45 protein-coding genes (1 of these 45 cut by a window edge) are annotated in these 42,858 nt (G+C 34.9%); 20 read left to right on the forward strand and 25 right to left on the reverse strand.

Translation table 11 applies throughout. The annotated features are described in order from the left end of the window. Positions 1–906 carry the 5' portion of a translocation and assembly module lipoprotein TamL gene (gene tamL / locus ACFSJT_RS10590; protein ID WP_378320231.1) on the reverse strand. The gene continues 1,674 nt to the left of window position 1, outside the view, so 906 of the gene's 2,580 nt are visible here — the first part of the coding sequence; its start codon is at positions 904–906; its stop codon lies beyond the left edge, outside the window. A gap of 38 nt (positions 907–944) precedes the next feature. On the opposite strand from tamL, the gene ACFSJT_RS10595 reads away from it, so the two are divergent. Next, positions 945–1,676: a TrmH family RNA methyltransferase gene (locus tag ACFSJT_RS10595; protein WP_378320232.1), complete on the forward strand. Its 732-nt coding sequence runs from the start codon at positions 945–947 to the stop codon at positions 1,674–1,676. Between the two features lie 6 nt (positions 1,677–1,682). Here the strand turns inward: ACFSJT_RS10595 and porT are convergent, their stop codons facing one another. Then, positions 1,683–2,390, reverse strand: coding sequence for a type IX secretion/gliding motility protein PorT/SprT (porT, locus tag ACFSJT_RS10600; protein ID WP_378320233.1), 708 nt, complete (start codon positions 2,388–2,390; stop codon positions 1,683–1,685). 85 nt (positions 2,391–2,475) lie between these two features. Further along, positions 2,476–3,204, reverse strand: coding sequence for a bifunctional demethylmenaquinone methyltransferase/2-methoxy-6-polyprenyl-1,4-benzoquinol methylase UbiE (ubiE, locus tag ACFSJT_RS10605; RefSeq protein ID WP_378320234.1), 729 nt, complete (start codon positions 3,202–3,204; stop codon positions 2,476–2,478). A gap of 189 nt (positions 3,205–3,393) precedes the next feature. Here ubiE and trkA point away from each other — a divergent pair, with 189 nt between their 5' ends. Next, positions 3,394–4,743 (forward strand): Trk system potassium transporter TrkA, encoded by a 1,350-nt coding sequence (gene trkA, locus ACFSJT_RS10610; protein WP_378320235.1) that lies wholly within the window; start codon positions 3,394–3,396, stop codon positions 4,741–4,743. A 1-nt stretch (position 4,744) separates the two neighbouring features. After that, positions 4,745–6,241 (forward strand): TrkH family potassium uptake protein, encoded by a 1,497-nt coding sequence (locus ACFSJT_RS10615; protein WP_378320236.1) that lies wholly within the window; start codon positions 4,745–4,747, stop codon positions 6,239–6,241. An 18-nt stretch (positions 6,242–6,259) separates the two neighbouring features. Here the strand turns inward: ACFSJT_RS10615 and ACFSJT_RS10620 are convergent, their stop codons facing one another. From ACFSJT_RS10620 to ACFSJT_RS10630, 3 genes are all read right to left on the reverse strand, one after another. After that, positions 6,260–6,526 carry a hypothetical protein gene (locus ACFSJT_RS10620; protein WP_378320237.1) on the reverse strand — a complete coding sequence of 89 codons (267 nt, stop codon included), beginning with the start codon at positions 6,524–6,526 and terminating at the stop codon, positions 6,260–6,262. Between the two features lie 184 nt (positions 6,527–6,710). Beyond that, the gene (locus tag ACFSJT_RS10625) at positions 6,711–7,919 is read right to left on the reverse strand and encodes a pyridoxal phosphate-dependent aminotransferase (RefSeq protein WP_378320238.1); all 1,209 of its coding nucleotides are present in this window, start codon (positions 7,917–7,919) and stop codon (positions 6,711–6,713) included. A gap of 19 nt (positions 7,920–7,938) precedes the next feature. After that, positions 7,939–9,039, reverse strand: coding sequence for a fatty acid desaturase family protein (locus ACFSJT_RS10630; RefSeq protein WP_378320239.1), 1,101 nt, complete (start codon positions 9,037–9,039; stop codon positions 7,939–7,941). Positions 9,040–9,209: 170 nt separating this feature from the next. On the opposite strand from ACFSJT_RS10630, the gene rsmG reads away from it, so the two are divergent. Continuing rightward, positions 9,210–9,839: a 16S rRNA (guanine(527)-N(7))-methyltransferase RsmG gene (gene rsmG / locus ACFSJT_RS10635; protein WP_378320240.1), complete on the forward strand. Its 630-nt coding sequence runs from the start codon at positions 9,210–9,212 to the stop codon at positions 9,837–9,839. Here rsmG and ACFSJT_RS10640 read toward each other — a convergent pair. Then, on the reverse strand, positions 9,836–10,303 hold the full coding sequence (locus ACFSJT_RS10640; RefSeq protein WP_378320241.1) for a GNAT family N-acetyltransferase: 468 nt from the start codon (positions 10,301–10,303) through the stop codon (positions 9,836–9,838). The genes rsmG and ACFSJT_RS10640 overlap by 4 nt on opposite strands. Before the next feature lie 63 nt (positions 10,304–10,366). Continuing rightward, on the reverse strand, positions 10,367–11,995 hold the full coding sequence (gene pruA / locus ACFSJT_RS10645; protein WP_378320242.1) for an L-glutamate gamma-semialdehyde dehydrogenase: 1,629 nt from the start codon (positions 11,993–11,995) through the stop codon (positions 10,367–10,369). Positions 11,996–12,154: 159 nt separating this feature from the next. On the opposite strand from pruA, the gene ACFSJT_RS10650 reads away from it, so the two are divergent. Both ACFSJT_RS10650 and ACFSJT_RS10655 read left to right on the forward strand, forming a co-directional pair. Continuing rightward, on the forward strand, positions 12,155–12,871 hold the full coding sequence (locus ACFSJT_RS10650; RefSeq protein WP_378320243.1) for an NRDE family protein: 717 nt from the start codon (positions 12,155–12,157) through the stop codon (positions 12,869–12,871). Positions 12,872–12,908: 37 nt separating this feature from the next. Beyond that, positions 12,909–13,898, forward strand: coding sequence for a DUF6695 family protein (locus tag ACFSJT_RS10655; protein ID WP_378320244.1), 990 nt, complete (start codon positions 12,909–12,911; stop codon positions 13,896–13,898). Here ACFSJT_RS10655 and apaG read toward each other — a convergent pair. The 3 genes from apaG to ACFSJT_RS10670 form a co-directional block, all read right to left on the reverse strand. Beyond that, entirely contained in the window at positions 13,895–14,281 is a 387-nt protein-coding gene (gene apaG / locus ACFSJT_RS10660; RefSeq protein WP_378320245.1) for a Co2+/Mg2+ efflux protein ApaG, read from the reverse strand. The genes ACFSJT_RS10655 and apaG overlap by 4 nt on opposite strands. Continuing rightward, positions 14,282–15,433 carry a DUF3667 domain-containing protein gene (locus ACFSJT_RS10665; protein ID WP_378320246.1) on the reverse strand — a complete coding sequence of 384 codons (1,152 nt, stop codon included), beginning with the start codon at positions 15,431–15,433 and terminating at the stop codon, positions 14,282–14,284. It abuts the gene before it with no gap. Between the two features lie 75 nt (positions 15,434–15,508). Further along, positions 15,509–16,789 carry a type IX secretion system plug protein gene (locus ACFSJT_RS10670; RefSeq protein ID WP_378320247.1) on the reverse strand — a complete coding sequence of 427 codons (1,281 nt, stop codon included), beginning with the start codon at positions 16,787–16,789 and terminating at the stop codon, positions 15,509–15,511. Positions 16,790–16,964: 175 nt separating this feature from the next. On the opposite strand from ACFSJT_RS10670, the gene ACFSJT_RS10675 reads away from it, so the two are divergent. The 9 genes from ACFSJT_RS10675 (at position 16,965) to ACFSJT_RS10715 (ending at position 25,437) form a co-directional block, all read left to right on the forward strand. Then, on the forward strand, positions 16,965–18,320 hold the full coding sequence (locus ACFSJT_RS10675) for a Na(+)-translocating NADH-quinone reductase subunit A (RefSeq protein WP_378320248.1): 1,356 nt from the start codon (positions 16,965–16,967) through the stop codon (positions 18,318–18,320). Positions 18,321–18,324: 4 nt separating this feature from the next. Beyond that, complete coding sequence (locus tag ACFSJT_RS10680; protein WP_378320249.1) at positions 18,325–19,560, forward strand: NADH:ubiquinone reductase (Na(+)-transporting) subunit B; 1,236 nt, start codon at positions 18,325–18,327, stop codon at positions 19,558–19,560. Positions 19,561–19,562: 2 nt separating this feature from the next. Then, positions 19,563–20,318 carry a Na(+)-translocating NADH-quinone reductase subunit C gene (locus tag ACFSJT_RS10685; protein ID WP_378320250.1) on the forward strand — a complete coding sequence of 252 codons (756 nt, stop codon included), beginning with the start codon at positions 19,563–19,565 and terminating at the stop codon, positions 20,316–20,318. Between the two features lie 3 nt (positions 20,319–20,321). Next, positions 20,322–21,020 (forward strand): NADH:ubiquinone reductase (Na(+)-transporting) subunit D, encoded by a 699-nt coding sequence (locus ACFSJT_RS10690; protein WP_378320251.1) that lies wholly within the window; start codon positions 20,322–20,324, stop codon positions 21,018–21,020. Positions 21,021–21,032: 12 nt separating this feature from the next. Continuing rightward, on the forward strand, positions 21,033–21,749 hold the full coding sequence (nqrE, locus tag ACFSJT_RS10695; protein WP_378320252.1) for an NADH:ubiquinone reductase (Na(+)-transporting) subunit E: 717 nt from the start codon (positions 21,033–21,035) through the stop codon (positions 21,747–21,749). A 1-nt stretch (position 21,750) separates the two neighbouring features. Then, positions 21,751–23,058: an NADH:ubiquinone reductase (Na(+)-transporting) subunit F gene (nqrF, locus tag ACFSJT_RS10700; protein WP_378320253.1), complete on the forward strand. Its 1,308-nt coding sequence runs from the start codon at positions 21,751–21,753 to the stop codon at positions 23,056–23,058. An 83-nt stretch (positions 23,059–23,141) separates the two neighbouring features. Beyond that, positions 23,142–24,020, forward strand: coding sequence for a DUF4846 domain-containing protein (locus ACFSJT_RS10705; protein ID WP_378320254.1), 879 nt, complete (start codon positions 23,142–23,144; stop codon positions 24,018–24,020). Positions 24,021–24,058: 38 nt separating this feature from the next. Continuing rightward, the gene (locus ACFSJT_RS10710; protein ID WP_378320255.1) at positions 24,059–24,436 is read left to right on the forward strand and encodes a Na(+)-translocating NADH-quinone reductase subunit F; all 378 of its coding nucleotides are present in this window, start codon (positions 24,059–24,061) and stop codon (positions 24,434–24,436) included. Between the two features lie 5 nt (positions 24,437–24,441). Continuing rightward, on the forward strand, positions 24,442–25,437 hold the full coding sequence (locus ACFSJT_RS10715; RefSeq protein WP_378320256.1) for an FAD:protein FMN transferase: 996 nt from the start codon (positions 24,442–24,444) through the stop codon (positions 25,435–25,437). Here ACFSJT_RS10715 and ACFSJT_RS10720 read toward each other — a convergent pair. The 5 genes from ACFSJT_RS10720 to gpmI all read right to left on the reverse strand — a co-directional run bounded on the left by ACFSJT_RS10720 (position 25,434) and on the right by gpmI (position 29,754). Beyond that, positions 25,434–26,201 carry a class I SAM-dependent methyltransferase gene (locus ACFSJT_RS10720; protein ID WP_378320257.1) on the reverse strand — a complete coding sequence of 256 codons (768 nt, stop codon included), beginning with the start codon at positions 26,199–26,201 and terminating at the stop codon, positions 25,434–25,436. The two genes, ACFSJT_RS10715 and ACFSJT_RS10720, sit on opposite strands and share 4 nt — an antisense overlap. 48 nt (positions 26,202–26,249) lie before the next feature. Beyond that, entirely contained in the window at positions 26,250–26,621 is a 372-nt protein-coding gene (locus ACFSJT_RS10725; protein WP_378320258.1) for a GxxExxY protein, read from the reverse strand. A gap of 57 nt (positions 26,622–26,678) precedes the next feature. Beyond that, the gene (gene map / locus ACFSJT_RS10730; RefSeq protein ID WP_378320259.1) at positions 26,679–27,497 is read right to left on the reverse strand and encodes a type I methionyl aminopeptidase; all 819 of its coding nucleotides are present in this window, start codon (positions 27,495–27,497) and stop codon (positions 26,679–26,681) included. Positions 27,498–27,555: 58 nt separating this feature from the next. After that, positions 27,556–28,143: a thioredoxin family protein gene (locus ACFSJT_RS10735; RefSeq protein WP_378320260.1), complete on the reverse strand. Its 588-nt coding sequence runs from the start codon at positions 28,141–28,143 to the stop codon at positions 27,556–27,558. Between the two features lie 93 nt (positions 28,144–28,236). Beyond that, positions 28,237–29,754 (reverse strand): 2,3-bisphosphoglycerate-independent phosphoglycerate mutase, encoded by a 1,518-nt coding sequence (gpmI, locus tag ACFSJT_RS10740; protein ID WP_378320261.1) that lies wholly within the window; start codon positions 29,752–29,754, stop codon positions 28,237–28,239. Positions 29,755–30,062: 308 nt separating this feature from the next. Between gpmI and ACFSJT_RS10745 the strand changes: the two genes are divergently transcribed. Then, the gene (locus tag ACFSJT_RS10745; protein WP_378320262.1) at positions 30,063–30,437 is read left to right on the forward strand and encodes an ankyrin repeat domain-containing protein; all 375 of its coding nucleotides are present in this window, start codon (positions 30,063–30,065) and stop codon (positions 30,435–30,437) included. A 358-nt stretch (positions 30,438–30,795) separates the two neighbouring features. On the opposite strand, the gene ACFSJT_RS10750 is transcribed toward ACFSJT_RS10745, so the two are convergent. Then, positions 30,796–30,969 (reverse strand): hypothetical protein, encoded by a 174-nt coding sequence (locus tag ACFSJT_RS10750; RefSeq protein WP_378320263.1) that lies wholly within the window; start codon positions 30,967–30,969, stop codon positions 30,796–30,798. A gap of 1 nt (position 30,970) precedes the next feature. Here ACFSJT_RS10750 and ACFSJT_RS10755 point away from each other — a divergent pair, with 1 nt between their 5' ends. Continuing rightward, positions 30,971–31,357 (forward strand): ankyrin repeat domain-containing protein, encoded by a 387-nt coding sequence (locus tag ACFSJT_RS10755; RefSeq protein ID WP_378320264.1) that lies wholly within the window; start codon positions 30,971–30,973, stop codon positions 31,355–31,357. Positions 31,358–31,437: 80 nt separating this feature from the next. On the opposite strand, the gene ACFSJT_RS10760 is transcribed toward ACFSJT_RS10755, so the two are convergent. From ACFSJT_RS10760 to ACFSJT_RS10780, 5 genes are all read right to left on the reverse strand, one after another. Continuing rightward, entirely contained in the window at positions 31,438–32,202 is a 765-nt protein-coding gene (locus ACFSJT_RS10760; protein WP_378320265.1) for a M48 family metalloprotease, read from the reverse strand. A 166-nt stretch (positions 32,203–32,368) separates the two neighbouring features. Continuing rightward, positions 32,369–32,836: a CAP domain-containing protein gene (locus ACFSJT_RS10765; protein ID WP_378320266.1), complete on the reverse strand. Its 468-nt coding sequence runs from the start codon at positions 32,834–32,836 to the stop codon at positions 32,369–32,371. A 102-nt stretch (positions 32,837–32,938) separates the two neighbouring features. Then, the gene (locus ACFSJT_RS10770) at positions 32,939–33,418 is read right to left on the reverse strand and encodes a CAP domain-containing protein (protein WP_378320267.1); all 480 of its coding nucleotides are present in this window, start codon (positions 33,416–33,418) and stop codon (positions 32,939–32,941) included. 49 nt (positions 33,419–33,467) lie between these two features. Beyond that, positions 33,468–34,193, reverse strand: a complete 726-nt coding sequence (locus ACFSJT_RS10775; protein WP_378320268.1) for a M15 family metallopeptidase — start codon at positions 34,191–34,193, stop codon at positions 33,468–33,470. 24 nt (positions 34,194–34,217) lie between these two features. Further along, positions 34,218–34,766 carry a ClpP family protease gene (locus ACFSJT_RS10780; protein ID WP_378320269.1) on the reverse strand — a complete coding sequence of 183 codons (549 nt, stop codon included), beginning with the start codon at positions 34,764–34,766 and terminating at the stop codon, positions 34,218–34,220. An 838-nt stretch (positions 34,767–35,604) separates the two neighbouring features. Here ACFSJT_RS10780 and ACFSJT_RS10785 point away from each other — a divergent pair. The 3 genes from ACFSJT_RS10785 (at position 35,605) to ACFSJT_RS10795 (ending at position 36,325) form a co-directional block, all read left to right on the forward strand. Next, a complete protein-coding gene (locus ACFSJT_RS10785) occupies positions 35,605–35,799 on the forward strand; it encodes a hypothetical protein (RefSeq protein WP_378320270.1) in 195 nt (64 codons plus the stop codon). 69 nt (positions 35,800–35,868) lie between these two features. Continuing rightward, a complete protein-coding gene (locus tag ACFSJT_RS10790; RefSeq protein WP_378320270.1) occupies positions 35,869–36,063 on the forward strand; it encodes a hypothetical protein in 195 nt (64 codons plus the stop codon). Between the two features lie 70 nt (positions 36,064–36,133). Then, positions 36,134–36,325 carry a hypothetical protein gene (locus ACFSJT_RS10795; protein ID WP_378320271.1) on the forward strand — a complete coding sequence of 64 codons (192 nt, stop codon included), beginning with the start codon at positions 36,134–36,136 and terminating at the stop codon, positions 36,323–36,325. A gap of 154 nt (positions 36,326–36,479) precedes the next feature. On the opposite strand, the gene ACFSJT_RS10800 is transcribed toward ACFSJT_RS10795, so the two are convergent. The 3 genes from ACFSJT_RS10800 to ACFSJT_RS10810 all read right to left on the reverse strand — a co-directional run. After that, the gene (locus ACFSJT_RS10800; protein ID WP_378320272.1) at positions 36,480–37,625 is read right to left on the reverse strand and encodes a gliding motility-associated C-terminal domain-containing protein; all 1,146 of its coding nucleotides are present in this window, start codon (positions 37,623–37,625) and stop codon (positions 36,480–36,482) included. Between the two features lie 302 nt (positions 37,626–37,927). After that, entirely contained in the window at positions 37,928–41,740 is a 3,813-nt protein-coding gene (locus ACFSJT_RS10805) for a Calx-beta domain-containing protein (protein WP_378320273.1), read from the reverse strand. Between the two features lie 10 nt (positions 41,741–41,750). Continuing rightward, on the reverse strand, positions 41,751–42,858 hold a 1,108-nt coding region (locus ACFSJT_RS10810; RefSeq protein WP_378320274.1), incomplete at its 5' end, for a hypothetical protein.

The raw sequence follows: 42,858 nt of genomic DNA on the forward strand, positions 1-42,858 counted from the left end.
TTTAGGTTTTTTATCTCGGTTTTGATAAGAATAATCAGTAAAAACGTTTACTCTACTTATTTTATGTATTTTGAACGGTACCCTTGTCACCGAATCCCCATAGCTTACAGGACGATTTTTAATCAATAAATTCAGATTTACTTTGTGATTAGTATTTACAGTATCTGCATCAAATTTTATAAACTCTTTCTCAAAATGATAAAGTCCCGAATTACGAAAAAGAGAAGTGACTCGCTCTCTTTCGGCTTCAATATCCAGTGTTTTATATTGCTTTCCTGCAATTATAGTAGTGTTCTGGGTATTGGCGTTATAGATAGAATCTGCGACACCAGATTCTATTTTAGTTTTTAATGAGTCAATGAAATAAGGTTCGTTTGGGAAAATATAATAATTTACTTTTGCTTTTTTATTATTCTTTTTAGCTATTTCATAGTCGGTCTTGACATTAAACCACCCATTATTCCAATAATATGCCTGTAATCTTTTTACTGAACGTCTTATTTTTGATTCGTTCACAATAGCAGGAGGCTCTCCAGTATTTTTTATCCATTTGTTTATGCTAGATAATCCAGTGCCCAATCGATCAATTTGCTTTCTTGAAAAGAAGTTAACCATTCTTTTTTTCCGATTAGGTTTGCGATTTAACCAATCTCGATATAATGAATCTCTATTTACACTAGCTAAGTTATAAATATGCAATCTCAATGGAATTCCTGCTATTTTTGTGTTGGGCTCCTGATATAGTTGATTTTCAAGCTTTATATCATTAGTTTTGACGCTGTCTACAAAAATTTCGTTTTTTGTTAATAGATATTCATCATCAGGAACTCTTTTTACCGCATTACACGAAATTAAAAAGATTGTGGTTAGGGTAATAAATAATATTTTTGTCAGAAAGTGTTTCAATCCCTATTCATTATTGATTTCAAAAATACACTATTTGTATGGTTAGCAAAAACCAAAAGAAACTAATAAAAAGTTTATATCAAAAAAAATACCGAAAACAACATGGGTTGTTTATAGCTGAGGGTAAAAAAGTAATTAATGAATTGCTTGAAGCCAATCTGAAGCTCAATAAACTTTTTACATTAGATGAAAATGCTTTTGATGTAGACGACAACCTTCAGCTTCATGTAAGTATAGAAGAGTTAAAACAGATTAGCTTTTTGACTACTCCGCAAACTGCGTTGGCCATTTTTTTTATCCCCGAAATGGAGGAGATAAATACAGCAGGACTTATTTTGGCTCTCGATGATATTAGAGATCCGGGTAACCTAGGGACAATAATTCGTTTATGTGATTGGTTTGGTATCTCAGACTTAGTGTGTTCCAGCCAAACTGTAGATTGTTTTAATCCAAAAGTAATTCAAGCTACTATGGGTTCAATTACTAGAGTAAATATTAATTATCTTGATCTGGGAGAGTTTTTAAGGTCACAAAAATCGAATGCTATCATTTTCGGGACCTTTATGAACGGTGATAATCTTTATTCGGAATCTTTACCCGAACACGCAACCATTGTAATGGGTAATGAAGCAAATGGGATTTCAAAAGAAATAGAAAAGTTAATCGATAAAAGAATAACTATCCCACAATTTGGAATCAATCAAAAAACAGAAAGTCTTAATGTCGCTACGGCTACGGCTATTGTACTTAGTGAGTTCAAAAGATCTTAAACTAGATTATTGAAAAGTAAAATTAATAAAAATTCCACGGGTCGACATTTTATCTATTGTTGAGGTATATAAACTATTGGGATCATTGTCTTTTACAAGTTCATCAGACATTGCAAATACACCCCGAATAGAAGGAGTAAACTTGAAATAGTACAGGTATAAATCAACTCCAAAACCTACTTCAAAATAGTTTGTGTTCGTTTTCATTCTAAATTCACCAGAATTATTATCATCTGGATTATCTTCGTTACTCGATAAATTTATAGAAGTAGATATTCCACCTACTATAAAAGGTTTAAAATTATTAAGTCTTTTTGTAGAGATTTTTAGAAGTAACGGTATATGAACATAAGTCGATTTTACTTCTCTAAAAGATTCAAATTGGGAAGTGAAAAGAGGATTATTGAATGTGAGATCTCTTCTGGTAAAAGTTACCATAGGTTCTAACCGCAGATCCAGATAATCGTTAATTCTCATATTTCCTAAAAGCCCCACACTAAAACCTATAGTTTTATCTACTATAATGTCTTCATCTTCAAAATCACCCGTATAGTCAAAGTTGAAATCATAACTATTAAGCCCCAGTATGTATCCCCAACTAAATCTTGGTTTATCAAAATTCTGAAGATTTTGTACTTTTTCTTTAGAGAATAGCTGTGCACTCATTTCCTGAGTGCAGACTAAAACAGCGAAGAGAATAAAAAACTTTTTCATTTACTTAAAAATTTACCAATCAAATAATTGAAATCATGTTAATAGACTGGTATTGGTCATTTTTGCCATTTTACAGGCTTTTACTTTATTTTGAGGCTGTATAAATTGTTGCAACACCAAAAGTTTGGGGTTTATCTTCAACATCTATAAACCCAATTTTTTTTAAAATATTGTTGAACTCTTCTCCATAAGGAAAAGCAGCAGCACTTTCACTTAAATATGAATAGGCCGATCTGTCTTTAGAGAAAGCCCTTCCTATAAGTGGTAAGATCTTTGTTGAGTAAAATTTGTAGCCCTGTTTATAAGGTGTCTTAGTTGGAACAGAAGTCTCTAATACCACAAAAATACCTCCCGGTTTTAATACTCTGTAAATTTCTGAAAGACCTTTTTCGAGATTTTCAAAATTTCGAACGCCAAATGCTACGGTGATAGCATCAAAATAATTTTCTTGATATGGTAAGTTTTCGCTATCTCCCTTTACCATATCAATAATAGTATCTAATTTCTTGTCTTTAATCTTATTTTTACCTACCTCCAGCATTCCAGTAGAAATATCGAGACCAATAATCTCGCTAGCACCAGTCTTTGAAAGATTAATTGCAAGATCTCCTGTTCCTGTAGCAACATCAAGAATTTTTTCTGGATTAATTTTACCTACAAGTTTTACAACTTTTTTACGCCATTTAACATCAATACCAAAAGAAATAACACGGTTTAATCCGTCATAATTACCAGAAATAGTGTCAAACATCTCTGCAACTTGCTCTTTTTTGGATCTTGAGGTATCTTTATATGGAGTTATTTTTTTAGACATTCAAAAAAAATTTAGGCAAAGATACATTTTTGAGATTGATAGTTGGAATAGATTTATGTTAAGTTGGTTATAATCAAATTTCACCAGTTGGTCAATTTGCATTATCTTTGTACGCTTTTATATTCTAAGACAATACAAGCAAGTCTTAGTTTGATTTTATCATTAGATGGAAAACAATAAACAAAACCAATGAAAATCATTATTGCCGGAGCAGGTGAAGTAGGATTTCATTTGGCAAAATTACTCTCATTTGAGTCTCAAGACATTACTCTTATTGATACAGATAAAGAATGTCTTAATTATGCAGATACTCACTTAGATATCAGGGTTATAAAAGGAGATGCTACTTCAATTTCTATTTTAAAAGAAGCAAGAGTAGAAAATGTCGATATGGTTATTGGAGTTACTTCAAGTGAAACCACGAATATAACTGCATGTGTTTTGGCCAAACAATTAGGTGCCAAACGTACAATCGCCAGGATTTCAAATACAGAGTTTATTGAGAATAAAGAAGAGGTTGGTTTTACCAAGTTTGGTATAGATGAATTAATTTCTCCTGAAGCGTTGGCAGCAAGCGAGATAGAGTTACTTCTTAATCAATCCGGATTCCATGATAGTTATGAGTTCGAAGATGGAGCTTTAACCATGGTCGGAACTACTTTATCCTCAGAAGCATTATTTGTGGGTAAAAGTGTAAGAGAAGCTGCTGCAGTATTTCCAGAGCTGCATTTTATGCCCATAGCGATTCAAAGATCTGGAACGCAATATACATTAATACCCAGAGGGGATACAACTTTCAAAGAAGGAGATCAGGTGTATTTTGTAACTTCCAAAGGAGGGGTCGAAGAGCTTTATAAATTGACAGGAAAGATAAAAGAGGAGATCAAAGATGTGATGATCCTGGGAGGGAGCAAAATTGGACATAAGACCTCCTGTGATCTTTGTGATCATAAATTTAGAGTAAAACTTATAGAAAAAGATAAGGACAAGTCGTTTGATCTGGCAGATGATCTGCCCAATGCATTAATTATTAATGGGGACGGACGTAATGTAGAGTTATTACAGGAAGAAGGAATTGGCGAGATGGATGCTTTTATTTCGGTAACCGGAAATTCTGAAACCAATATTATGTCTTGTCTGGTAGCAAAATCCAAAGGTGTTCGAAAGACCATTGCTTTAGTTGAAAATATGGATTATTTTCAATTATCCCATTCTATTGGAATTGATACATTGATCAATAAAAAACTTTTGGCAGCAAATAATATTTTCAGATTTATTAGAAAAGGTGAAGTTGTCGCGATGACCAAACTTAACAATATGAATGCAGAGCTGCTAGAATTTATTGTTAAGCCTACTTCTGAAGTGAGTGATAATTTGATAAAAGATCTTGATTTTCCTCGATCAGCTATCATCGCTGGTGTGATTAGGGATGGTGTGGGTATGATTGCATTGGGTGATTTTTATATTCAGGCAGGAGATCGGGTAGTTGTTTGTTGCTTACCTAAATCTATTAAGAAAATAGAAAAGCTTTTTCTCTAAAATGTCTAAACTAAACTACAGGATCATATCTCACATAATGGGACTTTTATTGCTCTGCAATGGTTGTTTTATGCTTGTTGCTGCTATCATAAGTTTCATTTATAAAGATGGGGTTACGGTAGAGATCATGATGGCGGCATTGGCTACTATGTTTATAGGTGTAGCTCTTATGTTTATTACTCGTGAACATCAAAAAGAGATCAATAAGCGCGAAGGCTATATTGTAGTAACTTTTGGGTGGATATTTATGTCTTTAAGTGGTACACTGCCTTACTTGTTCTCTGGGGCTATACCAACTTTTACCAATGCCTTTTTTGAGACAATGTCTGGGTATACAACTACGGGTTCCTCAATTCTTAATGAAATTGAAATTATTCCTAAAGGTGTTTTATTTTGGCGAAGTCTTACCCATTGGATTGGCGGAATGGGAATTATCGTATTAGCTATTGCTATTTTACCTTTGCTCGGAATAGGGGGAATGCAATTATTTGCAGCCGAAGCTCCTGGGCCCAATACAGATAAATTACATCCAAGAATTACAGATACAGCAAAACGATTATGGTTAATCTATTTTGGTTATACCGCGGCAGAGACTATCCTTTTAAAACTTGCCGGAATGAATTTCTTTGATGCCATTAACCACGCATTAAGTACATTGTCTACAGGAGGTTTTTCTACTAAAAACGCAAGCGTGGCATATTGGAATGATGAACCTATGATACAGTATATTATTATTTTATTCATGTTTTTGGCAGGAATGAATTTTATACTGAGTTATTTTGGATTTAAAGGAAAGGTTCAGAAAATAATAAAAGATGAAGAATTTAAATTGTACTCTTTTTTTATTATTTCATTTACCATTATTGCTACATTAATTATTTATCTTAAAGCAGATGTTTCTATATCCTCTATAGATCACCCTATGGTTTGGGGAGAGGCCGAAAGCGCTTTTCGTCATGCATTGTTTCAAGTGTTGGCAGTAGTAACGACCACAGGATTTGTAAGTGCAGATTTCACGATGTGGACGCCTTTTTTAACGGTTTTTTTCTTTGGTCTTATGTTTTTGGGTGGTTCTGCGGGATCTACTGCTGGAGGCATGAAGGTTGTGAGACATTTGATTACAATTCGCAACGGAATTTTGGAATTCAAGCGTACATTGCATCCTAGAGCGATACTACCTGTACGATATAATACCAGGGCAGTTTCAAAAGAAATTGTGTTTAATATACTCGCATTCTTTATATTGTATATGTTGGCTTTTATTATTGGTTCTGTGGGCTTAGGGGCTCTAGGATTAGATTTTGAAACAGCCATAGGAGGAGCAGCTTCTTCTCTAGGAAACGTTGGTCCGGCTTTTGGTAAACTAAGCCCTGTAAACAACTTTGATGTCTTACCAGATTTTGGAAAGTGGTGGTGCTGTTTTCTTATGTTAATAGGAAGGTTAGAGTTATTCACCGTTTTAATTCTTCTTACCCCATTCTTCTGGAGAAATAGATAATCTACCTTAATTGTCTATTCAGGGTATAGGATAATGTAATGTTATTGTCCATAGCTCTGCGACCTTTTTGATGGTATCTTTTACCTTTCCGGTAATCTTATCCAAATGCTCTGGTTCTAATAAGAAGATATCTAAAATTGACTCATAATAGCCCAAGCTCGCTTCAGATTCTTTATCTGGATGTATATCCAAAATTTCGTCATCTGTCTTGACCACGTTAAAGTTCTCCTTGAAGATTTGAAGTATATTCTTTGTGACTATGCGTTCTTTTTCTAAAGTATCCATAGGGGAATATGGTTTTAAGTTGGTTAATATTCGGAATTACTTGTGTAAAGTATAGAAAAGAATAACTTTAATTTTGCTCATTTAGTATTTTAATGAGCTTTTTTAATGTTGTTAAAAAGTTAATTAAAAAACCGATTATTTCTATTTAGAAATAATCGGTCTCAGATATTGTGATTCAAGCTGTTTAGGTTACTGCTTCTTTAATTCGTCTGACGGCTTCAGTAATTTCGTCTGTGCTTGCTGCATAAGATATTCTAATGCAATTACTATTACCAAAAGCAATACCGGTAACTGTAGCAACGTTAGCTTTTTCTAATAAAAACATAGAGAAATCTGTTGCATTTTCAACAGAATGTCCCTGTAATGTTTTGCCGAAGTAGTAAGATATATCTGGAAACACATAAAATGCTCCTTCGGGTTCATTGCATTCAAATCCTGGTATTTCGGATAACAAGTTTAGGATTAGTTTTCTACGCTGCTTAAACTCATCAACCATATATTGAATTTTACTGACTGGAGCTTCTAAAGCTGTGATGACTGCCCTTTGAGCAATACAATTAGCTCCACTGGTAACCTGACCTTGAATCTTATTGCATGCTCTTGCGATAACTGTAGGTGCTCCAATATAACCAATTCTCCATCCTGTCATTGCAAAAGCCTTTGCCACACCATTAACCGTTACAGTTCTATCATACATATCTTCAAACTGAGCCATAGAGGCATGGTCTCCAACATAATTGATATGCTCGTAAATCTCGTCACTTACAACGATAATATCGGGATATTTTTGCAACACATCTGCCAATGCTCTCAATTCTTCTTTACTATAGATAGATCCGCTTGGATTACAAGGAGAGCTATACCATAGCATCTTAGTTTTGGGAGTAATTGCAGCTTCTAGCTGTTTTGCAGTCATTTTAAAATCTGTATCAATAGAAGTTTTGACCTCTACTGGTATTCCTTCGGCAAGTTTGACAATATCACTATAACTCACCCAATAGGGACACGGCAAGATAACTTCGTCACCTGGATTAATACATACTTGTGCTACGTTATAAAGAGATTGTTTTGCACCAGTAGATACTATGATTTGAGAACGGTCATAACTCAAATTATTATCTTTTTTAAATTTGGTGATTATGGCATCTTTTAATTCTACGTATCCATCAACAGGAGTATAAGAATTGTAATTCTCATTAATTGCATTAATAGCTGCTTCCTTAATAAAATCCGGAGTATTAAAATCGGGCTCTCCTAAGCTTAGGCTAATGATGTCCTTCCCTTCAGCTCTTAATTCCCTTGCTTTTGCTGCCATCGCCAGCGTTGCAGATGCTTCAAGTGCGTTAATCCTGTCTGATAATTGTATGCCTATTTTTGATACTGGTGTACTCATTTTTAATTGGTGATAAAAGTTATGATTGTAATGCAGGGTTCATTCCCATTTCTTTTAGGTGTCTAAAATGAGCAATGATTGCCTTGCGTGTGGTTTTATATTCATTATAAGGTAAATTAAATTCTAAAGCTGTTTGTTTTACAATTTTAGAAATTTTGGTATAATGAATGTGGCTTATATGAGGAAAAATGTGGTGCTCCACTTGGTGGTTTAAACCTCCTGTAAACCAATTGACTATTCTATTTTTGGTAGAAAAATTAACCGTAGTAAATAGCTGGTGGATTGCCCATGTGTTTTTCATATTTCCGTCAGAATCAGGCATTGGCATATCCGCTTCTTCTACCATATGTGCTAATTGAAATACAATACTTAAAATTAACCCGGCAACGTAGTGCATAATAAAAAAACCTAGTAAAATCTTCCACCATGCAATTGACAAAAATAGCATGGGTATGACTATCCATATTAGTACGTAAATTGTTTTAGTAACGACTACAGTACTCCACTGTTTTAATGGACTAGGTAATTTCCCATACGATAATTTACGGGCCAGATAATTTTTGGTTTGCTTAAAATCTGTAGTTAGTGCCCAATTAAAAGTTAATAAACCATACAAAAATATAGAATAATAGTGCTGAAACTTGTGAAAACGTCTCCACTTCGCATGTTTAGTAAATCGTATCACTCTGCCAGCATCCATATCTTCATCATGGCCATGAATATTAGTATAGGTGTGATGCAAAACATTATGTTGCACTTGCCAGTTATATACATTGCCAGCTAGGATATAAATACTGTTTCCCATTAGATTATTGATCCATTTTTTTGAGGAATATGATCCATGATTTCCATCATGCATCACATTCATGCCAACTCCGGCCATTCCTATTCCCATGATGATGGTGAGTAATAGCATCCACCATTGCGAAATATCAAGAGTAAGGATTAGAAAATATGGAGTAAGAAAAATAGAAAACATTACTATTGTTTTGAGATGTAATTTCCAGTTACCTGTTCTCTTAATATTATTCTCTTTAAAATATTGATTTACACGCTTGTTGAGCGTTCTAAAAAATTTGGCAGAATCTGCTCTGCTAAATCGTACATTGGGTGTTATCATAAGTATTAAGGTTTATAATCAAACGTATTTGATCATAGTAATATTGGGTAAAGTTAGCCATTTAAATTTTTTTAAGATCCTAAAAAGTAGTAAAATATACGAGTTTAACATGTATTTTTACACTTTAATTTGTGTTGATTTTATTATTATAATACCAAAAAAATAAAAGTGTGACAATAATACATAAGTATTTTCCGGATTTAACAGAGGAGCAGCAAGGAAAGTTTTCTAAGTTAGGTGATTTGTATAAGGAATGGAATGCCAAAATTAATGTAATCTCTCGAAAAGATATAGATTCTTTATACGAAAGACATGTTTTGCATTCTTTAGGAATTGCTAAGATCCAAGAATTTAAACCTGGTTCTAGTGTATTAGATGTGGGTACGGGAGGTGGCTTTCCTGGGATTCCGCTTGCTATTTTGTTTCCAGATACACAGTTTTATCTCATTGATGTGATTGCGAAAAAAATTAAGGTAGTAAATGAGGTTGTTAAAGCATTGGATTTAAAGAATGTTAAAGCCGAGCAGCGCAGGGCAGGAACGTTTGACGAACGTTTTGATTTTATCGTGAGCCGGGCAGTGACCAATATGCCGGACTTTGTAAAGTGGATTCGTAAAAATGTCAAGAAAAACAGTAAGCATGAACTTAAAAATGGGATTTTATACCTTAAAGGTGGAGATTTGACTGAAGAATTAGGCCTATTTCCAAGAGCTCAACAATACAATTTATCAGATTATTTTGAAGAAGAATTTTTTGAAACTAAAAAAGTGGTGTATCTACCATTGAAATATAAGACCTAATTCTCTAAATTAAATCGCATTTCAATAAGATGTTTTTCAAAACCGGCTTTTTCATAAGCTCGAATTGCCCTGGGATTTTTTTCATAAACTGTGAGACGAATTTCTTCGAGGTCTTTGGATTCAAACCAATTACACAGATATTTAATAATAGCTTGGCTTACACCTTTCCCACGATGTTCTTCTTTCACATACATAAAACCAATGTAGCCTAATTGTTTTTGTTTAAAATAATCTAGGCGATCTCTAACTTGGCCATAGCCACTACCTGCAATTTCGCCATTAATTTCTGCAACGACAACTTCAGTGTGGTCTGATTGGATATAGTCTGAAACACTATAATAGCTTATTTTTTTATCTTGTATCAATGTGGGATCCATAGGGCGTTCTGCTTCAATGATTTTTTGTTCAAAATCAAGAAGGGTGGGGAGGTCTTCAATATTCGCAGGCCTAACAATGATTTTCATAAATAATTACTGAAGGTTAAAAAAAAGCGCCAAATAAGGCGCTTTTAAGTTATATGTTTAAAATTATTCTCCCAAGAAAGGATATCTGTAATCAGACGGAGAAACAAATGTTTCTTTGATTGTACGAGGGGATACCCAACGTAATAGATTAAGGTATGATCCGGCTTTATCATTGGTTCCAGATGCCCTGGCACCACCAAAGGGTTGTTGTCCTACAACTGCTCCTGTTGGTTTGTCATTGATGTAAAAGTTTCCGGCACTATTTTGTAGTGCTTTTGTCGCCTCGGCAGCTGCGTAACGATCAGTAGAGAAAATTGCTCCGGTAAGCGCATATTCACTGGTTTGATCAACTAATTCTAGTGTTTCAGACCATTTATTATCCTCGTAAACAAAAATAGTGATGACAGGACCAAAAAGTTCTGTACACATGGTGGTATATTTTGGATCTTTGGCTACAATTACTGTAGGTTCAATAAAATATCCTTTTGATTTATCATAATTGCCACCGGCTATAATTTCTGCATCTTTATCAGTCTTTGCCTGATCGATATATTTTGCTAGTTTATCAAAGGAACCCTCATGGATAACAGCTGTAATAAAGTTACTCATATCTTCTGGAGATCCCATTTTAAAAGATTTAATATCTTCTTTCACGTATTTCTCAACATCTGCCCATAAACTTTTTGGGATGTAGGCTCTGGATGCTGCGCTACATTTTTGACCTTGAAATTCAAAAGCACCTCTAGAGATACCTGTTGCTACTTGTTTTGCATTGGCACTTGGGTGAGCGACAATAAAATCTTTTCCACCAGTTTCACCTACAATTCTAGGGTAGGTCTTATAATGATGGATATTCGTGCCAATCTTGGCCCAGATATCCTTAAATACATGTGTACTTCCTGTAAAATGAATTCCTGCAAAATCAGGACTTGCTAATATGGTGTCTGTGATCATTACAGGATCACCATAAACCACATTGATTACTCCATCAGGAACACCTGCCTCCTTAAAAATATCAACGATAACTTTTGCAGAATAAATCTGACTATCACTTGGTTTCCAAACCACGGTATTTCCCATTAAAGCAGCACTAGCAGGTAAATTTCCTGATATCGCTGTGAAATTGAAAGGAGTAATAGCATATACGAAACCTTCAAGAGGTCGATATTCTAATCTATTCCATGCATCTGAAGTGGAATCAGGTTGATCCTCATAAATCTGAGTCATGAATTCTACATTGAAACGTAAAAAATCTATGAACTCACAGGCCGCATCAATTTCTGCCTGAAAAATATTCTTAGATTGAGCTAACATTGTAGCTGCATTTATTTTTGCTCTGTATGGACCTGCAATTAATTCTGCAGCTCTTAAAAAAACCGCAGCGCGTTGTTCCCATGCCAGATCTGCCCATTTTTTACGTGCCTCAAGAGCAGTATCTATTGCTTTTTGAACATGTTTTTTTTCGGCCTTATGATAGGTCCCTAAAACATGTTTGTGATCATGAGGAGGAGACATTGTATCTGTATCTCCAGTTCTTATTTCTTGCCCGTTAATATATAAAGGTACATCTACCTTGGTATTGTACATTTTTCTGTAGGTTGCTAGAACTTCTTCTCTTTCAGGTGTTCCTGGTGCATATGACTTTACTGGCTCGTTTATAGCCGTAGGAACTTGAAAAAAACCTTTTCCCATAATATATTGTGTTATTATAAATTAGTAAGATGTGTTAGTTACTCAGGATAGCAAAGATAGAAAATTATATAGGGTATTATCCATTTTAACCTTTTATAAACATTGCACAGATATATATTTTTTTTGTAAGTTGTGATGAATTTAGCCGACCCAAAATTTATGTGTACAGTTACGTTAATCCCAATTCAAGAAAATGATTTTATTCTTACCTCTAATCGTGATGAGATAATAAATCGAAAAACATTACAGCCTGAATTCTATCAGGTTAATAAAACGAGAATGGTATTTCCTAAAGATACAGTTGCTGGTGGAACATGGATTGGAGTGAGCGACAAGAATACTATGGTTTGCTTGCTTAATGGTGGTTTTGAAATTCATGAAAGACTTTCAGCGTATAGACAAAGTAGAGGAGTCGTAGTCAAAGATTTATTAGAAGCCAATGATGTAGAAAAAGCTATTAACGATTATGATTGCAGGGGTATAGAACCATTTACGATTGTTGCTGCGAATTGGCAGTCGGATCTTTTATTTTTTGAATTTGTCTGGGATGGACAACAAAAACACTTTCGTACCTTAGAAAAAGAAACACATATTTGGTCGTCTTCTACATTGTATACGAGTGAAATGAAAAGTATGCGTGAAAAATGGTTCGAAACGTTTAAGAATGAAAACATTCTTTCTTCTAATACAATTTTAGATTTTCATAAAAATGCAGGGATAGGAGATAAAGATGTGGATCTGCAGATAGATCGAGGTTTTTTAAAAACTATAAGCATTACCCAGATAGTTAAGAATGACGATGCGCTAAGTATGCGATATGAAAATCTGCAGAACAAAGAAGTGAATACTGTCATTTTTGATGCGATTACAGTTTAATTAGACAGGGGATTGATTAACAAAAATTTTGAATGGAGTGAGCTATACAGGCAAAATAATTTCACTCGCGTTTCCGGATACCTTTGTAAAACATTCTGATGAATCATCGACCAAAGTACTTTTGGCGCTTGGTCTAGGGAAACAAAATTATATCAAGGCAGGGCATGCTGCATTTGTTCTCATAGAAAATGAAACTGGTAATGCAGAATATTATGATTTTGGAAGATATATTACACCACAGGGGTATGGTCGTGTACGAAGCGCTGTTACTGATGTAGAATTAGAAATCCCTTTTCAGGCTGACCTAACCAAGGATAAGGAATTGACTAACATAGAGGAGTTTTTACTTTGGCTCGAAGCAAATCCAGATAAAACCCACGGTAGTGGTCGCTTAGTCGCTTCGGTTTGTGATTATATATATTACCAAAAAGCTAAGAGTTTCGTTATAGCTGTTCAGGAAAAAGGGAGTATTCCATATAAAGCTTTCGGAAAGCAGGGTAGTAATTGTTCGCGTATTGTAACTGATACTATTTTGGCGGGTACAGATCACGCAAAAATCAGAAAACCTTTATTACGCAACAAATTGTTTACGCCCAGCCCCTTGGGAAATGTTGAAAAGGCCTCTTTGGGTAATCCAATTTATCAAGTAGAAAATGGAAAATTAAATATCTATCCGGGTTCAGTTCTGAAAGAAAACCTTATCAATTATTTCGATAAAAATATTCCAAAAACCCCATATAATCATGTAGTGAGTCCTAATGGTTTCATGAAAAATGCACACTTTCTTTCGGGGATAGGAAGTAGTGCATATTTTATTTTGGATAGTACTAGTAAGAAGAATATATTCGAAGTAACACGATATACCGAATACGGGAAACTGGATTTTAAGGGTCTTTTTGAAGTAAAGAATATTTCATTTAACATATCTGAAGAGTATCGGTTTGTGTATGACTCCAATTGTAAATATTGTCATGTGGAACAAAAAGGTAAGAGAGTAAGATTTGATTTGATAAAAAGAATTGCTTAGTTGAGAGCAAAAGGAGTACTTAACTTAAATCCGGGAATCATTACTTTAAATTTTCTGGTAGAAGTAAAATTGACCATATTGTAATGCCCTTTCATAGAACCAAATGGTGAACTAAGTAAACAACCACTGGTATATGTATGTGATTCTCCTGGTTTAAGAACTGGTTTTTTCCCTATTACACCTTCACCTTCTACTATTTCAGTATTGTTTAATGCGTCTTTGATTTCCCAAAAACGAGAGGTGAGTTGTACAGAGTCTTTACTTTGATTTTCAATAGTAATCTTGTAACCAAAGGCAAAATGAATCTTATAGTTCTTATAGAACGTACCTTCAAAGGTGGTGTCCACCGAAATCTTAATGCCTCTTGTTACTTGTTGAACCATTTAAAAAATAAAAATCGATCCGGCTATGGTAATACCAGATCCTATTGCCGCTAAGATAAAAAATAAAACATTCACTAACAGAAATTTAACAATAGTTTTACCTCTTCTTTGATTGTAAAACTTACGCATGGCTTTATATAGATAAAATAAGAATACGAGCATTGCAATACCAGTGGCAGATCCGGTTTTGGTAATCTGATCAATCAAAATTGCAATTCCTACTAAAATAAAAAACATAGTTTGAGTGTGAAATGTGAATACCAGATGTTCCATATAAGTACAAGATCTCCTTACATACAATAACCAAATTGCTAGTGCAAAGAATGGAAGAAAGAAGAATATAATAAAAGGTAGTTTGTTGAAAATGAATTCTAATAATTCCCTTCCATAATTTTTATTGAGATTATTGGTTTTAATAGCTCTTTGGTAAATATATCGGTTAAATTGACTTTTTTGGTGGTTTAACTCGGTTAATGCGCGATACGCAGATTTTTGACCCGTTTTGTCGTAATGATCACCATACATCGACCAAAGCTTTACGCCCTGATTAAAGAGATTCATAGTGTCAATTTGGGATTGTGTATAATAAATTACTTCTTCAGGTTCTTGCTTTTTAGTAATAAAAGGAGCGGTGTTTTCTATGTTCGATAATTGCTCATCAAGTATTTTCTTATCTGAAAGCGAAAGATCTTCGTTTTTCTTTATTTCTGCATTAATTTTATATCGTAATGAATCTGTAGCAACGTCTTTTTTTATTTCATCTATAACCTCCTTCCCCTTAGTTACATTATCTTCTATGCCAACACTGAATCCATCAAAATCAATAAACAAACCATTGATAATGAAGAAAATGATAGAAACGCTAAGATAAAATCTAAACGGGTTTGCGTATTTAATACGCTTTCCTTCAACATACTCTTTAGATATTTTTCCGGGACTAAATAATAGTGCAACTATGGTATGTCTTAATCTTGAATCGTAAGAAAATATGCTAGCAAAGAATTCACTAAAAAAATCTTTGAATGATAATTTTTTGGTCGTATTAATTTGTCCGCAATTATGACAATACCGATCAATGATGTCCAATGGAACTCCACAATTGAGACATTCATTCCCTCTGTACTTTTTAAGAAATCTCCCCTTTTCTTTCATGTATATTGGTTTAATCAAGTATGGGTTCTAAAATAAAAGTAGTTTATTAAAATCCCAAAAGAATGCGTACTTATTCTAGTTGGTTATGTTTGCCGAGTTTCCAATTCCTTTTCCGATGGCTCGATCATAACGGGCTCCGGGAGCCCGATAGTAAGGGATTACTGTGTATTCGTTTTCGGTTTCATCAAAATTACCACTAATGAACCCTGGATCTATAGTCCCATCAGGTTTTAAAAGAACATATCTGTAATTATAGAATCCTTGTTTAAATAATCTTTTGGTGTAGTACAATCCACTTTCTTTATCATACAGCAGCTTTGTTGATTCATCTAGCACGTAATTATTGAAATTTCCAAAAAGATGAATAGTACCACCGTCTAATGGTTCGTAACATTCTAATGAAAAATGTATCCAGGCATAATCTGCTTCAACATTGTTGTTATCTGCATTAAGATTACGAATAACAAAGTTCCCGTTAATGTCGGGATTATACGTATATCTTCTGTTTGCTCTTACTACATTGCGATGTAAGTAATTATGATATATGTCTTGTAAATCAATGCGGCCGATGCCAGCGTTAGAAGCTCTGATGTCTTTATTGTCAAAAAAAAGAAATTCGTTTCCGCCCCAAAAACCAGATTCCTGATCATATTTGTAAACAAGTTGATTGGCAATAGTAAATTGGGGTATCAAATTAGTAATGCCCTGACCAATATTATTATTTTGCATTACTAGTGTTTTTACCGTACGTTTTGGGTCTCTCAATATTTCATTAGGTGAATTTATTTCAAACTGTACAGACTGTTTTGTATTTATAAAGTTAAGATCCCTGGATCTTTTGATATATACTTTTACTGTTGTTCTGTTTTCATAAACAATAAATTTTCTGGAAAAAACCACTTGGTCATCGTCATTATAGATTTCTATGATATAGTTTCCACTAACTTTAAGTCTTCTTGTGTCTTCATTAGGAATAGTTAGTGTATAATGGCTGTATAATTGTAAAGTGTTAAAGGAATTCTCCCAATTTACTATTCTGATTTCATCAAAACCATCTAGATACTCATTCTTGAAAAGCACAGAAGGTGTCCAGTCAAAATTATGATGAGTAATACGATAATAATAATCTGCTTCATCTCCATTAATATCGTCAAAAGTTATTTTTATAGGTTTTCCTAATTCAATAATGGGGATGTTTGTAAATTCTGAATCGCTGTAGAACTGAATCGTTTTAATATGATCTGCGTCAGAAATGCTTTCAACAGACTGAGCGAAAAAAGTATGGGGGATGCCAGATGCAACCGCAAAAAATAATAAGAATTGTTTAAGCCTACGAGGCATTATTTCAAGAATCATAGGTGTAAATATAAACAAATTGTATGCCTAAAGAATAAGAGAGTATTTTTAATGGATAAAATCCATTATTTAGAATCATTATTAATAAAACTTTATGACTGAACCGGCTTTCACTTACGTGTTTTAATTAGTAAATTTGCGAGATTTTTTTAGTTAATTAACATAGACTACAAATATGTCAAAAGACATTCGTATCAGAAAAGGCTTAGACATTAAGCTTGTTGGAGAAGCAGAGAAAGTTACTGTAGATGCAACAAGAAGTAATGTTTTCGCAATTAAGCCTGACGATTTTCACGGTATTATCCCCAAGGTTGTTGCTAAACAAGGGACAGAAGTTAAAGCCGGCGAACCACTTTTCCATTCTAAATCCAATGAAAAAATGCTTTTTCCTTCTCCGGTCAGCGGAGAGGTTGTGGAAATTGTGCGTGGTGCCAAAAGAAAGATTTTAGCTTTCAAAATTCTTGCAGATAAAGAACAGCAATATGCAGACTTTGGAGTAAAGGATGTAAACGCTATGAATGGCGATGAGGTAAAAACGCACTTGTTATCTTCAGGTTGCTGGCCTTTTATTAAACAACGCCCTTACGATGTGATTGCAAATCCCGAGGTCACCCCAAAAGCTATTTTCATATCTGGATATGCAACAGCACCTCTTGCTGCTGATTGTGATTATATTCTCGAGGGCAAAGAAAAAGAACTGCAAACAGCAATCAATGCGTTGGGCAAATTGACTAATGGTCAAGTGCATGTATCAGTAGGGAAGAAAAGCAATTCTCCTTTGGCCGGTCTTCATAATATCTCATTACATAAAGTACACGGTCCGCATCCCGCGGGGAATGTAAGTGTACAGATCGCAAAAATTGATCCTATTAATAAAGGAGAAATTGTTTGGGTAGTAAATCCTCAGGATCTTTTAGTAATCGGGGAGTTGTTATTGACTGGAAAATTTAATGCAGAACGAACTATTGCTTTGGCTGGTTCCTCAGTAAAAAATCCAAAATATTACAGGACCAAAATAGGTGCCCAAGTTTCATCTGTAGTGTATGATTCTGGGGTGCATGATGAAGGAAATATTAGAGTGATTAGTGGCGATGTGCTTACCGGTGAAAATGTAAAGCCAGATGGTCATTTAGGATATTATCATAACTGTATTACAGTTATTCCAGAAGGAGATGACTATGAGTTTTTTGGATGGAATAGACCAGTATTTAATAAAATATCGACTTCAAGAGCATTAACATTTTCGTGGTTAATGCCCAACAAGAAGTACGAATTAGATACCAATACAAACGGCGAACATCGAGCTTTTGTAGTGACTGGAAATTATGAAGAGGTGTTTCCGCTTGATATTTATCCATTGCAACTTTTGAAAGCATGCATGGTAAATGATCTGGATGCTATGGAACAATTAGGAATGTACGAGGTTGCTCCGGAAGATTTTGCGCTTACAGAATTTGTATGCGTTTCTAAACAGCCACATCAACAGATAATTAGAGATGGTCTAGACGTAATGTTAAAAGAAATAGGTTAATGCTATGGGATTGAAAGAAAAATTACATAAACTGAAACTTAAATATAAGGGTAAGAAAATGGCTCCTGCATTTAATGCACTTCATACATTTTTATATTTGCCTAATGAGACTACACATTCTGGTGCCCATGTTCGAGCAGCAGATGATTTGAAACGTACGATGAATACTGTCATCATTTCACTTATTCCTTGTTTACTTTTTGGAATATTTAATGCTGGATATCAGCATTATGCTGCTATAAATGGTTTTCCCGAAAGTTTTTCTTTATTCAGAGACTTCATTAACTGGGACAATTTTGTGATTGGAGCATGGACCGTGCTTCCTCTGGTTGTTGTTTCATATGGAGTAGGACTTGCAGTCGAATTTGTCTTTGCAGTGATTAAGGGTCATGAGGTAGAAGAAGGATATTTGGTAACCGGAATGTTGGTTCCGCTTATAGTTCCTGTAGATATTCCTCTTTGGATGTTGGCGATCGCAGTAATTTTTGGTGTGATTATAGGAAAAGAAGTTTTTGGTGGTACTGGAATGAATATTCTCAATCCGGCACTTACCATTAGAGCATTTTTATTTTTTGCTTATCCAACATGGATGTCGGGAGATAAGGTTTGGGTGCATGGAGCGGTTGAGCGCGCAGATACGCCAGATGCTATTTCTGGAGAAACTATTTTAGGCGGTTTAGCACAAGGAAAGGAAATTCTTACTGCTGCAGGAACCAAAGGGAATGAGATTGCTTATTCAATATCCGAAGCGTTTTATGGGTTTATTCCTGGTTCTGTTGGGGAAACTTCAAAGCTTCTAATTTTAATAGGAGCCGGATTTTTGATATTCACCAAGGTAGCCAGCTGGAGAATTATTCTTAGTGGATTCGTTGGAGCCGCTATTATGGGACTATTATTTAATGGTATTGTTGATGCAGGATGGATCACAGAATCTAGCAAATTTTATGGATTAATGAGCACTCCTTTTTGGCAACATTTAATTATTGGAAGTATTGCTTTTGGAGTTGTATTTATGGCCACAGATCCGGTTTCAGGATCTCAAACCAATAAAGGAAAATGGATTTATGGATTTTTGATCGGATTTATATCAATTTTAATTCGTGTGTTTAACCCGGCATATCCTGAAGGAGTATTTTTAGCAATACTTTTAATGAACGTATTTGCTCCAACTATCGATCACTATGTGGTTCAAGGTAATGTAAAGAAAAGAATGAAACGTTTAAAACTTAAAACTGCTTAATTATGGCGTTTAATACAGATAAAAATTCTTACACAATCATATTTGCCATCGCGATGGTGGCAGTGGTTGGTTCGTTATTAGCGTTTACAGCTTCTTCGTTGAAAGGTAAGATAGATGCTAATAAAAGAACAGAAAAACAGCAGAATATTTTATTCGCGATGGGTGTTACAGATGCAGAAGATCCAAACGAATTTGTTCCTGCAGAGAAAGCACAGGAATTATTTGATAAATATGTTGGAGATAAGCAATATATTGTTGTAAATGGGGAGGCTCAAAAAACTAAAGAGGCTTTTGATATAGAAGTCAAAAAAGAAAATGATAAAGTTAAGCGAGATTCTTCTTACGAAAGAAAGAATCCACTTTTTATTGGTGAGCGCGAAGGAGAAACATACTACATTATTCCATTAAGAGGCACTGGTCTTTGGGGACCTATTTGGGGATATGTTGCTTTAGATGAAGGATATAGTGTTGTTAAAGGTGCTTTTTTCGATCACGCTACAGAAACAGCTGGCTTGGGAGCTAATATTACAGAAGCTTATTTTAGAGATGATTTTATTGGTGAGCGTATTTTGAATGCTGCTGGAGATTATAAAGGCATCACAGTAAAAAAAGGTAATGCAGATCCTAAAAATCAAAGAAAAGATGACAACGCTGTAGATGCATTAGCAGGAGCTACCATTACAGGCGATGGTGTAACCGCTATGGTTAAAAAGGGGATAAAAATGTATCAACCTTATTTTGAAACGTTAAAAAAATAACAGATGGCTGAAGTAACAGAAGAAAAAGTTGAAGTTAAAGTTAAAGAGCCAAGGGAGCCTCTATTTTCAAAAAAAAATAAGAAATTATTAACCGATCCTCTTGCCGATAATAATCCTATCACGATACAAGTATTAGGGATTTGTTCTGCATTGGCGATTACGGCCCAATTGAAACCTTCTATTGTAATGTCAATTTCTGTGATTTTTGTAATGGGTGTTGGAAACGTAGTCATCTCTTTAATGCGAAACATTATGCCTTCTAAAATTAGAATCATCGTTCAGCTGGTAGTTGTAGCGGCATTGGTGATTATAGTAGATCAGGTGCTCAAAGCTTTCGCATATACATTAAGTAAAGAACTCTCGGTATTTATTGGTTTGATAATTACCAACTGTATTATCATGGGGCGTTTTGAAGCCTTTGCTCTTGGTAATGGCGTATGGAAATCGTTCTTAGATGGCATAGGAAATGCAGCTGGATACGGTTTGTTATTAATAATCGTTGCTTTTTTTAGAGAATTATTTGGTTCGGGTACACTTTTTGGAATCAAAGTATTAGGAGATCCGGTTGAGAAAACAGGCTTATATGCTTTAGGCTATGAAAATAATGGTTTTATGGTGCTGGCCCCGATGGCCTTAATTACTGTTGGAATTATTATCTGGGTACAAAGAAGTAGAAATAAAGCATTAATCGAAGATCATTAAAATTAAAGAAGTATGGAATATTTAGAGTTGTTTTTAAAATCAATTTTTATCGAAAATATGGTATTCGCATTCTTCTTAGGGATGTGTTCATATCTTGCAGTATCTAAAAAAGTATCTACGGCAGTAGGTTTAGGGGCTGCAGTAATTTTTGTTCTGGCCATAACAGTACCTCTTAATTTTTTACTTGATAAGTATTTACTGCAGGATGGTGCTCTAGCTTGGCTTGGTCCAGAATATGCAGATTATGATTTAAGTTTTCTTACTTTCATTTTGTTTATTGCAACTATTGCAACAATGGTTCAATTAGTAGAAATTGTAGTAGAAAAATTCTCTCCTGCTTTATATAATTCATTAGGGATATTTTTACCACTAATTGCAGTAAACTGTGCTATTTTAGGGGGATCACTATTTATGCAACAAAAAGAGTTTGCTAATATTTCTCAAGCTGCAGTATATGGTGTAGGATCAGGTATAGGTTGGTTTTTGGCAATTTTAGCAATCGCTGCCATTCGAGAAAAAATCAGATATTCAAATGTACCTGCACCACTTAGAGGATTAGGTATTACTTTCATTCTTACAGGTCTTATGGCTATAGGATTTATGAGTTTTGGGGGAATGTTAACCGGGGGAGACGAAGAGGACAAAGAGGAGACGAAAGCTGCTCAAGTTGAAAAAGAAAAGACTACAAAAGAAGTAGCCGAAAATACTAACGTTATAACACTTAAATAATATGATATTTTTAGCATCTACTGGTGGAACTATAGCAATAACGATTATCTCGTTCTTGGTTCTGATTCTTATTTTAGTGGGAATTTTATTATTTGCAAAAGATAAATTATTACCATCCGGACCCGTAAAAATAACCATTAACGGGGAAAAAGAAATTGAAGTTGCTTCAGGTGGGACGTTACTATCTACTTTAGGTAGTCAAAAAATATTTTTACCATCTGCATGTGGAGGAGGCGGAACTTGTATACAATGCGAATGCCACGTATTATCTGGTGGAGGAGAAGCATTACCTACTGAAACGCCTCACTTTTCGCGTAAAGAATTACAGCATGGAGCACGTTTGGCTTGCCAGGTTAAGGTAAAGCAAGATATGAACATCGAGATACCAGAAGAAGTTTTTGGTATTAAAAAATGGGAAGCAGAGGTAGTTCGTAATTATAATGTAGCTTCGTTTATTAAAGAATTTGTAGTTCGCATCCCTGAAGACATGGGGTATAAGGCTGGAGGGTATATTCAGATTGAGATACCACCTTGCGAAATCAAATATTCTGATATTGATATCACCGCACATCCAGAAGAACATGATACTCCTGATAAATTTCAGAAAGAGTGGGATAAGTTTGGTTTATGGCCACTGGTTATGAAAAACACCGAGACCGTAGAGCGTGCTTATTCGATGGCTTCTTATCCTGCAGAAGGAAGGGATATTATGCTAAACGTTCGTATTGCGACTCCACCATGGGATAGAGCCAAAAACGGATGGATGGATGTAAATCCTGGTGTTGCTTCATCATATATATTTGCTCAAAAACCAGGTGATAAAGTGACAATTTCGGGACCTTATGGTGAGTTTTTTATCAATGAATCTCAGGCTGAAATGTTATACGTAGGAGGAGGAGCTGGTATGGCTCCAATGCGTTCTCATTTATATCACCTATTCAAAACATTAGAGACGGGACGTAAGGTTACCTATTGGTACGGCGGTCGTTCTAAGAGAGAATTATTCTATCTGGATCATTTTTATGACCTGGAGAAGAAATTTGATAACTTTAAGTTCTATTTAGCGCTTTCTGAGCCATTAGAAGAAGATAATTGGAAAGTAAAGAAAGATCTTGATGATGAAGGAGATGGATTTGTTGGATTTGTTCATAATTGTGTGATCGATAATTATTTGAATCATCATGAATCACCTGAAGATATAGAATTATATTTCTGTGGTCCGCCATTAATGAACAAAGCTGTTCAAAAAATGGGTGAGGATTTTGGTATCCCAGATGAGAATATTAGATTCGATGATTTTGGAGGATAAAACAAAGTTTTTTAAATAAACTAAAAACCGATATAAATATACTTATATCGGTTTTTTTATTTTTGAATAGCAATTATAGTACAATGAAAAAATATATTCTTTCTCTGGTGATAGCTGTCGCATTACTACTGATCTTAAAAAATAGTGCTAGAGGTAAAATGGCTGGTAATTATATTAAAGGAGTAGTATCGACTGTAAGTATTAAACCCGATTATATTAATACATCAGGAAATTCTATCTCTACGCGAGTTCTGCTTCCAGATGGTTACAAAAGAGTGGTGTATGAAAACGGATCTTTTGAAGAATATCTCCGTAATTATAGAATAAAACCTCATGGCAGTAAGATTATTAATTATGATAATAGCGAATATTTTGCCCAGAATTGGCATGATGCGATTCTTGAAGTTCCAGTCCCATCGAACGGATTGCAGCAATGTGCGGATGCGTTAATGAGAATACGTTCTGAGTATTTATGGAAACACAACAGAAAAGGCGAAATTGGATTTAATTTTACCTCAGGTCATTATTGCTCATGGCAAAAATATGCCAAAGGATATCGACCTAAGATAAAAGTTAGTCATGTTACTTTTCATAAGACAGCTTCTCCCGATTATTCAAAATTCAATTTTTATAGATATCTTAATTTAATTTATACATACGCCGGGACCTTATCAATGTATAGCGAGCTTCAGAAGGTACCTCTTAATGAAATAAAAATCGGGGATATGTTGGTTAAACCAGGTTCACCGGGTCATATAGAAATTATCGTTGATGAAGCTATTAATGGGCAAGGAGATAAATTATATCTTCTTGCTCAGGGTAATACTCCGGCCCAAAGCGTTTGTTTGCTCAAAAATTTCGAAAATGCATCTATTTCTCCTTGGTATCGTTTTGACAAAAATGAGCCTGTATATACACCAAGTTATTATTTTGATAAAACGATATTTATACGTTTTAAATAATTCAAATTTTATTAGATAGATTGTATCTTTGCCGCGCTATGGATAGGATATTAAACAAACAAGAGTTGCATAATCTTGCGATGAATATCGTAGGAGAAGAATTAGAAAAAAAGGGTTTCGAATTCATCGCTGTGAATAGTAAATTAGGAAAACATCCTCAGTTTGTATGTATTGATAAATCCAACCAACGCTATTTTGTTTTGGTTAGAGCTATTTCTTATCCCGATAATCCACACAATTATGATATGATTTGGATGGAATCTTTCAAAAAGCATGCAAGAGAACAAGAAGCTAAGGTTTTTTATGCCGGAGTGGGCCTACAAAATGCAGAAAATCCCAATAAACCAGTTATTCTGAATCAAGATTATATATTAGAATATGCAGGGTTACAAACTATTGAAACTCATCTTAACTAAACAGTATGATTCGTAATGTAATTGTTGTATTCCTATTTGGGTGTTTAATTTCTTGCGAAGACCAACCTAAATCTAAGCTTAATTATACTCGAGGGGAAGCATTTGGAACCAGCTTTTCAGTTCAATGTATTAGTAAAGAAAAAATAGACCTTTCTCAATCTTATGATAGTATTATTGATGTAATTAATACTTCGATGTCTACTTATATTGAAGATTCTGATATTTCACGGATTAATCAGGGAGATACGACTATAGTCGTAGACGATCATTTTAAAAAAGTATTTACTGCGTCAAAAAGAATTTATAAAGAAACTGAAGGCGCATTTGATCCTACTATTGGTATTTTAGTGAATGCTTGGGATTTTGGTCCAGAAGGTAGAGTAACATCATTAGACAGTCTTAAAATAGACAGTTTATTAGTGTCAGTAGGTATGGATAAGGTTATTTTGAGGGGAGAAAGGATTTTAAAAACTCATGCCAATACCTTTATAGATTTTAATGCCCTGGCAAAAGGGTATGCGGTGGATGTATTTGCTGAGTTTCTCGACGAGAAAGACTTTGAGAATTATTTGGTTGAAATAGGGGGTGAGATTCGAGGAAAAGGGAGCAATATAGTGAAACAAAAGCCATGGAGAATCGGTGTAGAAGACCCTAACTTTGATGATACACAATCTTACAGTAAGGTGATTGTGTTACAAAATGAGGCTATGGCAACTTCAGGAAGTTATCGAAAATATAAACTTGACGAAAATGGTAATCGGTATGCGCACATTATCGATACTAAAACCGGTTATCCTCATAAATCTAATGTATTGAGTGTTTCTATACTCACAGATAGTTGTATGGAGGCCGATGCATACGCCACAGCATTAATGTCGATGGGGCTAGAGCGTTCTAAACAATTCTTGAAAAACCATCCAGAGCTGAAAGTGTATTTTATTTATGAAGATGTAAATAAGGAGTTGAAAACACTTACTATGAACGGATTTCCAGAAAATTAAGGCTTGTAACAAACCGGAAGTATTTCTCCCTCTGCTAGACAATATTTTACGACTTCTTCTTTGGTCAATTGATTGGTATAATCTACTTCCTCAACCGTAAAACCAATGGTTCTTAATTTTTCGAAATAATCTATTCCGTATACTCTTACATGATCATATTGTCCAAATATTGTTGCACGTTCTTTTGCATCGGTAATGCTGTTATCTTCAAATGTAGTTTCTCTATCTAGATCCTGCGGAATTTGTAATATTGCCATACCACCCGGTTTCAAAACCCTAAATATTTCTTGCATAGCCTTGGTGTCATCAGGAATATGTTCTAAAACATGATTACAGAAAATGGTGTCATACTCATCATTTTTGAAAGGTAAATTGCAAATATCTGCTTTTACATCTGCCAGAGGAGAATTGAGATCAGTGGTTGTATAATCAAGATGTCTAAGTTTCCTGAATCTTTTATAAAAAGCCTGTTCGGGAGCAAAATGCAATACTTTTGCCGGAGCAGAAAAAAAATTGGTTTCATTCTTAAGATATAACCAGAGTAATCTGTGTCGCTCTAATGATAATGTAGATGGAGAAAGCACATTATCCCTTTGGTTTTCATATCCATAAGGTAAGAACTTTGAAAAGCTTTTGCCATCAATTGGATCTGTGTAGGTATTTCCTCTTAAAACTAATGAAATAATAGGCCTAACCAAGTAACTCAACCTGATCAATAAAGGTCTGGGTATGGTATTGAGTATGCGTTTAAAGAGTTTTTTCATAATTAATTACACAAAGGTCTCAAAGAAGGCATAAAGTTTCACGAAGATTTACATAATAAAGCGTTTGATTCCATTTTTAAGTAAACTTACATGAAAATTAATAAGAAGGCCAAGTTTATATTCTCCAAGTTTTAGATAGGTAAGAATTTGTGCAGAATGAACATCGGTAAAATATTCTACAGTCTTTAGTTCAATCACAACCTTATTTTCAATTAAAATATCAATACGATATCCTTGATCAAGTTTTATGTCCTTATATATAACAGGTAAAGCTTTCTCCTTTTGAATTTCTAGACCTTTATTTTTCAACTCATAGCATAGACATTCTTGGTAAGCCGATTCAAGAAGGCCAGGACCAAGATTTTTGTGAACCTCTATCGCACATCCAATAACGATTCTAGATATTTCATCTTCGGTCATACTTTGTGTGGCTTTGTGATTTCTTAGCGAAACTTTGTGTAACTTTTTTAGAGAACGCTAAACTGTTAGTATCTCTTGTCTAAATGCATCCTCTTCATCAGACTCAATGCCTAAAGCTTGGTAGATATACTTAAAAGTTGAGAGAATCTCGGGTTTACCATCAATAATTGCTACATCATGTTCGAAATGAGCACTCGGTTTACCATCTGCAGTAAGAATAGTCCAACCATCTCTTAATTGCTTGATACGATGTGTTCCCATATTAATCATGGGTTCTATAGCAACGACCATGCCTTCAATGAATTTTTTTCCTCTTCCGCGTCTACCATAATTAGGCATTTCGGGATCTTCATGCATCTTTCGACCTAGACCATGGCCTACTAGTTCTCTAACCACTCCATAACCTGCTTCTTCTGTAAATTTCTGGATGGCGTATCCCACATCGCCCACACGATTTCCAATTTTAAACTCTGCTATACCAACATACAAAGACTCTTTAGTAATGCGAAGTAGCCGTTCTATCTCTTCCGATACTTCTCCTACAGGAAAAGTATAAGCATGATCTCCATAAAAATCGTTTTTAATGGCGCCACAGTCGATAGATATGATATCACCTTCCTCAAGAGGAGTGTTGTTAGGAATCCCATGAACTACTTGAGCATTTGGACTCATGCAGAGTGTATTGGGAAAGTCGTATAATCCCAAAAATCCTGGAATTGCACCATGATCCCTAATGAATTCTTCTGCGAGCTTATCTAAATGTAAAGTGGTTACACCAGGTTTAACTTCAGAAGCCAACATGCCTAATGTTTTTGAAACAACCAACGCGCTTTCTCGCATCAATTCTATTTCTTCACGTGTTTTGGTGATAATCATAAGCTTATAGTTCCATAGTAACGGAGGGCAAATTTACGAAGAATATAGGATATATAATTTAATCCTCGTAGGAATGTTTGTATGGCTGGCCAGATACGATGGCAAGTATATCTTTTTCTAGAGTTTCTTGTGCAAATTCTACATAACGACCTATTTCCTTTCCATCTTTGTAAAAGATAAAGGTGGGCACACGTACAATATCTAATCCTTTTTCAAGACCATCAGGAGTATTTTTTGCTCTGGTGACTGTTATAAGTTCTAAGTTTTCATAATCGAATTCGGCAGCATCTAATATTTTATAAAACGTCGGGGTTTCCCTTTTACTGTCTCCACACCAGGTACCCATAAAAGCTTTAATAGAAACATCCTTAAGATAAGGTGATATTTTGGTTACAGTTTCGGTATCTACTGTATAGTTTTCATAATGTTTGTTGAACCAGGTGTCGTATGGTTCTTGTTCCAGAGCTTTTCTATCTTGTTTACCTACCAAAATTTCAGGTTTTGATTGTGAGGAAGGTGTATTTTTATCTTGTTCTGACACTTCGTTGGGACTCTTTTCTACAGCTGGTGAATTATTTACTGAAATTGACGCGCTTATACATGCGTTTAAAGATAAGGCAATAAAGATTATATATATTTTCTTCATTTTTTTTGATTGAGTACAACTAATATACTAGAAAGGTAAGACCAACTGCAATACTTTAAATGTAGTTTAACAAAAAAGAATCAGTGTTTTTGTTCACTTTACTAAGGACTTTTGAGTCATAGCTTCTGGTTGAGTAACTCCCATTAGATCTAAAATAGTCGGTGCCATATCTCCTAATACTCCATCTTTTACCTCAATTCGATCGTTGTCTATCAAAATAAAAGGAACTGGATTGGTAGTATGTGCTGTATGGGGAGTGCCATCGGGATTGATCATAGTTTCGCAATTACCATGATCGGCAATCAATAAGGTAGTATAATCATTTTCGAGACCTGTATTAACTACATCTTTTACGCAAGCATCTACAGCTTCACAAGCTTTGATAGCTGCTTCCATTACCCCTGTATGCCCTACCATGTCCCCATTGGCAAAGTTTAAACACACAAAATCGACCTCGCCTTTTTCCAATTCGGGAACCAAAGCGTCTCTAAGCTCATATGCACTCATCTCTGGTTTTAGATCATACGTAGCAACCTTTGGAGAATTTCTTAGAATTCTGGTTTCTCCTTCAAAAGGTTCTTCTCTTCCGCCAGAAAAAAAGAAGGTGACATGAGGATATTTTTCGGTTTCGGCAATTCGAATTTGCTTTTTACCAGCACTGGAGAGTACTTCGCCAAGAGTTTCCGTAATATTTTCCTTGTCATAAACTACTTTGATATCGTTAAATGTGTCATCATAATTAGTCATGGTAACATAATATAGAGGCAACTTATGGGTATTGTACTCATGCATATCTTTTTGAGAAAGCATTTCGGTTAGTTCTCTACCACGATCAGTTCTGAAATTAAAGAAGATCACAACATCATCATCTTTTATAGTAGCCATCGGAGTGTTGTTTTCTTGAACTAGAATAGGTTTTATAAATTCATCAGTAATTCCATTGTCGTAGCTCAATTGAATACTTTCTAGAGCATCATCAGAAGATTCTCCAATGCCGTTTACCAGAAGATCATAAGCCAATTTAACCCGTTCCCATCGTTTATCTCTATCCATTGCATAATATCTTCCAATAACAGAAGCTAACTTTCCTGTAGTTTGAGACATGTGATCTTGAATATCTTTTAAATGCCCTTTACCTGATTTTGGATCTACGTCTCGACCATCTGTAAAAGCATGAAGAAAGACATTCTTTAGATCATAAGAGTTTGCCGCATCAAGTAGACCTTTGATGTGATTTATATGTGAATGCACACCACCATCGCTTACCAACCCCAAGAGATGAATATTCTTGTTATTAGTTTTAGCGTATTGAAAAGCATCTATAAGCGCAGGTTCATCTTTCAAAGTGTTTTTTTCTACAGCTAAATTGATTTTAGCCAAATCCTGATACACGATTCTACCAGCACCCAGATTCATATGCCCAACTTCGCTATTTCCCATTTGTCCATCCGGAAGTCCTACATGAAGTCCATCTGTACGCAAAGAAGCATAAGGATATTTTTTGTATAAATTGTCAATGAAGGGTGTTTCTGCATGATCAATTGCTGATACTTTTGGATCAGGAGAGGTACCCCATCCATCTAAAATCATCAAGATTACTTTCTTGTTCATAACGAGCTCAGAATTAAAATTTTGGTTGGTTGTTATTTAAATTTGCTCTTTTTAAAAAGGTACAAGAAGCAAAGTTACAACTTCATCGATAAGCATACAAAAAGCTAGAGTTATTCCTAGGTCATTTAAACTTTTTATTAAAGTTATGAGTAAGCTGGTTTTTATGAAATTCTTAACTAATCTGTGTCTAGAAGGTTAAAAATGAGTTATTCTTAAAATTTGAGTATTATTTTTTAGAATAATATAATTCATTTGTACTGTCAAATTTGGCAAAACACAAATCAATAATGAACTTAAAAAAGTAAAAAATGAAAAAATTATCAATTTTAGTGTTAAGTATGACCATGAGTTTCGTATTTGCAAACGATCCGGTAAAAGATCTTGATGCTTACAAAGTAGCAAAAACAGAAGCTGTTAATGTTTCTCCTTTTTGCCTTTCGATCGCAAAAGGTGACTACGAGATGACAAAAAAAATGATTGAACTAGGTACAGAGGTTAATCAATTTTCAGAAGGGATGACTCCACTCATGTATGCAGCTCGTTACAATAGAGTTGAGATCATTAAACTTCTGGTTGCAAACGGAGCAAAACTTGGAACTAAAGATAGTAAAGGCTTCAAAGCAGTTAAATACGCAGAATTATCAGGGGCCCATGAAGCTGAAGAATTGTTATTGAGCCTATAATAAAAAGGAGTTTTTGCTCCTTATAGTAGCTCAAGAAAGACAAAGTAAAACCGCTATTTCATCTAAATAATAATGAATAGCGGTTTTCTTTTGATTGATAATGTTGTAATGATTATCAAAATATGCTATCCACTAAAAAGTTAAAAACATGTTATTTAATGGTCTAATGTGATAAAATGAAACTATTAATAGTATATTTGCGTGTATATATATCATTAATCAATAGTAAAACTATCATTTTTTAATTTATGAGAATAGCCACTCGTTATCAATACAGTTTTTTAGACTTTACTTTTGGTGGATACGATATTGGAACAGTAAAGATTTTGTTTGATTGATTGATTTGTTCGTTCTCCTCTTAAAATTCGATTACTACGACCGTAGTAATCGAATTTTCGTTTTTATCGGCAATCACAATATTTTGTTGTAGTAAGGTTAAAGTTCTGTTATTTAAAAATATATCTGTAACAAATTTATAAGTATCGAAGTCTTGTATATATAAGTCAATCAATAACTCAAAAATCAATTTCATTATGAAAAAATCAATTTTTACCGTATTAGCGGTTATGTTTATTGCTTCTGCAAGTTTTGCAACAGGAGTAGAAATGACTACCAATAGTCATAATTATGAGCAAAAGATCTTGAAAGCTAAAGTAAGTCCATTTTGCATGGCTATAGTAAAAGGGGATTTAGACACAGTCAAAAAAATGATCGAATTGGGAAGTGATGTAAACGAGAAATCCGAAGGGATGACTCCACTTATGTATGCCGCCCGTTACAACAGGGCAGACATTATTAAGGTACTCGTTCAGAAAGGAGCAAAAATTAGCACCAAAGACAGTAAAGGTCATAATGCTATGAAATTTGCAAAATTATCAAACGCAAAAGATGCTATAGCAGTTCTGGAGGAGTTGTCTTAAGCATTGAAATTTTTGTAAGAACTAAAAGCTATTTGAAAATGTTGTTGAAGCATTTTTTGAATAGCTTTTACTTATTTAGTTTATTTACTAAATTCTTTTATAGCTTCTCTTATTTTTTCTATACGGTTATCGGGATCGGGATGAGTACTTTGAAATTCAGGAACTCGATCTGGTCCGGCCGCAGCCTTTAATATGTTCATGACACCAATCATTTCTTCCGGATTGTATCCAGAATTGATCATAAACAAGACGCCAAGTTTATCGCTTTCTAATTCATCATCTCTGCCATTTCCCAGTAGTATATTTTTTCCAATATTATTTACAATGCCTCCTGCATCAGCACCCACAGATGCTCCTGTAGAGATCGTTTTCCAGAATTCATGTTCGGCAATTCTTTCTGCAGAATGTCTTCCAAGCACATGTCCAATTTCATGACCAAGCACACCGGCGACCTGATCTTCATTTTCAAGCTGAGAAAGTAGGGCATAAGTGATAAAAATCTGCCCCCCTGGTAAAGCAAAGGCATTGATGGTACTGGGATCGGCCAAAAGATGAAAGTCGTATTTGTACGGCGTTTGTTTTGCCATACTCGAATTGACCAATTTACTACCTACCCTATCGATATAACTTTGCAATTTTTGATCAGGATGTAGGCCTCCGTGTTGTTGAGCCATCTCAGGGGCACTTTGCAAACCGATTGCGATTTCCTGATCACTGGTCATATTAATATTTTGTACTCTTTGAGTATAAGGATTCAAGGTTTCATTATTGCATTTTTTAAAGAAAGCGAAAGCTACAATTGCAAGACCTATAAGTATTCGGATTTTTAAACCGCCACGTCTCATTAGAATTTGAAAATAGTTAATATTTAAAGTTACTAAATAAAAAAGTTGCTTACTAATAAAATGTTTAAAACACTTTTTAGCAAGCAACTACTAGAGGTTTCTATTTTACCATTCTATAGTAAAAAATTAGGATTAGTGCTAACTAGCATAGTTGAGTTTGCATAGTTTAGCGATAAAAAATTTGAGTATAATAGAATCGTCCGTTTTCATCTTTGACGGCAGCAATACCAATATGTGTATAATTTCCTTCTATATTGGCTCTGTGGCCACTACTATTTAACCAACCCGTCATTACAGATTGTGCAGAATTTTGACCCGACGCAACATTTTCTCCAAAACTTCTGGCATTTTCCTTTTCTTGTAATGTTTGAAACTTTGCATCTCGATTATCATGACTGATACGACCCTGAGAAATCATATATTTTGAATGATCAATAGCCAGTTCTTCGGCAGTGGCGCTTTTTGCTAAAATAGATAAGCTCTGGCTTTGTCTATGCTCATTCACTAAGTTCAAAATTTCATCTACTACAGTAATTTCATTAGTAGTATCAATATTACTGTCATCTTCAGAACAAGAAAACATGATTAGCGATAAGATTAAAACTAATATTGAACGATGAAATATTATTTTCATTTTAATTTACTTTCTTTAATTAACTTAATTTTTTAAGTTTTAGTATTGTAGGGAACCCTCTATTAAACTAAAGTTTTTTTATTTGCATGCCAACTGTATGAGTTAGCGTGCACGAAACATGATTAATGTATAATAGTTATTTCCATTCTTATCTTTTACGGCTGCGATTCCAACGTCAGAATAATTGCTTTCAAGAGTATTCTTGGTTTGAGAACCTTGGGTTAACCAATTTTGAACGAGTTCCTCAGGGCTGTAAAATCTTGAATTTAACTCTATAACCGCGGTGGCACTTTCTGTATTTTGTAGTTGCGCTTTTCTTTCAGCGTTGCCGTCAATACTAAGTTCTTCCTGATTAGCCATAAATTGAGCATGATTAACGGCTAATTGTTTTGCGGTTGCATTTTCTTTTAAAATTTCAAGGGATAAACTTCTTCTATGCTCATTTACTAGACTCAGTATTGTTTCTTCTACAGAAGACTCAGAATTTTCTGAAGGTATATCGACATCGTTATCTGAACTGCATGAGGTTAATACGGTTAATAACAACGCAATTTGTAAAAAAAATAGTAATGGTTTTTTCATATAACGGGGCTTTTGTATGTAATAAAATTAAGACAAAATTATGAAAAAATCAAAATAAATATCGATTAATGTCTAAAATATTCTGTGAAAGGTACTTTTTAATGAATTTTTCAGAGAAAAACTCTGATCCTAATAGTCTGGCATTTTGTAGTGCTGTTTTGATATCTAATTTCATGTATGCATGTAGCATAGGAATAGAAAGTGGGGCATAAGAGTAATGCCAAGGCTCATATTTAAATCCTTTACGATCTTTCTTGTCTGTGTACACCAAATGGAAGCCAAAGGAATTGGCGTATTTATCCATCCACTCTTTAAATTTACAGAAGGGCCCATCACCTTCAAAATTTTCTTCGAGAAGTAATCCTTTGGGTTGTGGGGCATTACCATCAACTATATCGATATCCGTCCCCCAATGATGTCTTGAGGTTCCCGGAATTGTAGAATATTCTATGATTTTTTTAATAGCTTCGGTAGGAGGTAATCCCTCTTGAGTGAACTTTCTATATTTCCGTTCCCAGATGCGATTTTGATGCGCATAATTGCGATAACTCGAAACTACTTTTATTTCAAAGCCACTCTTGGCGGCTTCAGTCTTCATTTTTAAAAATGCTTCGTGGGCTTCTTTTCTCAATTTATATCCTTCTCCAAAAAGCGAGGGATTGCTCTTGCCCATTAGATCATCCTTAGAAAATTCAAACTGAAACGGGGAGAAGGATTGTACTGATAGTCCTATTAGACCTAACAAATTGATCTTTATAAAATCTTTCCTTAACATCAAATTCTCTAGGGTGTGCCTTTATTATTCTAAAATACCGTCTACGATACCATATTCTAAAGACTCTTGTGCATCCATCCAGTAATCTCGATTAAAATCTTTTAGTACTTTTTCTACATCCTGACCACAATTATCTGCCAGGATTTGAGCACTTAATTCTTTAGTTTTTAATATCTCTGTAGCCTGAATCTCAATATTTGAAGCCTGACCCCTTGCACCACCACTTGGTTGATGAATCATTACCTTGGCATGGGGTTGAATAAACCTGCGTCCCTTTTTACCAACACTTAGCAGAATAGATCCCATAGAAGCGGCCAATCCTGTGCAAATGGTAGACACGGGACTCTTTAAACTTTGGATAGTATCGTATATTGCAAATCCAGAGGTAACATACCCTCCCGGACTATTAATGTATAGTTTAATTTCTTTATCGCTTATCATATCTAGGTACATCAATCTATCGATCACATGTTTTGCTGATTTATCATCTACTTGCCCCCATAGAAATACACTACGCTCTTCTAAAAACTTTTTATCGATAACATCCTGTATTTTTCCTGATTTTTCTTTCATTAGTATAGTTTTTTCTTTTTTTTAGAATTTTCTATTGTTGAGATAAATGTATATTAATTTTTGCAAAAAAGCATCATGTGAGCGACGCAATTTTTAATTCGTAAAGGTACATTTTTCTCGTATTTGATTTCATATTATTGTTTCATCTCTGATTATTTTTTCGATGGTTTTCTTATCACAAAATTGAACACTTGTACTTTGAAATAGTCTGGTGTGGGTAAAATGAAAACTTTATATCATAATTATGCAATTTTTTACTGAAGAAAATGAAATTATTCTCTATAATTTGCTATTATATTTATGGTTTTCCGTAATTTTTTCGTTAAAAAATAAATAAAAATGTTAAAAAATGTTAAAATAATGAGATTTTGATTAAATGAAAAAATTAGCAGCATTATCAGTAATAATGGAGTTTATCGGATATTATTGTATTTCATCGGAGTCTTATTTATGGTTTACCCATAATGTAATTGATGTTTAACTTTAGACCTCTTAAATAGCAATCCTTTATATTTGTGTCATAATGTTTTAAGAATTTGAAAATTATTTAACATTATATAAAAGAATAATTTAAACTACAACACAATGTGATGAAAATTATTCTGGGGCTTTCAAAATATTTACAATTTAAATATTCACTTCACTTTACACAATTCATTTTATTGGGTTTAGTATTTCTAAACAAAGAGATATTAAAAGTAATAGATTATCAAACATTGGGTTTTTTGAATATGCCCATGTAAAAATAATTCTTGCAAGAATACTTTAGACCATACTTGAAATGTCTTTAAAGGATCAAGTGAAATGAATTAGTAATAACCTTTAAATTATTTGAATCATGTTAAACAACATTTTAAAACAATCAGGAGTAAAGCAATTAGATAGAGCTCAAAGAAGTAAAATAGGAGGAGGGGATGATGGTCCATTTGGTAGAGAGGGATATTGTCCGGTTGAAAACGGTTGGTATGTGAGGTATTGCCATGAATTATGTGATGATGGTACGACCCCTATGAATTGTGGAGGAGGATTCTAAATTAAATGCGAAATATTCATTTTTCGCATATCGATAAAAAAAATTATTAACCTTTAAATTATTTGAATCATGTTAAACAACATTTTAAAACAATCAGGAGTAAAGCAATTAGATAGAGCTCAAAGAAGTAAAATAGGAGGAGGGGATGATGGCCCATTCGGCAGAGAGGGATATTGTCCGGTTGAAAACGGTTGGTATGTGAGATATTGCCATGAATTATGTGATGATGGTACGACCCCTATGAATTGTGGAGGAGGATTCTAAATCAAATGCGAAATATTCGTATTTCGCACATTATTAAAAAAATATTATTAACCTTTAAATTATTTGAATCATGTTAAACAACATTTTAAAACAATCAGGAGTAAAGCAATTAGATAGAGCTCAAAGAAGTAAAATAGGAGGAGGAGATGGCCCATTCGGCAGAGAGGGATATTGTCCGGTTGAAAACGGTTGGTATGTGAGATATTGCCATGAATTATGTGATGATGGTACGACCCCTATGAATTGCGGAGGAGGATTCTAAGATAAATGGAAAATAAATTTGAATTACAAATCAAATCGAGTTATTGTAATTTGAATTAATGAGATGTATGACTTCTGATCGTTTTACCCAATAAACTTTCAGAAGTTTTTTACATATTCATCGGTTAGGTAATAAAATAGCGTTTGACAGAAAACTATCGATTAATATACAAATATCCAGCCCGATCTTTTTGACCGTCTATTTTCAAAACATAATAATACGTCCCCACAGGAAGTTCTTCTCCTTCTGCAATGGTTGTTCTACCTTCTGAAATACCTATAAAAGCATCAGAGCCGTTATCATCCTGTGCCTCGTGATATCGTTCCCTTTGATATACTAAAACTCCCCATCTATTAAAAATCGATAGTTCGTTATTTGGGAAATTAGCTAATCCTTGTATTCTGAAAAAGTCATTATTTCCGTCTCCATTTGGAGAAACTGCAGTAAATACCTGAAGGTCCCCGTCTAATAGTAATTCTGAAGTTCCGAAAGTAAGCACCGTATAATTATCGGGAATAAAAGATTCTGAAGTAATTTCACCATTGCTAACATCACCAGAGAATACTGAATTACCCAAACTTTCCCATTCTTGAGTGATTTCGTTCCATCCTACCACTCTCAGGTTTTCCAGATCGTCTACCAATGTAGGGATATTACTATTATCGTCCCAGGTAAGTGTTACTTGGGTTTGAGTGTCTCCATCAAGATCCCAATACTCAAATATACTCACCGCTAATACATTAGAAGCGAGGTTTGTGGTATCAAAGCGTTCTGGGAAAAAATTTGGGAAATTTGGATCTTCAAAGAAATAAGCACCTCTGCTAGTATTTACAGAAGCACCATCTGTAACACGCATGGGCCTTAATCTAAAATCATCGCCAACGGGAAATGTAAAATCTAAATCTCCTGTTAATGATGCATAACCATCTACAAAGCGGTTGTCATTTTCGCCATTATAGGGAGCATCATTAAGGTAATCCAATGAGGTGGTAATATCACCGCGATTTCTTGGGGTTTGCACTCTTCCATTGGTAAATTCCTGAAAGTTTTGTACTCCGGTGGCAACTTCAAGATAAAGATCATCAAATACATCAATCTCCATATTATAAAAAACCGGTCGGTTATCTCCAGAAATAGTCAATCTGTCATCAGGGCTGTAAAAACCTGCAAAACCAAGGTTTTGATCAAATGTGCCATCGTTAATGAGATCGGTATGAAAACCAATTTCACCATTGTCGTGAATTTGTATATTCCCAATATTGCGAAAGGCTTGTTGACCTACAACAATTTGGGAAAGCATACATATTATGAAATAAATTATTCTGTTCATTCCTATATTGGGGTATCTAAGGCATTACGGTTTAACCGTAAAAAATATATGGTAAATATACGAATAATTTAAAGTGTATATTATTTTTTGACGATAAAAAGCATTAAAGTATCGGTGAATTGCATCTTTAACTCGATTAACTGCTATTTTTATAAACGTGCTTACCTTATTTATAACGTATTACAAATATATCAATAGTTCTACAATTATAGCCTTACCAAAATATTTGTTTTATAATTCATTATTTGATTTTATGATTATGGTTACTAAAATTAATTTGCTTTAACTCTATAAGTTATTCTTCGATTAGTGATTACCGCTGCTCTTTTAACTACATATGTTGTTCCAAATTCTGAAGTGGAATTGCTTACTGTAGCGGTTGCTGTAATAATACTATTTACGGGTATTGCTGATCCCAAAGGGATAACAAAACTGAATCTATTGGTAGTGTCTTCATTTCCGTCTACATCTGCCGTATATGCCGTAATATTACCATCATTATCATCGGGACTTCCTTCTATAGCAGATCCCAAAAAGACTTTTCCTTCACCATAATCTTGAGTTATGACGCCAGAAGGTCCATCAATGGCATTATCGCCTGCAGCTGCATCTCCTGTATCAATATCTGATAAGAACAGCTCGACCGTTGCACCAGCACCCACCCAACCGGTAACTATCAAATTATTACCAGATACTACGGCAGAATCGAAGATTGGGAAGTTTAATCTGTTATTGGGTCCGCCATCGCCATCGCCGTTATCATTGATAGTTACACCATCGTTACCGATATCGATACCCAGGCTTGCTTCAGTAAAGCCATTAGCAAAAATCGAATTTTGAGATATTAAATTACCCGTCCCACTACTAATAAATATACCTACTCTACCATTATTATTGATAACATTTCCGGTTATTGTGGTGTTTGGTTGCTGAGTTCTTATTCCTATTTGGTTCGCACAGCCTGTAGAAAGTGCTCCGGTATCACGTATTGTATTTTGATCAATAATCATCGCAACGCTATTTATATTATCTACACCATAGTTACCTCCATTTTCTATTAAATTGTTTTCAATAACAATTCCGCTACCTCCACCTTGAGCTTCAACGTTACTATCGCAATTTGCAACACCATTACCATTAAAGTGATTGTTTCGCAGTATAGAAGATATAGTTCCTCCATTAAACCGAACACCATTTCTTCCTAATCCGGCAATATAATTTCCATCGATGACGCTTTCACCTCCATTAACTCGTATGCCATGTCTATCTACTCCTAATTGATTACCCAATGCGTCTGTACCTATCAAGTTTTCTGTAATCAAAATATTACTTCCAGAAGTTATACGTATACCGTCAAAACTTGCATTATCACCAGAAATGGCCGTATTTCTTACCACCACATTATTAGCATCAATTTCAAAACCAAAACCAGAACCTGTATTTTTTCGAACTTGAATTTCTGGTAGATTATAATTGGGTAATAGGGTATTATTTGTGCCTACAGCTGTACCGCCTGCACCAATAGTACCCGTGTTTGTGTCTGTAGAATATGCAGTTTGTGTTCGCCCATCGACTACTGTATTGTTGTCGCTAATTACAGGTAAACTTCCAGAATTAATAAAAATATCAAAATATCCATCGGCTACAATATATCCTGCATCTGGTGTTCTGCCCAATGGATCTCCAGTAGGAGGAATCATAAAAATAGAAGTATCCTCGCCCGCAGCTGGATTAATTGATCCATCATTGGGATGTGCCTCGATGTCCAAACCAGTTTCATTAAGGTTGTTTGAATTGGTTATAAATTGTTCTAATGATCCTTGTCCGGTGGCATTCGTATTAACAATAGTATTAAAATTAAAACCAAAGTCCAGGTTGGTTACACCTTCATTATCAATATTTACAGGGGATATACTTTGTGCACCAGTTGCTGTACCGGCAGCAGCATCTTGAGCTGCAGGGTTGGTACCGCCTACTTCATCATCTACTTCGACATTTGAAGTTGGAGATCGAAAAGTCCGGAATGTTTGTACACCATAGCATGAGGTACAGCTAGCACCATTTCGAATAGATCTTACGGTACTATTAACCACTCTCACGGCGTAATCATCATTGATCATGCCTCCAAAAATATATTCACCGTTACTATCTGTTGATGTAGATTCAACAAAAGTAAATGTACCTGCAGGAGCTTCTCGGTATAGCTCTACTGTTGCATTTTCAATAGGAATTCCCGATGAGGCAGCACGATTGCGACCGGGCCCACCCGGATAATTAACATCTTCAAAAACAGTTCCTTTGATTAAATTACTAGGAACTTTTAAAATAACCGCATTTAAAAATACTCTATCTTGCCCTACATCAACATCGGTGGTTATTTGAGTTTCGCCAACAGGGATAATCGCTGAAATATCATACGTATCTAAATCTAAACCATATTCTGTAGTTCTGTTTACTCCTGTAGTCCCATCAAACACGGTAGAATTGAATGGATTGTTTGTTGTCGTACCGTTATTATTACCATCACCGCTCAAGGTAAACGGAGTTCCTGTTGAATTGGGAGTAACGGTAAGTAATTCTGCATTGGCCAAGGGTACATCTCCTTCCCAGGATAAAACTGTAGTTTTGGATCCTGCAGAGCCATTTGCAAAGAAGTTGTCCAAAAGAAAACTTTGTGGCGGATTCGTATTTTGTAGATTGCTAAAACCACTATATAGATTGATTGTGGAAGACGGCAGAGAAGGATTCGTATAGAAAATAAATAATGTCCATCCACCAACTACTAATTCGGCATTACAATACGCAACACTATTATTAGTGTTATCTATAGTAAGCCCACTAAAATCATAAGTGTTCCCTGATGGATCAGGCAAACCACTTACTAAGGCTGTAACGTCACTTATCATACCATAAATCAATCCATTAAATGCTGTTTGAACTATATCGGCAGCAACTTGCTGTCCTTCAAATGTAACAACATCATCTGCAGAAGTACCAGAATGTGCCCAATATAAAAATGCTTTTTCTATGGTAGAACCAGCGGGTATTGCCGAGGTAAGATCTGCAGAGTCTGACGTAGTAATAGCACATTGATTCCCGGAATTAGGTTCCGTTCTCAAAGAACCTCCTGTGGTAGCATAGTCAAAGTTGCCGTCAAATTCATCAAAAAGATTAAGGGTTGGTTCGTTAGGAACTGCAGTTGCGTCTGCATCATCTATTATGGTGACGGTACTGTTAAATAAATCAATAGCGCCGTTAGTAGAACCACTTAAGGCAATAGTAAAAGTTTCATCATCTTCTACAAAATTATTATCTACCAGTGTAATCGTACGTGTAATTTGTTGACCTGGAGTACCCGTAAAATTGAATGTTCCAGCATCAGCTATAAAGTCTGAATCTGCATAGGCCGTACCATCAACTGTTGCATAATTTACCGAGAAAGGAGCAGTGGCATTACCCGTAAAAAGAGCTGTAAAAGTAAAGGTTCCGGCATTTTCATTAACCGTAATATCAGTGATGTATACAGCAGAACTCCCGGCGGTAAAGGTTACGTTATCAATAAAAATTCCCTCATTAGTGGCCCAGTTTTGATCTCCACTAACATCCCTAAATCGTATTCTAGAATCGGCAGATCGCTCATTATTAGCCAGTAAATATTTAAAACTACCTTCGTTAAAGGTATTATCTATGGATAAAATGGTTTGATAATTACCCACATTATCACGTAGTTGTACGTCAAGAATTTCATCAAATACCAGCTCATCATAATCAAAAGTCAACACAGAATATCCATACGAAGAAAGATCTAATCGCCTTTCAATATATACGGCATCAAGATTTATAAACAGAAGCTGAAAGAAATTAAAGGGTTGCTGTCCGGTATTAATAAAAATTCTACCAGCTGCTGGATCATTAGCTTCTCCTATTTCGTTCCAATTGGCAAACCATGCTTGATTACCATCGTTTCGACCATAATTAGAACTACCAAACGTATCTCTAAATGTGTCTTGTGCTATGCCTTTGTTTGAGATTAAAAACAAACAAACAATTAACAAGTAATACGGTATGTTGAAGTTTACTTTCATTCTCATTTGATTATTTTACCATAAATACTACATTAATTAGTGTGTTGAAATCTGCCGGTGTGGCTATAATATCATAGGTCATGACACCTTCGTTTGCTCCATCACCGGTACCACCAATAGTAATATTTGTGGGAGGTCCGAATACGGCAGGATCTGCAAAAGTCACATAATAGTATAATTCATCTCTGGCGTAGGTAGGTAGCGCTGCTGGCGCTCCATTACTTGCCGCAGTTGGCGAACCAAACTGATCAATGTATTCTTGGTAAAGATCTACTGTTCTATTATTTCCTGTAGAGGAGGCATCAATTTCTATTGAAGGAGGATAAAATATTCTCGCCGCTTTCGAGGTAATGCGCTCAATAGAATTTAACGCAGTTCCAACATCTGTCTCTGGGGTTCCATCTCCATCTAAATCCTGGGTAACAGCATCTGTTTCATCTATAACGGTATCTGCGTTGGTATCTTCTGTTGGGAAAATAGGTACTTCAACATCAAATTGATCATCTGTATTAGCAATTGAGATGTCCGCAGTTAATGTGCTGCCATCACTATCAGTTAAAGTAAGAGTATCGCCAGCACCATCACTGTCTGAATCGGTAACCACAAGAGATACATTCGTAGTATTAGTATCAATATCTGCTAATGCAATCGCCACCGTGCTACCATCGGAATCAGTGATGATCAAGTTGGTTCCATCTTCGGTAAAAGAAGCATTGGTTGTATTCGTATCAATATCCGCTAATGCAATCGCCACCGTACTACCATCGGAATCAGTGATGATTAAATTCGTTCCGTCTTCGGTAAAAGAAGCATTGGTTGTATTCGTATCAATATCCGCTAATGCAATGGCCACCGTGCTTCCATCAGAGTCTGTTAAGATTAAGTTGGTGCCATCTTCAGTAAGACTTGCATTGGTTGTATTGGTATCTGTTTCTGCTGCGATATCTGCCAGTGCAATCGCCACCGTACTTCCATCAGAATCAGTGATGATCAAATTCGTTCCGTCTTCGGTAAAGGAAGCATTGGTAGTATTGGTATCAATATCTGCCAGTGCGATCGCCACCGTACTTCCATCAGAATCAGTGATAATTAAATTCGTTCCATCTTCAGTTAAGGAA

The sequence above is a fragment of the Aquimarina celericrescens genome, from assembly GCF_042682765.1.
Classification (GTDB): Bacteria; Bacteroidota; Bacteroidia; order Flavobacteriales; family Flavobacteriaceae; genus Aquimarina; species Aquimarina celericrescens.

What these genes read in the sequence shown, in the direction of transcription:
- map (WP_378320259.1), bottom strand. Translation starts at nt 27,497, where the DNA reads ATGATTATCACCAAAACACGTGAAGAAATAGAATTGATGCGAGAAAGC.
- gpmI (WP_378320261.1), bottom strand. Translation starts at nt 29,754, where the DNA reads ATGAACAAGAAAGTAATCTTGATGATTTTAGATGGATGGGGTACCTCT.
- apaG (WP_378320245.1), bottom strand. Translation starts at nt 14,281, where the DNA reads ATGGTTCAACAAGTAACAAGAGGCATTAAGATTTCGGTGGACACCACC.
- ACFSJT_RS10785 (WP_378320270.1), top strand. Translation starts at nt 35,605, where the DNA reads ATGTTAAACAACATTTTAAAACAATCAGGAGTAAAGCAATTAGATAGA.
- ACFSJT_RS10640 (WP_378320241.1), bottom strand. Translation starts at nt 10,303, where the DNA reads ATGAAAATCATTGTTAGGCCTGCGAATATTGAAGACCTCCCCACCCTT.
- nqrE (WP_378320252.1), top strand. Translation starts at nt 21,033, where the DNA reads ATGGAATATTTAGAGTTGTTTTTAAAATCAATTTTTATCGAAAATATG.
- ACFSJT_RS10755 (WP_378320264.1), top strand. Translation starts at nt 30,971, where the DNA reads ATGAAAAAATCAATTTTTACCGTATTAGCGGTTATGTTTATTGCTTCT.
- ACFSJT_RS10805 (WP_378320273.1), bottom strand. Translation starts at nt 41,740, where the DNA reads ATGAAAGTAAACTTCAACATACCGTATTACTTGTTAATTGTTTGTTTG.
- ACFSJT_RS10800 (WP_378320272.1), bottom strand. Translation starts at nt 37,625, where the DNA reads ATGCTTTCCCAAATTGTTGTAGGTCAACAAGCCTTTCGCAATATTGGG.
- ACFSJT_RS10680 (WP_378320249.1), top strand. Translation starts at nt 18,325, where the DNA reads ATGGGATTGAAAGAAAAATTACATAAACTGAAACTTAAATATAAGGGT.
- pruA (WP_378320242.1), bottom strand. Translation starts at nt 11,995, where the DNA reads ATGGGAAAAGGTTTTTTTCAAGTTCCTACGGCTATAAACGAGCCAGTA.
- ACFSJT_RS10675 (WP_378320248.1), top strand. Translation starts at nt 16,965, where the DNA reads ATGTCAAAAGACATTCGTATCAGAAAAGGCTTAGACATTAAGCTTGTT.
- ACFSJT_RS10750 (WP_378320263.1), bottom strand. Translation starts at nt 30,969, where the DNA reads ATGAAATTGATTTTTGAGTTATTGATTGACTTATATATACAAGACTTC.
- ACFSJT_RS10665 (WP_378320246.1), bottom strand. Translation starts at nt 15,433, where the DNA reads ATGAAAGAAAAGGGGAGATTTCTTAAAAAGTACAGAGGGAATGAATGT.
- ACFSJT_RS10735 (WP_378320260.1), bottom strand. Translation starts at nt 28,143, where the DNA reads ATGAAGAAAATATATATAATCTTTATTGCCTTATCTTTAAACGCATGT.
- ACFSJT_RS10795 (WP_378320271.1), top strand. Translation starts at nt 36,134, where the DNA reads ATGTTAAACAACATTTTAAAACAATCAGGAGTAAAGCAATTAGATAGA.
- ACFSJT_RS10775 (WP_378320268.1), bottom strand. Translation starts at nt 34,193, where the DNA reads ATGTTAAGGAAAGATTTTATAAAGATCAATTTGTTAGGTCTAATAGGA.
- ACFSJT_RS10615 (WP_378320236.1), top strand. Translation starts at nt 4,745, where the DNA reads ATGTCTAAACTAAACTACAGGATCATATCTCACATAATGGGACTTTTA.
- ACFSJT_RS10770 (WP_378320267.1), bottom strand. Translation starts at nt 33,418, where the DNA reads ATGAAAAAACCATTACTATTTTTTTTACAAATTGCGTTGTTATTAACC.
- ACFSJT_RS10650 (WP_378320243.1), top strand. Translation starts at nt 12,155, where the DNA reads ATGTGTACAGTTACGTTAATCCCAATTCAAGAAAATGATTTTATTCTT.
- ubiE (WP_378320234.1), bottom strand. Translation starts at nt 3,204, where the DNA reads ATGTCTAAAAAAATAACTCCATATAAAGATACCTCAAGATCCAAAAAA.
- ACFSJT_RS10760 (WP_378320265.1), bottom strand. Translation starts at nt 32,202, where the DNA reads ATGAGACGTGGCGGTTTAAAAATCCGAATACTTATAGGTCTTGCAATT.
- ACFSJT_RS10620 (WP_378320237.1), bottom strand. Translation starts at nt 6,526, where the DNA reads ATGGATACTTTAGAAAAAGAACGCATAGTCACAAAGAATATACTTCAA.
- ACFSJT_RS10710 (WP_378320255.1), top strand. Translation starts at nt 24,059, where the DNA reads ATGGATAGGATATTAAACAAACAAGAGTTGCATAATCTTGCGATGAAT.
- ACFSJT_RS10725 (WP_378320258.1), bottom strand. Translation starts at nt 26,621, where the DNA reads ATGACCGAAGATGAAATATCTAGAATCGTTATTGGATGTGCGATAGAG.
- ACFSJT_RS10670 (WP_378320247.1), bottom strand. Translation starts at nt 16,789, where the DNA reads ATGATTCTTGAAATAATGCCTCGTAGGCTTAAACAATTCTTATTATTT.
- ACFSJT_RS10720 (WP_378320257.1), bottom strand. Translation starts at nt 26,201, where the DNA reads ATGAAAAAACTCTTTAAACGCATACTCAATACCATACCCAGACCTTTA.
- ACFSJT_RS10685 (WP_378320250.1), top strand. Translation starts at nt 19,563, where the DNA reads ATGGCGTTTAATACAGATAAAAATTCTTACACAATCATATTTGCCATC.
- trkA (WP_378320235.1), top strand. Translation starts at nt 3,394, where the DNA reads ATGAAAATCATTATTGCCGGAGCAGGTGAAGTAGGATTTCATTTGGCA.
- ACFSJT_RS10765 (WP_378320266.1), bottom strand. Translation starts at nt 32,836, where the DNA reads ATGAAAATAATATTTCATCGTTCAATATTAGTTTTAATCTTATCGCTA.
- ACFSJT_RS10595 (WP_378320232.1), top strand. Translation starts at nt 945, where the DNA reads ATGGTTAGCAAAAACCAAAAGAAACTAATAAAAAGTTTATATCAAAAA.
- nqrF (WP_378320253.1), top strand. Translation starts at nt 21,751, where the DNA reads ATGATATTTTTAGCATCTACTGGTGGAACTATAGCAATAACGATTATC.
- ACFSJT_RS10690 (WP_378320251.1), top strand. Translation starts at nt 20,322, where the DNA reads ATGGCTGAAGTAACAGAAGAAAAAGTTGAAGTTAAAGTTAAAGAGCCA.
- ACFSJT_RS10625 (WP_378320238.1), bottom strand. Translation starts at nt 7,919, where the DNA reads ATGAGTACACCAGTATCAAAAATAGGCATACAATTATCAGACAGGATT.
- ACFSJT_RS10745 (WP_378320262.1), top strand. Translation starts at nt 30,063, where the DNA reads ATGAAAAAATTATCAATTTTAGTGTTAAGTATGACCATGAGTTTCGTA.
- ACFSJT_RS10780 (WP_378320269.1), bottom strand. Translation starts at nt 34,766, where the DNA reads ATGAAAGAAAAATCAGGAAAAATACAGGATGTTATCGATAAAAAGTTT.
- ACFSJT_RS10790 (WP_378320270.1), top strand. Translation starts at nt 35,869, where the DNA reads ATGTTAAACAACATTTTAAAACAATCAGGAGTAAAGCAATTAGATAGA.
- ACFSJT_RS10630 (WP_378320239.1), bottom strand. Translation starts at nt 9,039, where the DNA reads ATGATAACACCCAATGTACGATTTAGCAGAGCAGATTCTGCCAAATTT.
- ACFSJT_RS10715 (WP_378320256.1), top strand. Translation starts at nt 24,442, where the DNA reads ATGATTCGTAATGTAATTGTTGTATTCCTATTTGGGTGTTTAATTTCT.
- ACFSJT_RS10705 (WP_378320254.1), top strand. Translation starts at nt 23,142, where the DNA reads ATGAAAAAATATATTCTTTCTCTGGTGATAGCTGTCGCATTACTACTG.
- porT (WP_378320233.1), bottom strand. Translation starts at nt 2,390, where the DNA reads ATGAAAAAGTTTTTTATTCTCTTCGCTGTTTTAGTCTGCACTCAGGAA.